Origin of the sequence: Streptomyces sp. ISL-1 (genome assembly GCF_018614585.1) — a bacterium.
GTDB lineage: Bacteria > Actinomycetota > Actinomycetes > Streptomycetales > Streptomycetaceae > Streptomyces > Streptomyces maoxianensis.
Map to the genome: position 1 here is coordinate 56,623 of NZ_JAGGOI010000010.1, position 56,120 is coordinate 112,742.

Consider the following 56,120-nt stretch of genomic DNA (forward strand, 5'->3'; position numbering starts at 1 on the left):
GTCCAGGTACAGCACCTCGGGGTCGTGCAGCAGTGCCGCCGCGATATCGCCGCGCATCCGCTGGCCGAGCGAGAGCTGGCGCACCGGCACCTCCAACAGCTCAGCCAGGTCGAGGAGTTCGACGCAGCGGTCGAGGTTCTCGCGGAACCGTTTGTCGGGGATCCGGTACATCCGGTGCACCAGGCGGTACGAATCCTTCAGCGGCAGGTCCCACCACAGGGTCGTACGCTGCCCGAAGACCACGCCGATCCGCTTCGCCAGCCTCGTACGCTCCCGGGACGGGTCGATGCCCGCGACCCGCAGCCGCCCGCCGCTCGGGGTCAGAATGCCCGTCAGCATCTTGATGGTGGTGGACTTCCCGGCGCCGTTCGGGCCGATGTAGCCGACCATCTCGCCCCTCGCCACCCGGAAGCTGATCCCGTCGACGGCCCGCACCTGGTGCTTCCCGCGGCGCAGCCGGCCGGTCTTACGTCGCACGTCGAACACCTTCTCGACGTCGTCGAGCTCGATGAAGTCCATGAAGTCCCCCTCGGCGAGGTCCATCCTCAGCTCCCTGTGCTGCGGTACGAACGAAGGCCGACGCGCCAGGCGAGGGCGGCCAGCCAGCAGCAGACCGCGGCGACCACGGGCGGCAGGAAGGCGAGCCACTGCGGCAGGTCCAGCGGGTAGGGCCGCCCCAGCACATACAGCGCGGGCAGCCAGTTGACGAAGGCCAGCGGCACCACGAAGGTCACCCCGCGCACCAGATCCTTCGCGAAGAGCGTCGGCGGGTACTGGAGCAGCGTGTTCCCGCCGTACGTGAAGGAGTTCTGCACCTCGGAGGCGTCCTGCGCCCAGAACTGGAACGCCGCCCCCGCCACGTACAGCGCCGAGAAGATCGCCGCCCCGCTGAGCAGCATCAGCGGCACCAGCATCACCCGCAGCGGCGTCCACTCGATGTCGAGGACGAGCACCCCGTAGCCGAAGACCAGCAGCCCCTGGGTGATCCGGCCCAGCCGGCGCAGCGCGAACTGGTCCGCCGCCACCTGCGCGAGCACCGGCACCGGACGCACCAGCAGCGTGTCCAGCGTGCCGTCACGCACCCGCCGGCCGAGCCGGTTCATCGAGCCCATCACCAGGTCGGCGAGGCCGAAAGCGGTGCCCGACGCCCCGTACAGAAAGGCGATCTCGCCCAGGGTGTAGCCGCCCAGCGCGTCCACGTGCGAGAACATCAGCAGGATGGTGATGAAGTCGAAGGAGGTGACGGCGAAGTTACCCAGGACCGTCATCACGAACGACGCGCGGTAGGCCATCGTGGAGCGGATCCACATCCCGGCGATCAGTCCGTATGCCCGCAGTCCGCTCAAGAGCGCGTCAGCCACCCTGGACCACCACCCTGCGGGTCGCGGCGGTCTGCAGGGCCCGCCCGGCGGCCAGCAGCGCCAGCGCCCAGCCGCCCTGGAAGGCGTACGCCTGGACCAGCCCCCAGCCGGTGCGCTTGCCGAGGAAGACGTCCGCCGGGACCTGGAGCAGCGAGGACCAGGGCAGCGCCCGGGCCACCTCCCCCAGCGTGCCGGGGAAGAGGTTCAGCGGCAGCAGCATCCCGGAGAAGAACAGCCCCGCCAGCCAGCAGATCTGCATCACCCCGGCCCCGTCCATCAGCCAGAACGCGGACAGCGCCACCAGGAACCGGACCGCGAAACTCACCACCACGCCGAGCGCCACCGACACCAGGAAGGCGAGCCAGGTCAGCGGCGAGCTCGGCAGCGCGAGGTCGAAGGCGAGCGCGCCGAGCGCCATCGGCACGATGCCGCGGCCCATGAGGTGAAAGGCCGCCCGCCCCAAGTCGCCCGAAAGCCACCACATTTGGAGGTCGGCGGGCCGGTAGAGGTCGATCGCGATGTCCCCGGTGCGGATCCGCTCCATCAGCTCGTCCTCGAAACCGCCGCCCATCATGGCGCAGGTCATCAGCAGCGCCTGTCCCAGCCACACATAGGTGAGCGCCTGGGAGAGGTCGTACCCACCCAGCTGCGGACGCTCGTCCCACAGGGCCGTATAGGTGTACGCCATGATGAAACCGAAGACGGTGTTGGTGAACACCCCTGCCGCCGTCGCCATCCGGTACGTCGCATAGCGCCGGAACCCACCGGCGGCGACGACCGCGTACAGCCGCACGTCGTTCCCCCTCCGCACGCGGACACCGAAGCGCACGACCTTAGTCCAGCCGGGCGAGCCGCCGCGAGCGCTTTTACGCCTGTCGGGTACGCGGGTTGTCCCACCGAAAAGTGCAGTATGGGCGCATGAGCGACGAGCCACAGCAGCAGGGCTGGAACCCTCGGGACGCGACGGTCGTCGGGCCGCCCGCCGCACTCGAGAAGCGGAGCTTCAAGCGCCCCCGCAGGCGCACCGGCTGGCGTCGCGCCATCCCCACCTGGCGGATGGTGCTCGGTACGTCTGTGATGGCCGCCCTGCTGCTGCTCGGCGGCTTCGTGGCCGGCTACAAGCTCGTCGACATCCCGCCCGCCAACGCCCTGGCCACCGCCCAGTCGAATGTCTATCTCTACGAGGACGGCACCCAGATCGCCCGTGACGGCGAGGTCAACCGGGAGAACATCAATCTCGCGCAGGTACCCCTGCCGGTGCAGCGGGCCGTACTGGCCGCCGAGAACCGGGACTTCTACTCCGCGCGCGCCGTCGACCCCAAGGCCATGGTCCGCGCCGCCTGGAACACCCTCACCGGCAAGGGCAAGCAGTCCGGCTCCACCATCACCCAGCAGTACGTCAAGAACTACTACCTGGGCCAGGAGCAGACCATCAGGCGGAAGTGGAAGGAGTTCTTCATCGCGATCAAGCTGGGCCGCGAGGAGAGCAAGAACGACATCCTGGAGGGCTATCTCAACACCAGCTACTTCGGGCGCAACGCGTACGGCATCCAGGCCGCGGCCCATGCCTACTACGGCGAGGACGTCCAGGACATCGACACCGCGCAGGGCGCGTACCTGGCATCGCTGCTCAACGCCCCCAGCGCCTACGACACCACCACGCACCCGGAGAACAGGGCGGCCGCACTCGGCCGCTGGAAGTACACGCTCGACGGCATGGTCAAGAAGAAGTGGCTCAGCCCCGCCGAGCGAGCGGCCATGAAGTTCCCCGCACCGCAGACGGCGAGGCCTCCGACCGCGCTGTCGGGCCAGCGCGGCTATATCGTCCAGGCCGTCGAGGAGTACCTCACCAGTAACGAGATCATCGACGAGAACACCCTGGCCACCGGCGGCTACCGGATCACCACCACGCTGGAGCGGCACAAGCAGGACGCGCTCGCCGAGGCCGTCGACGACCAGGTGATGTCCAAGCTGGACGGGGCCCGCAAGGCGGACCGCAATGTCCGCGTCGGCGGAGCGTCCATCGACCCGGCCACCAGCAAGGTCGTCGCCATGTACGGCGGCGTCGACTACACCAAGCAGTACGTCAACAACGCGACCCGCCGCGACTACCAAGTCGGCTCCACCTTCAAGCCGTTCGTCTTCACCGCCGCCGTCGAGTACGAGGCGAGCACCCAGGACGACCTGGCCATCACCCCCGACACCCTCTACGACGGCACCAACCGGCGTTCGGTCCAGGGCTGGAGCGGCAATCCGTACGCCCCCGAGAACGAGGACCACTACTCGTACGGCCCAATCACCGTCCGCGACGCCACCGACAACTCCGTCAACTCGGTGTACGCGCAGATGGCCATGGACGTCGGCCCCAGCCGGGTCAAGCAGACCGCGATCGACCTCGGTATCCCCGCGAGCACCCCGGACCTGAACTCCTCCCCCTCCATCGCGCTGGGCCCCGCCACCGCCAGCGTCCTGGACATGACGGAGGCGTACGCGACGCTCGCCAACCACGGCAGGCACGGCACGTACACCATCGTCGAGAAGCTCACCAAGAACGGCGTCGACGTCCGGCTGCCCGAGGAGGACCGCGAGCAGGCCGTCAGCCGGGAGGCCGCCGACACCACCACCGCGGTCCTGCAGAGCGTGGTCGAGGGCGGCACCGGCATCGCGGCCCGGTCGGCGGGCCGTCCCGCCGCGGGCAAGACGGGCACGGCGGAGGAGGACAAGGCGGCCTGGTTCGCGGGCTACACCCCGGAACTGGCGACGGTGATCGCGGTGATGGGCCAGGACCCGGTCACGGGTGTGCAGAAACCGCTGTACGGCGCGCTGGGGCTGCCGCGGATCAACGGCGGCGGGGCGCCGGCGAAGATCTGGGGCCAGTTCACGGACGCCGCGCTGGAGGGCTCAGAGATCGAGGAGTTCGACCTGGAAGTGCAGGAGGGGGCGGAGGACGAGGAATCCTGGGAGGAGTGGTCGGACGAGTGGTCGAACGAGTCGGAGTCGGAGCCGTCGGACGAGTCGGAGTCGTCGGAGTCGTCGGAGTCGTCGGAGTCGTCGGAGTCGTCGGACGAGACGTCAGAGGAGACACCGAGCGAGACGCCGGGCGAGGACGAGGAGGAGACGCACGGGCGCAGCACCGACCGGAGGACGGCCGACGACGGTGAGACGGACGGGGGCACGGACACCGACGGAGACACGTCCGACGAGGACGACAGGTGACACGTCCGACGAGGACGACAGCAAGACCGGGCCAACCCGCCCGCAGTGACGTGAGCGGGCGGGCCGGCGGGCCGGCGAGTCAGTGACCCGAGGTCGCCTTCAGCCCCACCACGGCAACCAGCAGCAGACAGACGAAGAAGATCCGCGCGGCGGTCGCGGGCTCGTTCAGCGCCACCATGCCGACCACCGCCGCACCGGCCGCGCCGATGCCGACCCACACGCCGTACGCCGTTCCGATCGGCAGGGACTTGGCGGCGTGAGAGAGCAGCATCATGCTGGCGACGATCCCCAGTCCGGTGAACACGCTCGGCCACAGCCGGGTGAAGCCGTCGGTGAACTTCATCCCGATCGACCAGCCGACCTCGAGCAGACCGGCGACAACAAGCAGAACCCAGGCCATGACGGCACCTCCGAGACGCGGAACTTCAGCGGGGTGCGTCGTCTTTGCATAACCCGGTACGGCGCGTCTCGTCGGGATCAGTCAACGATAACAAAGTCCTGACCTGCGCCTTTGCGGGGTGGCGTGCGGGCCTGCGCCTTATCCGCGTCGAGGTCACCAGCCGGAGGAGCGCACGCTCGCGCTCGACTGCACCGACCCGGACGGCAGCCACGCGACCTGCCGCAACAGCGAAAGCGCCGAGGTGCGTGTTTACTCCCGGGGCAGGTGCCGTGCCGCAGGTGCTACAGGTACAGCCCGGTGGAGTCCTCGGAGCCCTGGAAACGGTCCGCCGCCACAGCGTGCAGATCGCGCTCCCGCATCAGTACGTACGCCACGCCACGCACCTCGACCTCGGCGCGGTCCTCCGGGTCGTACAGCACCCGGTCACCCGGCTCCACGGTGCGCACGTTCTGCCCGACGGCGACCACCTCGGCCCAGGCCAGACGCCTGCCGACCGCCGCTGTCGCCGGAATGACGATGCCGCCACTGGAACGCCGCTCACCCTCCGGGATGTCGGTCCTCACCAGCACGCGGTCGTGCAGCATCCGGATGGGCAGCTTGTCGTGGTGGGTGTTCTCGCTCACGCCTTGAACCTACCTGCCCGGGGACCTTCCGTCCGACCGAGGGTCACTCCCGGCGCCTTCTCGCGGACACGGCGAGCAGGCCCACGAGCCCCACGGCCACCAGCGCCACCGGAATCAACCGCTCCAGCCGGGGCTCGCCCTTTTCCGACACGAACTGCGCCCTGATGTCGGACACCGAGCGGTTCACCGCGACGAAGGCACGACCCGCGGTGTGGTCCACGGTCGAGACGAGCCTGGCCTTCGCATCACCGATGACCGTCTTCGGGTGCATACGCACCCCGATCTCGTCGAGCGTCTCGGCAAGCTGGTCGCGCCTGCGGACGATGTCCGCCTCGATCTGCGCAGGGGTCCTGGCATCCGACACCGCGCTGCCTCCGTGGTCGTGTCCGGTAGTCCTTCCTCGACAGTCTGTCAGCTCAGCCGCGCCCGCACTCCACGGCACCCCTATTACGCTCGACGGCATACACCCTCACGTACCCCCGAGGAGAACCATGAGCGAGCGACTCCAGCCCGGCGACACGGCCCCGGCCTTCACCCTGCCCGACGCGGACGGCAAAGAGGTCTCGCTCGGCGACCACAAGGGCCGGAAGGTGATCGTCTACTTCTACCCGGCGGCTCTGACGCCCGGCTGCACCAAGCAGGCCTGCGACTTCACGGACAACCTGGACCTGCTGGCGGGCGCGGGCTACGACGTCATCGGCGTATCGCCGGACAAGCCGGAGAAGCTGGCGAAGTTCCGCGAAAAGGAGAGCCTGAAGGTCACGCTGGTCGGAGATCCGTCCAAGGAGACCCTCGCGGCGTACGGGGCGTTCGGCGAGAAGAAGCTGTACGGCAAGACGGTGACCGGTGTCATCCGCTCGACTGTCGTGGTCGACGAGGAGGGCAAGGTCGAGCACGCGCTGTACAACGTGAAGGCGACGGGCCATGTCGCCAAGATCATCAAGGACCTCGGCGTCTGAGGATCCGTGTTCCCGGAAGGGCCCGCACCGGCAGGCGGTGCGGGTCCCTCCGCATTCCGGACGTGACCATGCGATAAACGCTTCGTTACTCAGTGCGAGGCCGCGAACACGCAGCCGGGGACGGAGGGGAATCATGGCGGTCAGGTACACCCGGGAGCTACTCGACGAGGCGGCCCGCGAGACGACGAGCTTCGACGACGCCGTGCGCTGGTGCGGCGGCAACCCGACGCCGGGCAGTAGGCGCTACCTCCGCGCCAAGATGGCAGAGGCAGGCATAGACACGTCGCACTTCACCCCCGCCCGAGTGCGTCACACCGAGGAGACATTACGCGAACTGGTCGCCTGTTCCAGGAGCGTGGCCGAGGTCGTACGTCGATTGGGAATCAATCCCGTAGGCGGCAACCAGGCTCACATCGGGCGTCGGATAGCCGCGTTGCGCATCGACACGTCGCACTTCCTGCGCGCGCCCCGGGGCCGACCGAAGGGGGCCCTGGGGAACAGACTTGTCCTGGGTTCGCCGGCCGACGGCAGGATTCCCGGCGAACGCCTGCGCCGCGAACTGCTCGGGGCCGGGATCGAGGAGTCGTGCGCGATATGTGGCACCGGCACGGAGTGGAACGGCAAACCGCTCCGGCTCGAAGTCGACCACCGCAACGGCGACTGGTGGGACAACCGCCCGTCGAACCTCCGGCTGCTCTGCCCCAACTGCCATGCGGTCACGGACACTTACCGTGGTCGCAATCGGAGGGGTGCGGCATGAGCAATCGCCACAAGTACCCCCGTGACTTGCTGGTCCGGACTGCCGCCACCGCCACGAGCCTCGTCGACCTGCTGCGCAGACTGGACGTGCCCCTGGGCAGCGGCCCCTATCGGTATCTGCGGGACCGGTTGAGGCAGTACGGCATCGACACCTCGCACTTTGACAACGAACCCCTCCCCCAGCGCAGGCCCCACTCGTACTCGCGGGAACTGCTCGCTGAAGCCGCGGCCAGTTCGCACAGCATCCGCGAGATGCTGGAGTTCATGGGTGTCGCACCCTACGACAGTGTGTACAGCCACCTCCGCCGGAAGCTCGACCGATTCGGGATCGACACGTCTCACTTCACCGGGCGGCGCGGAAACACACCGAAGGAAATCTTTCCGCGAGACGAACTCGCCAGAGCCGTCGCGGAGTCGTACAGCCTGGCCGGCGTTCTTCGCGCTCTGGGCTGCCCCAGTGGCGGTGCCGGGCGCGCTCGTTTACGGCGAAGCATCGCCATCCACGGCATCTCCACGGCCCACTTCGTGGGGCAGGGTCATCGGCGTGGTCAGCCGTCACCCACGCGGAAGGCCGCTGCGGAGATCCTTCGACGACTCGAACCCGGATCGCCACGGACGACGACCGCGCTGCTGCGCCGCGCGCTCGACGAGTCGGGGGTACGCCAGGCATGCGGCGAGTGCGGCACCGGGAACACCTGGCAGGGCAAGCTGCTCGTCCTTGAGATCGACCACATCAACGGCGACCGTCTCGACAACCGGCTGGAAAACCTGCGCTTCCTCTGCCCCTCGTGCCACAGCCAGACAAGATCCTTCTCGAACCCTCGTGGCGAGGCACAGTACAGTGGGCGCCGCGGGTCCGTACCCCAGCTGGCCAAGAGGGCGCCGGTTTAGGTCCGGTGTGTCGTGGGTTCGAGTCCCACCGGGCCCACAGCGAAGGGCGCAGCACCGCATCGGTGCCGCGCCCTTCGGCGTGGGTCAGCCCAGCAGCTCCCGCACCACCGGCATCAGCGCCCGGAACGCCTTGCCGCGGTGGCTGATCGCGTTCTTCTCCGCCGGGGTCAGCTCCGCGCAGGTACGCGTGTCGCCGTCGGGCTGCAGGATCGGGTCGTAACCGAAGCCGCCCGTGCCCGAGGGCGCGTGGCGCAGAGTGCCCAGCAGGCGGCCCTCGACGACGCGTTCGGTGCCGTCCGGGAGGGCCAGGGCCGCCGCGCACGTGAAGTGGGCGCCGCGGTGGGCGTCGTCGATGTCGGCGAGCTGGGCGAGGAGCAGGTTGAGGTTGGCCGTGTCGTTGCCGTGCCGGCCCGCCCATCGTGCGGAGAAGATGCCGGGCGCGCCGCCCAGGACGTCGACGCAGAGGCCGGAGTCGTCGGCGACGGCGGGCAGGCCGGTGGCGCGGGCCAGGGCGTGGGCCTTGAGCAGGGCGTTCTCGGTGAAGGTGACGCCGGTTTCCTTGACGTCTGGGATGTCGGGGTAGGCGTCCGCGCCGACGAGGTCGTGGGTGAGGCCCGCGTCGGCGAGGATGGCCTTGAGTTCGGTGATTTTCCCGGCGTTGCGGGTGGCGAGGATCAGACGGGTCATCCCCCGATTATCAGGGTGTGCAGACCTTGCCGATCTCGCCCGCGGCGTCTGTTACGGGCTTGATGTCCGGGGTGGCGTCGCCGTTCTCGATCGCCTTGCGGACGTTGTCGACGCCGGCGTTCAGATCGTCGACGGCCTTGCTCAGGTCGGCGTTGTCGGTCTTGTCGCTGAGGCTTTTCAGTTCCTTGTCGATGTCGTCGAGGGCCTGCCGGGCCTGTGTCGGGTCATCACCGGCGCTGGATACGGCCTGCTGGAGCTTGTCGACGCTGGTGGCGATCGCGTCGGCGGTCTCGACGCAGTCGAGCGCCGTGTCGATGGCGCTGCAGCCGACGGTGATCGGGACGAGCAGAGCGGCGGTGGCGAGCGTGAGGGCTATTCGGCGGCGCGCGGGCATGGAGCGGTCCTCCTGGATACGGACGGGCGCACGGTTCGGCCCGTGCGCCCGTGACTCTATCGACGCCCGGTGGCGCGTTCTTGGTTGCTCCTTTACCCGATCGGCTGGGTCGGGGCGAGCGCTGCGAGCTGGAGCGCGGTCAGGTCGGCGCAGCCGCCGGTCGCGAGGTCGAGGAGCGCGTTGAGCTCCTTGCGGTCGAAGGGCTCGGCCTCGGCGGTGCCCTGGACCTCGACGAAGCGGCCGTCGCCTGTGCAGACGACGTTCATGTCGGTCTCGGCGCGCACGTCCTCCTCGTAGCGGAGGTCGAGGAGCGGGGTGCCGTCGACGATGCCGACGCTGACGGCGGCCACGGTCCCGGTGAGCGGCTTGCGGCCGGGCTTGATGAGCTTCTTGGCCTGAGCCCATGCGACGGCGTCGGCGAGGGCGACGTACGCGCCGGTGACGGCGGCGGTGCGGGTGCCGCCGTCGGCCTGGAGGACGTCGCAGTCCAGGACGATGGTGATCTCGCCGAGTGCCTTGTAGTCGATGACGGCGCGCAGCGAGCGGCCGATGAGACGGCTGATCTCGTGCGTACGGCCGCCGATCTTGCCGCGTACGGATTCGCGGTCGCCGCGGGTGTTGGTGGAGCGCGGCAGCATCGAGTACTCGGCGGTCACCCAGCCTTCGCCGCTGCCCTTGCGCCAGCGCGGGACGCCTTCGGTGACCGAGGCGGTGCAGAAGACCTTCGTGTCGCCGAAGGAGATGAGGACGGAGCCCTCGGCGTGCTTGCTCCATCCGCGTTCGATGGTGACCGGGCGGAGCTGTTCGGGGGTGCGGCCGTCGATTCGAGACATGGCGTCGAGCCTAGCCGCTGTGCGTGCGGGCCCCGTTCCGGGCGGAACGGGGCCCTTCTCGTGCGGCCTCGAAGGGAGTCGTACGGGACCTCGAACGGACTCGTGCGACCTCGTACGGCGCTTCGGTTCAGCGGTTCAGCGGTTCAGCGGTTCAGCGGTTCAGCGGTTCAGCGGTTCAGCGGTTCAGCGGTTCAGCGGTTCACATCATGTCTTCGATGTCGGCGGCGATCGGGTCGGCGTCGGTGCCGATGACGACCTGGATCGCGTTGCCCATCTTGACGACGCCGTGGGCCCCGGCGGCCTTGAGGGCGGTCTCGTCGACCTTGGTCGGGTCCACGACTTCGGTGCGGAGGCGGGTGATGCAGCCTTCGATCTCTTCGATGTTGTCGATCCCGCCGAGCCCGGCGACGATCTTCTCAGCCTTGCTGGCCATGTCTTCTCCCTGCGTTCAAGAGCGCGTTCGCTGTGCGCTCGGCGCTGCCTCGTCCCACCATCGGTCCGCTTTGTCACGGTAACGCACGGTTGGCCCATCTTCACGGGCGAGTAACTGTCTCGTACCGAAAGATGAAGATCGGCGGAACCCTGTCCCGCGACCGGACCCCGGGACCGTACCGCGACTGGTCTACACCAGTCTGCAACACCTGCCAAACCAGGCATCTTCCGGGAGGACGCCGATGAGTTCGGACAGCGCCGCCGCACCGCAGAACAAGTGGTGGGCCGGCGCGTTCCAGGGGCTCCAGAAGATGGGCCGCAGTCTGCAGCTGCCGATCGCCGTCCTCCCCGCGGCCGGCATCCTCAACCGGCTCGGCCAGCCCGATGTCTTCGGCGCGAGCGGCCTGGGCTGGAACGACGTCGCCAAGGTGATGGCCGGCGCAGGCGGCGCGCTGCTGGACCCCAACATCGGTCTGCCGCTGCTGTTCTGCGTCGGCGTCGCGATCGGCATGGCCAAGAAGGCGGACGGCTCCACGGCGCTCGCGGCCGTCGCGGGCTTCCTCGTCTACTACGGCGTACTGCACCAGTTCCCCAAGGACTGCGAGGGCGCGGCGCAGGCGGTGACCGTCGGCTGCCAGTCGGAGAACGGCATGATCGTGCCGTACGCGTACCAGAACCCGGGCGTCTTCGGCGGCATCGTCATCGGGCTGCTGGCCGCCTACTTCTGGCAGCGCTACCACCGGACCAAGCTGGTGGACTGGCTCGGCTTCTTCAACGGCCGCCGGCTCGTCCCGATCATCATGTCGTTCGTCGCGATCGCTTTCGCGGCCGTGTGCCTGTGGATCTGGCCGCCGGTCGGCGACGCGCTGGAGAGCTTCAGCGACTGGCTGTCGGGCTTGGACGCGTGGGGTGCGGGCATCTTCGGTGTCGCGAACCGGGCGCTGCTCGTCGTCGGCCTGCACCAGTTCCTGAACGTGCCCATCTGGTTCCAGTTCGGCAGTTACACCAAGCCGGACGGCACGGTGGTGCACGGCGACATCAGTATGTTCCTGGCGGGCGACCCGGACGCGGGCCAGTTCACCACCGGCTTCTTCCCGATCATGATGTTCGCTCTCCCCGCGGCGGCGCTGGCGATCACTCACTGTGCCAAGCCGCACCGCCGCAAGGAGATCGGCGGTCTGATGCTGTCGGTCGCGCTGACGTCCTTCGTCACCGGCATCACCGAGCCGCTCGAGTACTCGTTCCTCTTCGTCGCGCCGCTGCTGTACGTGATCCACGCGCTGCTCACCGGTGTCTCGATGGCGGTGAGCTGGGGCCTCGGAGCCAAGGACGGGTTCAGCTTCTCGGCGGGTCTGATCGACTACGTCATCAACTGGAACCTGGCGACCAAACCCTGGCTGCTCATTCCGATCGGTCTGGCTTTCGCGGCGGTGTACTACGCGATCTTCCGGTTCGCGATCACCAAGTTCAATATCCCGACCCCGGGGCGTGAACCGGAAGAGGTCGAAGGCGAACTGGACCGGGAAGTCATCAAGTAGGGCAGCGGTTCCCGACCCCTTCGGCTCCGGACGTAATGCCTGATAAGGCCCCATGGACCTGTGGTCATGGGGCCCTTTTGTCGCACATGTAGCGCTATGGCGCGGGCCATAAAATCGAGGGTTCCTCATCCGCCCCCACCGTGCTAAAACTGGTCTACACCACTGAGTGGTGTAGACCACGCGGCCATCGCCGCGTTCCCCTTGAGACGCCTAAGACGCCGCCCTCCCCGTGTCCTGTCCCCCCGGCGGCGCCTTGCCCACTGGAGGAAGTTGATGAGTACGGCCACCGCTACGGCGGCGTCGCCCACCAAGAAGTGGGGTTCGGGTCTGTTCCAGGGCCTGCAGAAGGTCGGCCGAAGCCTGCAGCTGCCGATCGCCGTCCTGCCGGCGGCGGGCATCCTGCTGCGTCTGGGCCAGGACGACGTGTTCGGCAAGGACGGACTCGGCTGGAACAAGGTCGCCGCCGTCTTCGCCACAGCCGGTGACGCCGTCTTCGCCAACCTTCCGCTGCTGTTCTGCATCGGCATCGCGATCGGCTTCGCCAAGAAGGCCGACGGCTCCACCGCGCTCGCCGCGCTCGTCGGATTCCTGGTCTACAAGAACGTGCTCACGGCGTTCCCCATCACCGAGGCCAAGGTCCAGGCCGGCGCCGACATACCCGCGACCTACAACGACCCGAAGGTCTTCGGCGGCATCATCATGGGCCTGCTCGCCGCCGTCATCTGGCAGCGGTACCACCGCAAGAAGCTCGTCGACTGGCTCGGCTTCTTCAACGGCCGCCGGCTCGTACCGATCATCATGGCCTTCGTCGGCACGGCCATGGGCGTGCTGTTCGGCATCGTCTGGGAGCCCGTCGGCGCCGTCATCACCGACTTCGGTGAGTGGATGACCGGTCTCGGCGCCGTCGGCGCCGGCATCTTCGGCGTCATCAACCGGGCGCTGCTGCCCATCGGTATGCACCAGTTCGTGAACACCGTGGCCTGGCAGGAGATCGGCTCCTTCAAGGACTCCGCCGGCCAGATGTGGCACGGCGACCTGCCGCGCTTCTTCCACGGCGACCCCACCGCCGGTCAGTTCATGTCGGGCTTCTTCCCGATCATGATGTTCGCCCTTCCGGCCGCCGCGCTCGCCATCGCGCACACGGCTCGCCCCGAGCGCCGCAAGGCCGTGATGGGCATGATGATGTCGCTCGCGCTGACGTCCTTCGTCACCGGCATCACCGAGCCGATCGAGTTCGCGTTCATGTTCATCGCGCCGCTCCTGTACGCCATACACGCGGTTCTGACCGCTCTGTCCATGGCTATTACCTGGGCGCTCGGTGTGCATCACGGCTTCAGCTTCTCGGCCGGCGCGATCGACTACTTCCTGAACTGGGGACTCGCGACCAAGCCATGGATGATCATTCCGATCGGCCTGGCGTTCGCGGCGATCTACTACACCGTCTTCCGCTTCGCGATCGTCAAGTTCAACCTCACCACCCCGGGCCGTGAGCCCGAGGAAGAGGTCGAGGACCTGACGAAGGCGTAGTCAGCGCAGAGGACTCAGCGCTGAGGACTCAGGCCGAGGACTCAGCGCCAGGGACCCTCCGCTCAGCACGAAAGCCCCTGCCTTTCCACACGGAAGGGCAGGGGCTTCGGCCTGATACGGGATCAGACCCGGTAGACCGCGCCCGGCACGGCCAGTTCCGCAGGGCCGCCGTAGACCAAGCGGGCGTCCGCCAGATTCTGCTGCCCGTCCGTCCACGGCGGGATGTGGGTGAGCACGAGCCGGCCCACGTCCGCGCGCTGGGCATGGGCGCCTGCCTCGCGGCCGTTGAGATGGAGGTCGGGGATGTTCTCCTTGCCGTGCGTGAACGACGCCTCGCAGAGGAACAGATCTGCGCCGTCCGCGAGTTCGTGCAGAGTCTCGCTGACGCCGGTGTCGCCGGAGTACGTCAGCGACTTGCCGGCGTGCTCCAGGCGGATGGCGTACGCCTCGACGGGGTGTCTCACCTTCTCCGTACGGACCGAGAACGGGCCGATGTCAAAGCTGCCCGCCTTCAGCGTGCGGAAGTCGAAGACCTCGCTCATGGAGGTGGCGGAGGGAGTGTCCGCGTACGCAGTGGTCAGGCGCTGCTCGGTGCCTTCCGGGCCGTACACCGGGAGGGCTTCGCAGCGGCCGCCGTCCTGACGGTAGTAGCGGGCCACGAAATACCCGCACATGTCGATGCAGTGATCCGCATGAAGGTGACTGAGGAAGATCGCATCGAGGTCGTAGAGACCGATGTGGCGCTGCAGCTCGCCGAGGGCGCCGTTGCCCAAGTCGAGAAGCAGCCGGAAGCCGTCGGCCTCTACGAGGTAGCTCGAGCAGGCCGAATCCGCGGACGGAAACGACCCCGAGCAGCCGACGACGGTGAGCTTCATGGAGCTTGAACCTCCGTTGACGGGGAGGGCTGAATGAGGGTCGTGCGGTCTGTCGAGCGTAAGGCGCAAAAGGGCTGGTCGCTCCTCGGTGGCGGGCCGTTGTGGGGGAACTCACCTGCTCTGTCACCGGTTCGGAGGGAGCGCGCGCGTGTGACGGCGCGCCGGTACCGTCTGGAGTATGGACACGTCGTGGTGGCTCGCCGTTCTCGCCGTGGTGGTGATCGCGCTGGTCGCCACGGTGGTGGAGGGGCGCAGCCGGACCACCTCCCGCCGCCCCGGCGGCCGCGCCCGCCCGCCGGGCCGCCCGACGGGGCCCCTGCGCGGCCCCAAGCGGCGCCCCCGGCCGGGCGAGATCTGGTGGGCGAAGGTCCCGTACGAGGACGGCCCCGGGGCGAAGGACAGGCCGTGCCTGGTGCTGTCGGTACGCAGCGGGACGGCGCAGGTCGCGAAGATCACCAGCAAATATCACGACGAGAGTCCGGGTGTGATCTCACTGCCACCGGGGACGGTGGGGGACACGCGGGGACGGCCGAGCTTTCTGGAGACGAACGAGCTGCGCGATGTCCAGGTGCGGGAGTTCCGCCGGCGGGTGGGCGTGGTGCACCCCACGGTCTGGGACCAGGTGCGGCATCTGGCGGCGTGAGGCCCGGGCCGAAATCCGGCGGCGTGCCACTGGGGTACGTGGTGGCCGGCGCCCCCACGTACCCCAGTGGCGTCGGCCGGGGGGCCCTACGCCCAGAGCTGGCCCTGCAGGGCTTCGATCGCCGCCTCTGTCGTCGGGGCCGTGTAGACGCCGGTCGACAGGTACTTCCAGCCGCCGTCCGCGACGACGAAGACGATGTCCGCCTGTTCGCCCGCCTTCATCGCCTTCATGCCGACGCCGATCGCCGCGTGCAGCGCCGCCCCGGTCGAGACGCCCGCGAAGATGCCTTCCTGCTGGAGGAGTTCGCGGGTGCGGGTGACAGCGTCCGCGGAGCCCACCGAGAAGCGGGTCGTCAGGACTGACGCGTCGTACAGCTCGGGGACGAAGCCCTCATCCAGGTTCCTGAGGCCGTAGACCAGGTCGTCGTAGCGCGGCTCGGCGGCGACGATGCGAATGCCCGGGACGTGTTCGCGCAGGTAGCGGCCCACACCCATCAGCGTGCCGGTGGTGCCGAGGCCCGCCACGAAGTGGGTGATGGAGGGAAGGTCCGTCAGGATCTCCGGGCCCGTCGTGGCGTAGTGCGCGCCCGCGTTGTCCGGATTGCCGTACTGGTAGAGCATCACCCAGGAAGGGTTCTCGGCGGACAGCTTCTTGGCGACCCGTACCGCCGTGTTGGAGCCGCCCGCCGCGGGCGACGGGATGATCTCCGCGCCCCACATCGCCAGCAGCTGGCGGCGCTCCTCGCTCGTGTTCTCCGGCATGACGCACACGATCCGGTAGCCCTTGAGCTTGGCCGCCATCGCGAGCGAGATGCCGGTGTTGCCGGAGGTCGGCTCCAGAATCGTGCAGCCCGGAGTCAGGCGGCCGTCCTTCTCCGCCTGTTCGATCATGTGGAGCGCCGGGCGGTCCTTGATCGAGCCGGTCGGGTTGCGGTCCTCCAGCTTCGCCCAGATGCGGACCTCGTCCGACGGGGACAGCCGCGGCAGGCGGACCAGCGGGGTGTTGCCCACCGCCGCCAGCGGGGAGTCGTAACGCATCAGACCATGCCGCCGGCGACGGCCGGGAGGATCGTGACGCTGTCGCCGTCGGTGAGCTTGGTGGAGATGCCGTCGAGGAAGCGGACGTCCTCGTCGTTCAGATAGACGTTCACGAACCGGCGCAGCTGGTCGCCGTCGACGATGCGCTCCTGGATGCCGTTGTGGCGGGACTCGAGGTCGGCGAAGAGCTCGGTGAGAGTGTCCCCGCTGCCCTCGACGACCTTGGCGCCGCCGGTGTAGGTGCGGAGGATGGTCGGGATGCGGACCTCGATGGCCATGACATGGGCTCCTGTTTCGGGAGGGTGGCGGGGGTGGCACAAGGGGTGCGCGGCTCTGGGCCCCCGCGCGAGGGATGGTGCGGTGCTGTGCTGTGCGGTGCGCTCGGGCCGTGAGGCCGTGGGTCCCAACGGGCTCAGCGGTCAGAACGCGGCGCGGGCCGTACACATCGCGCTGGCGAGGCGGCACAGGTCGACGTGCAGCCGCGCCACGAGCAGCAGGGCGCTCGGCGTCTTCTCGCTCACGTCATGGGGAACCATGCGGTCATCGTAACGATTCCCCGTCCGGGTTCCGGAATGTGATCTCGCATGATGGACGATCCCTGCTCAGCATGCGGTCCCCGGGGGTGCCTCTGCCTGCGGGGCGCGCTCAGTACGCCTCTACGACCTTGACTTCTTCCTCGGTGATCTCGCCCTCCACGATGCGGAAGGAGCGGAACTGGAAGGGGCCCGCGTCATCGGCGTCGGCCGTGGATACCAGGACATAGTGGGCGCCCGGCTCGTTGGCGTACGAAATGTCCGTACGGGAGGGGTACGCCTCGGTCGCCGTGTGCGAGTGGTAGATGATGACCGGCTCCTCTTCGCGGTCGTCCAGCTCCCGGTAGAGCTTCAACAGGTCCGTCGAGTCGAACTCGTAGAACGTGGGCGAGCGGGCAGCGTTGAGCATCGGGATGAAGCGCTCGGGGCGGCCGCTGCCCTCGGGGCCCGCGACCACGCCACAGGCCTCGTCGGGGTGGTCGGCGCGGGCGTGCGCCACGATCTGGTCGAACAGGGCCTGGGTGAGGGTCAGCATGTGCGACAGGATAAGCAGAAGGGCCGGCCTGTACCGAGGAGTGGTACAGGCCGGCCCGAATGCTGGACGTCAGCGCTCGCGTTCAGCGCTCCCGGTCACCGCAGGGGCCGCCGGCGCTTGCGGTCGGCCTTGGTGAAGGCCGCGCTCTGCGGGTTGCGCTTCTTCAGGACCAGGAACGACACGGAGAGGAGCAGGCCCCACAGCGGCGCGCAGTACAGCGAGATCCGCGCGTCCTTGTCGATGCCCATCATCACGATGACCATGCAGATGAACAGGAGCGCGAACCAGCTGGTGTACGGGGCGCCGGGCGCCTTGAAGGTGGACTGCGGCAGCTCGCCGCGGTCCGCCTTGGCCCGGTAGCGGATCTGGCAGACCAGGATCATGATCCAGGCCCACATGCCGGAGATGGTCGCGAAGGAGACGACGTAGTTGAAGGCCTCGCCCGGAGCCTTGTAGTTGATCCAGACGCCGACCAGCATCAGCGCGGCGGAGAAGGTCGTGCCGATCAGCGGCAGGCCGTTCTTCGTCAGCTTGGTGAAGGCCTTCGGGCCCTGCCCGTTGAGTGCCAGGTCACGCAGCATGCGGCCGGTGGAGTACATACCGGAGTTGCAGGAGGAGAGCGCGGCCGTCAGCACGACGAAGTTGACGATCGCGGCGCCGATGCCGAGGCCCATCTCCTCGAAGGCGGCGACGAACGGCGATACGCCCGGCTGGAAGTGGGTCCAGGGGACCACCGACAGGATCATGATCAGCGCGCCGACGTAGAAGACGGCGATACGCCACGGCACGGTGTTGATGGCCTTGGGCAGAGTCTTCTTCGGGTCCTTGGACTCGCCGGCGGTGACGCCGACCAGTTCGACGGCGAGGAAGGCGAACATCACGAGCTGCAGGGTCATCAGCGTGCCGCCGAGGCCCTTGGGGAAGAAGCCGCCGTCGGACCACAGGTGGGTGACGGACGCGGTGTCACCTGCGTCGGAGAAGCCGATCGTGAGCACACCGGCGCAGATCAGGATCATGCCGATGATGGCCGTCACCTTGACCATCGAGAACCAGAACTCCAGCTCACCGAAGAGCTTCACGGAGATGAGGTTCGCGCCGTAGAGGATGACGGTGAAGACCAGCGCGGAGAGCCATTGCGGAATGTCCCACCAGTACGTCATGTACGTGGCGGCCGCGGTGACCTCGGTGATGCCGGTGACGACCCAGAAGAGCCAGTACGTCCATCCGGTGACGAAGCCCGCGAAGGGGCCGACGAACTCACGCGCGTACTCGGAAAAGGACCCCGACACCGGGCGGTACATGAGCAGCTCGCCCAGGGCCCGCATGATGAAGAAGATGACCAGGCCCGCAATGGCGTAGGCCAGGATGAGACTGGGGCCGGCCTTGGAGATGCCCTTGCCCGCGCCGAGGAAGAGGCCGGTGCCGATGGCCCCGCCGATCGCGATCATCTGGATCTGACGAGCACCCAGTCCGCGCTGGTAACCCTCGTCCGAATCTGCCGCGGACCCCGCGGCCTCATTGCCGTCGTGCTCGTCGACCTGCAGTGAGGTCATGGTGATGCGCCCTTTCTCCATGCCGGTCCGCGCCCGCCGCATCTGCCGCGCGACTGCGGACCAGGTCCTGATCCCCCCGGATATGGATGGAGTGCTGCCGACGGTCAGCCGGCTCAAGCGCCCCTGGGAACATGGGTGTCGTCCCGCAGCGGTCGTGAAGATTTATCACGCCGGCAACATCGATCCATCCAGGAGACGTGGCACACACCACACGAAGAAGCGGACAAACGTTTTTCGACGCCGCAATCCAAGGCGCCGTGGTGACATGATCGTTATCCGGATTTGAGTGTCCGTTGAGCGAACATCAGAGGACGCAGGAAGGGACAACTCAGGACATCGGAGCCGCCCGGGACACCCGGGCTCAGGGCAGCAGAAACCAGGGCAGCAGAAACCAGGGCAGCAGCCGGGACTGGGGGCCGGCATCGGCGCTCAGGGCATCAGGGTCTCGACGAGCGTCTCCTGGAGCGCGCCGAGCCAGAGATACGCCATCACCATCGGCTTGCGCGGGTCGGAGTCGGGCAGCCGGTACAACTCACCGCTCTCGTCCTCGTCGCTGACCTGAAGACGGGTACCGATGGTCAGGCGCAGGTCGTTGAGCGCTCCGAGCCAGTGCAGGCAGTCGTCGGCGGTCAGCTTCAGGACGGCGCCACCCTCGCCGGCCGAGGCCAGCGAGTCGAGGGTGCGCACGAGCGCGAGCGCGTCGTCGCGCTTGCGGGAGCGCAGGTCGTTCTCGGTGAAGCGCCTGAACTCCGCACAGGCGGCGAGCAGTTCCTCGTCCTCCTTGTCGGCGCCGGGACCTCCGTAAGCCTCCGGGAAGAGGCGGGCCAGCGCCGGGTCGGTCGGCGGCTCGCTCGGCCCCTCCGAGAACAGCGCGGCCAACGGGTCCTCGCCCTCCACCGGCTCGTCGCCGGGCCCGATCAGCTCTAGCAGCTGTACGGCCAGCGAGCGCAGGATGGAGATCTCGACCTCGTCGAGCGCGACGGCGGCGCCGCCGCCGGGAATCGGCTCGAAGTGCCCGGACATCAGATGCGGTCCTGGGACAGCGTCGCCCACAGCCCGTAACCGTGCATCGCCTGCACGTCGCGCTCCATCTCCTCGCGGCTGCCGCTGGAGACGATGGCGCGTCCCTTGTGATGGACGTCGAGCATCAGCTTGTGCGCCTTGTCCTTGGAGTAGCCGAAATAGGCCTGGAAGACATAGGTGACGTAGCTCATCAGGTTGACCGGGTCGTTGTGGACGAGCGTCACCCACGGCACGTCGGGCTCGGGCACGGCGAAGGTCTCCTCCGCCGACTCTGTGCGTTCGATCTCTGTGGGAGCAACACTCACCTGGTCCATGCTGCCACCCAAGGGGGCTCATCGCACAAACGACCCGCACATCTCGTCACATTGACGAGATGTGCGATAGCATCCGGCATATGAACCCTGCGGACCTCGGGCTGCCGGTGGACGTTCCGTCGACGGCGCTCTTCACCGACCAGTACGAGCTCACGATGCTCCAGGCGGCACTCAAGTCCGGTACCGCCGATCGCCGATCCGTCTTCGAGGTTTTCACCCGCAGGCTCCCCGAGGGCCGGCGGTACGGCGTCGTGGCCGGCACCGGCCGGGTGCTCGACGCCGTCGAGAACTTCTGCTTCGACGCGGGCCTGCTGGACTTTCTGAAAGAGCGGAAGATCGTCGACGAGCCGACCCTGCGGTGGCTCGCCTCCTACCGCTTCAGCGGCGACATCTGGGGCTACCCGGAGGGCGAGGTCTACTTCCCGGGCTCGCCGATCCTGCGGGTCGAGGGCACCTTCGCCGAGTGCGTGCTGCTCGAGACCGTCGCCCTGTCGATCCTCAACCACGACTCGGCGATCGCGGCCGCGGCCTCCCGGATGTCGACGGCGGCGGGCGGGCGCAGGCTGATCGAGATGGGCGCACGGCGTACGCACGAGCTCGCCGCGGTGGCGTCGGCCCGCGCGGCCTACATCGGCGGCTTCAACTCAACCTCGGACCTGGCGGCGGGCTTCCGGTACGCCATTCCGACAGTGGGCACCAGCGCGCACGCCTTCACCCTGCTGCACGACAGCGAGCGCGACGCCTTCCGGGCGCAGGTCGACTCGCACGGCCGGGGCACGACGCTGCTGGTCGACACCTACGACGTGGCCGAGGCCGTCCGTACCGCCGTGGACATCGCCGGTCCCGAGCTCGGTGCCGTACGCATCGACTCCGGGGACCTGCTGCTGGTCGCCCACCGGGTGCGGCAGCAGCTGGACGAGCTCGGCGCGACCGGAACCAAGATCGTGGTCACCTCGGACCTGGACGAGTACGCCATCGCCTCGCTGGCCGCGGCGCCGGTGGACGCGTACGGCGTGGGAACACAACTGGTGACCGGCAGCGGGCACCCCACCTGCTCGATGGTCTACAAACTGGTCGCCAGGTCCGTGTCCGCCGACCCCAAGGCTCCGCTGGTGCCGGTCGCGAAGAAGTCGCTGGGCGGCAAGACCTCCATCGGCGGCCGCAAGTGGGCAGCGCGCCGGCTGGACGCGGACGGGGTCGCCGAGGCGGAGGTCATCTGGGTCGACACCGTGCCGCCGGGGCTGGCTGACCGGCAGCTGCTGGTGGAGCTGGTCAAGGGCGGCGAGGTCGTCGCCCGCGAGCCGCTGGACGCGGTGCGCGAGCGGCACATCGCGGCGCGGGCCGGGCTGCCGATCTCGGCGATGCAGCTGTCCAAGGGCGAGCCGGTCCTGCCCACGGAGTACGTATGACACAGTCCGCGTGAACGCCGCCCGAAGCCCTCTCCCGCAAGGCGGCCGGAGTCTCTAGGCTCAGTACATCCGCCGGCCGTACATCCGCTCGCCGCCCGCAGATCTCCCGCCGAACCCCCATCGAAGGACACCCGCCATGCACCGCGCCTTGATCGTCGTGGACGTTCAGAACGACTTCTGTGAGGGCGGCAGCCTCGCGGTGGCGGGGGGTGCCGAAGTCGCTGCCGCCATCACGGACCTGGTGGGCCAGGCGTCGGCGGGCTACCGCCATGTCGTCGCCACGCGCGACCTCCACATCGAGCCGGGGGGCCATTTCTCGGAGCACCCGGACTACGTCAGGACCTGGCCGCCCCACTGCGTCGCCGGCACGGAGGGCGTCGGCTTCCACCCGAACTTCGCACCGGCGGTCGCGTCGGGCGCGATCGACACGGTCTTCGACAAGGGCGCGTACGCGGCTGCGTACAGCGGCTTCGAGGGCGCGGACGAGAACGGCACGATGCTGGCGACATGGCTGCGGGCGCGTGAGGTCTCCGAGGTCGACGTGGTCGGCATCGCGACGGACCACTGCGTACGGGCGACGGCGCTGGACGCGGTGCGGGAGGGCTTCACGACGCATGTGCTGCTCGACCTGACCGCGGGCGTCTCCGAGGAGACGACTCACAGGGCGCTGGAGGAACTGCGGGCGGCGGGCGTGGAGCTGTCCGGCAAGCCGGTGGTGTGACCGGGGGCTTCGTCCCCGGACCCCGCTTCTCAATCGCCGGAGGGGCTCAATGTTCGGCCCGACCGGCATGTTCGGCCCGACCGGCGAAAATCGAGCCCGTCCGGCGATTGAGGGGGGCCAGCGCGGAGCCCCAGGTCACCTCAGGTGCCCGCCGCGGGCTCAGCAGCGTCCGTATCGGGTGCCAGAGCTCCTCGCGGTTCTCCGGCGTCCCGCGCCACAGCAGGCCGTCCGGGTGGTGCAGCACCGCCGTGATCTCGTCCGGCGTCGGCGGCTCGGCGTTGCCCCGCAGATACACCGCCCGCAGGCCCAGATTCCGCAGCCGCGTCAGCGCCCTCGCGCGGTTCGCCGCGTGGACCAGAAAGCGGACCTGGCTGCCGTCGCCCATCGGGCTGGGCAGGCTGAGCGCGACCACCACGCTGCCGTTCGGCAGCTTGCAAAAACCTCCGCCGGGCATGCGGAACCACTCCCCCGTGAGATGGCGTGTCAATAAGGACCTGGCAAGACGCACCTAAACACGATCGGCCGCCGCCCGCTAGAGGGCGACGGCCGATCATGTTTTGACCTGCTAAAACGCGGATTACTTGGTCGACGGACCAACCTTGACCGTGATCGTCTGTCCGCTTCGCGGCTCGCTCACGATCGCGATCCTGGTGTTGGTGTCAGTTACCTGAACGCCCGCCGTCGGGTTCTCGGCGAACCAGTACACACCCTTGCGGTCATCGAAGACCGGGTTGCCCGCCTGCGGCTTGATCCGGAACGCCACATCCGCCTTGTGCAGCGTGAAGCCGTCGGTCGGCCACAGGCTGAAGGTGGAGTCGAACGTCTGGATCTTGTTCCTCAGCAGCGTGCCGTCCGCCCACTTCTGGGCCTTCGGGTGCGCATCCACCGGCAGGACCAGGCCGCGGCCCGGGTGCTGGCTGGTGTTGTTGTCCTTCTGCGAGGTGTCCCAGAGCCAGATCAGCAGGCCGTTCTGGTACGGGTAGTGCTCGACCCAGGAGTCCTTCGGCGCCTTGAAGCCGAAGTTGTACGGGCCGACCTTGAGGGTCTTGTCGTACGAGACGTACTGACGGCTCTCGGCCAGGTAGTACTGCTCGTACTCCTTGGTGAAGGACTCACCGATGCGCGAGAAGCCCTTCGAGGTCCAGCCCGCGTCGTCGCCCTCGGCGTTGTCGGTGAACAGCGCCTTGCCGTCCGCGACCACGCTCAGCGCGTCCGCCGCGAAGCCCTTGCCGCCCGCGCCGCCGTCCGTCTGGTAGCGGAAGCGGACGTCGACCTTCTTACCCGCGTACGCGTCCAGCGAGTACGCCAGCTTCTTGTACGCGTTCGACGCGCCGGTCAGCGCCGGCTTGTCACCCGCGTCGCGGCTGATCGGCTTGCCGTCCGCCGTGCCGTCCACGGGCGTCCAGTTGGCGCCGCCGTCCGTCGACACCTCGGCGTACAGGTAGTCGTAGCCTTCCTCGATGTCCCACCATCCCGAAAGCTCCAGGGACGCCTTGGACTTGCCGGTGAGGTCGACCGGGCGGGACAGGGTGTTCTTGAGGTCGTCACCCATGTCGCTCCACCACTGCTTGGAGCCCTCGGAGGGCTTCACGACAGTCGTGGTGACCGACTTCTTCGGCAGCTCGACGACGAGCGCCTGCGGCTTCTTGGTGTTGTACGCCGCCACACCGAGCTTGTGCGTGGACTTCGTCCCCGCCTTGCCCTTGGTGTAGTTGAGCCAGCCCAGCTGCAGCTTGTCCCAGGCGCTCATGTCGCCCGGCAGATCGCCTATGGAGTCCTTGCCGGTGCCGAGCCAGGAGCCGGCCGACATCAGGCTCCAGAAGCCGGTCGAGTTCTCGCCCTTGCCCGAGGTGTCGTAGTGGTCGGGCAGACCGAGGTCGTGACCGTACTCGTGGGCGAAGACACCGAGGCCGCCGTTCTCGGGCTGCATGGTGTAGTCACCGACCCAGATGCCGGTGGAGCCGATCTGGGTGCCGCCGGCCTTGTTGTTCGCCGGGCCGGTCCTGCCCGCGTCGGTGCCGTACGCGTACCAGCGGTGTGCCCACAGGGCGTTGGTGCCCTCGGCGCCGCCGCCCGCCGACTCGTCCTCGCCCGCGTGGACGATCTGGAAGTGGTCGATGTAACCGTCGGTCTCGTTGAAGTTGCCGTCGTTGTCGAAGTCGTAGCGGTCCCACTGGTCGTACTTGGCCAGGTCCGCCTTGATCTGCGCGTCGGTACGGCCCTTGGCCTTCTGGTCGGCGGCCCAGGCGGTGACACCGTCCTTGACCGTGTCCCAGACGTTGGCGCAGTTGCTGTCGCCGCAGTAGTTGGATCCGTAGCGGGCCTCGTTGTAGTCGACCTTGACCCAGTCGGAGACCTCGCCGTCGACCGAGTAGCGGCCCGAGGAGGTCTTCTCGTAGTAGGTCTTCAGGGAGTTCTTCGGCTGGCCGGCCTTGTCCTTGCCGGTGCCGAAGTACAGGTCCTTGAAGTGCTTCTGGTTGTAATCCGCCTGCCAGGCAGTGGAGTTGTCGTTCTTGCGGTCCGGCTGGGCGATCTTGTTGTGCAGCGGGCCCGGCGCGCCCCCGTACTTCTTGACCGGAGCCTCGGGGCCGTCGGGGCCGTCCGGGTCGAACATCGTGGTGTCGTCGACCTTGTCGCCGAACTCCACCAGGATCGTGAAGATCTTGTCCGTCTTCTCCCTGCCGAGCTCGACGTACTTCTTGTCGCCGAGTTTCACGACATTGGACGCGCCGCGCTTCTGCACGGTCGCGTCGCCGGCTATGACCTGCTCCAGGGCAGCCTCGCGCTGCTGCTCCTGCTGCTTGCTGAACGGACCCTCGAGATCGTGCTCGACATGGCCCTTCTGCGGCGCCGGGTCGTGGCGCTCGATGCCTGTCGAAGCCGACGACTTCTGGTTGTCGGCCTGCGCGCTGCTGAACGCCGAAGCCGACGCGGTGGTCGCGGCGAGAGCCACGAGTACCGCGGACGCTCTGATCGTCCGTCGCTTGGTGGTCACTTGATGCTGTCCTCCCCGGCGCTCCGTCGCAGCGGACCGGATGTGGGGTCGTCCGCGCGCGGAGTCGCGTCACAAGTGACGACATTCGACCGGAGTTGCGGAAGAAAAGACAGACCTTGACTTGAACAAGCCAACTGCACTATGTGCGAGAGCACTTCCGGTATCCGGACGACGAACAGTCGAACTACGGGCGCACTGAATTGGGCAGTTGGACGAACGAATGACTCTGTGCGCCCCCCATGCACCGGCACCGTGGGTTAGGTCACGCTTACCGCCCGCTCCTCCCGGGCATCCACCGTCGTAGAGTCATTTGACAGTGCGACCGCGTTGAGAGAGACACCCCCTGACCATGTCCCGAGGACGGATACCGTCATGCCGCGTCCGACTGCCGCACAGCTCGCCTACGGTTCGGCCACTGTGGTCTTCTCGACCCTCGCCCTGCTGCTGCTCACCCGTACCACCAACGGCATCGCTGTCGCCGCCATAGGCATCGCATCGATGGCGCTCGGCCTGGTGGTCGCCGTCGCCCTGCCGATGGGCAGGACCGCACGGGGAGCGAGGACGGCGAAGGCGGCGGCCACGGTCCGTACGAACCGTGCCGCCGCCTCCGGTGTTTCCACGCCTGCCGCCTCGGCCGCCTCCGCCGACGTTCTCACCACCCGGGTGCCCTCATCCCGCGCGCACGCGGGCGCCGAGACCAGGGTCGGCGCGCCCTCACTGCGGCGCTGACACCACGACCGTCTTGCCCGCCTTGTCGTGCAGACCCTGTTTGTACGGCTTGTCGGCCAGGATCGTCACGATGATGACGAGCCACCAGAGGCAGAAGCAGCAGATCAGCGCGGGCACCCAGAGCACGATGGCGCGCATCAGCGAGGAGCTGACGTCCGGCACGCTGCCGTCGTTGAGCATGGCGACCCGGATCTTCATCAGGCGCTTCCCGAGAGTCTGACCGTGCCCCTTGGCGACCATCAAGGTGTCGTAGCCGACATACGCGACCAGGGAGATCAGCGACCAGATCCACTGCCTTCCGGTGTTCACCTGGTCGGTGATGTCGTCCCAGGTGTCGCCGGTGTCCGCCATCTCGCCCCAGCCTCCGAAGGCCAGGGAGATCAGGAAGAGCGGTACGAAGACGATCAGCGCGTCGATCACGCGGGCCAGCAGCCGCCTGCCGAAGTCCGCGAGCGGCGGCATCCCGGCGAGCGGGTCCGCGCCGCCGTACGCCCCTCCGAAGGCGTTCGGACCGGACGGCGGGGGCTGGCCGCCGCCCCCGTACGGACCGGCGCCACCCGGTGGACGGTCGTAGGGGGATCCGGGCGGTGGCGGTCCCCCGGGGGGCGGGGGCTCCTGAGGGCCGCCCGCCGACGGCGGCGTGGGTTCCTGCGGCTTCTTGGAGAAGGGGTCGTCATCGGGCGACTGGCCGGGCGGCGGGTGGTTGTTGCTCATGGGGGCAGTGCACCGCGCCCCGACGGCCCCCGCAACGGCTCGAAGGCCGATCGGGGGAACGCGGGGGGGGACGCCGTCAGCCGGTCACGAAGGTGTGCGCCGCCTTGTCGTGCCAGCACTGCCGCCACGGGCGGTCGAACAGACACCACAGCACATTGAGCACCCCGAGGGCGATCACGCCGAGCACGCTGTAGACGAGCCAGCGGCGCAGCGCGGCACCGAAGGACGGGGGCTCGTGGGACTCGATGCCCCAGACCTTCAGTCCGCAGAGCTTCTTGCCGAGCGTGCGGCCCCACTTCGCCGTCGGCAGCGCCTCGTAGAGCACACCGAGAACCAGCAGCGCGCCGAGGATGATGCCGAGGTGGCCCACCGTGGTGGAGTCGACCAGCCAGACGGTGACCGTCTCGCCCGACTGCTTCGCCGCCTCGATCTTCTCGTCGACATGGGCGCGCGCCCGGGAAAGGACGGGTACGGCGACGGCGCCCACGAGCGCTCCGAGCAGCAGGGTGTCGATCAGCCGGGCGGCGAACCGCTTGCCGAGCGAGGCGGGACGGGCCGCCGCCTGCGCCTGGGCGGCCTGCAGGAACGGGTCGTTGACCGGCGGCTTCCACGGCGCGACGGGCTGCTCGGCCGCGGCCGCTTGTCCGGGCTGGGCGAGCCGGTGGACCTGCTGCGCCCAGGAGGCGGAGCCGCCGCCGGGGCCGTTGGTGACCGGCTGCTGGGCCTGCGCGGGCACCTGCGGCTCGGGCTGCGGCTGGACGGGCGCCTGGGGCTGCGGGCGGCGCTGGGCCGGGGCCTGCGGCTGGGGCTGCGGCGTCGGGGGCGCGGTGGGTGCCCCGGCGGCGCCGGGGGTCATGGACCGGACGGACAGAGGTCCGTCGGCCTGCCCGGTGGACGCACCGCCGCCGGCGCGCAGCGCGCGGATGGTGACCGTCCCGTCGGCGGGCGGCTCGGAATGCGGCTGGGGGCGCTGGGCGGACGGCTCGCCGGTGGACGCCGGCGCGGCGGGGTCCACAGTGCCCGAACTCCCGGCGGCGGGCGCGCCCTTGCCGGGGCGCATGGCGCGGATCGAGGCCGTGCCGTCGCCGGCAGGCTCACCCCCGGCGGCCGGGCCCATCGAGCGTACGCCCGGCAGGGCGCCGCCCGACGGGTCCGGCGCACTCGACGAGGCGGGCAGTCGCGGGTCGGCGGGCGCGCCACCCCGCTCCGGCGTACGCGGGTCGTGGCCGCCCCACGCGACGCGGTTGTCGCGTTCGCCGCCGAAGCCGCTCTGGCGGGTGGCGTCGGCCTGCCAGGCGGTGGCCGGTTCGGGGCGGGAGGGCTGGTCGTCCGGCTCCTCGTCGAAGAAGACCGGACCGGTCTCCTCCACCGCGGCCGGGGCCTGGGGCCGCGCGGTGCCTGCCGCTGGTGCCGTCTGGCCGGGCGCGGCAGGCATCGCCTCGCCCGTGTCGGGTGCGGGCCGGCTCGTGCCGGGCACCCAGGCGGCACCGTTCCAGTACCGGACGTATCCGGGAATGGACGGATCCGGGTAGTAGCCGGGCGTGGGGCTGCCGTCGCCGGTGGCCGGGGTGGGGGCGCTCATCACCGTGGTCCCGTATCTCCTCGAGAGCCGCAATTCAAGGCACCACATCTATCAGACGCTCGTGCATCCCCGGGCCGGTCCTGCCGTAACGACCACTTTCCAGTCACCGGGCCGTCACAGAAAGTTGTTGCCGAAAGGCGCGTCATAACCGCGCGGGAGCACGCTCCCTTCCCGCAGGGCCCCCTCACACGGGCCTCGTACCCGGAGGAAAGGGCACTGTCATGCACACCGTGGTGGAACGCGAGCTTGAGCTTCAACTGGTGCTGTCGCGCGAGTGCGGCATCGCCGTCCCGACCCGGCTGACCTACCGCACCGACGACCCGTATGCCGTGCACATCGCCTTTCACATCGGCTGCGACAACCCCGTCAAGTGGGCCTTCGCCCGCGAGCTGCTGGTCGAGGGGGTGTTCAGGCCGAGCGGCGACGCCGACGTCCGGATCTGGCCGACCAAGGTCGAGGGCCGCAGCGTGGTGATGATGGCGCTGAGCTCCCCCGACGGCGAAGCGCTGCTCGAAGCGTCCGCGGCCGTGATGTCCGGCTGGCTGGAGCGGACCCTGCGGGTGGTTCCGCCGGGATCCGAGTCCGAGCAGGTCGACATCGACGACGGCCTCGCCGAGCTGCTGGCGCCCACCCCCGCCGACGATCTGTGGCTGCGGAACGCCGGGCCGTCGGACGAGGCGTCGCAGTGTGACGGTCAGTGACGGTCAGTCGATGACGTACGTATGCGTGATGAATTCGATGGAGTGGCCGTCGGGGTCGTCGATGTACACCCCGCGGCCGCCGAAGAGGTGGTTGATCTGCTGTGGCTTGTCGTGCGCGGGGTCGGCCCAGTACGGCAGTTCACGGTCGGTGATCCGGCCGAAAATCTCGTCGAACTCGTCCTCCGGGACCAGGAAGGCCAGGTGCTGGGAGGTTATCGGGCCGCGCTCATCGGCGTAGTCGAGGGTGACGCCGCCCTCCAGCGGGAGGCTGGCGAACGGGCCGAAGCGCTTGGGCTCCGGCCTCCCGATCAGCTCGGCGAGAAAGCGGGCGCCGGCGAACCGGTCGCGGCTGTGAACGATGGTGTGGTCAAGGCGTGCGGGCACGGCTCCTCCTCTGCGCAGTGAGGCGGTTGGGCCTCTCCATTCACGCTATGCGCAGAGCGGTGTCCGGACCATCGGGCGTGGGTCGTAGGGCTGAGGACTCAGAAGAGCTTGCCGGGGTTGAGGAGGCCGAGCGGGTCGAAGGTCTGCTTGATGCCGCGCTGCATCTCCACACCCACCGGGCCGAGTTCGCGCGCCAGCCACTCCTTCTTCAGTACGCCGACCCCGTGTTCGCCGGTGATGGTGCCGCCGAGCTCCAGGCCGAGAGCCATGATCTCGTCGAAGGACTCGCGGGCGCGCCGGGATTCGTCGGCGTCGGTGTGGTCGAAGCAGACGACCGGGTGGGTGTTGCCGTCGCCCGCGTGCGCGCAGATGCCGATGGTGAGGTCGTACTTCTCGGCGATGACGGCCGTGCCCTCGATCATCGCGCCGAGCTTCGAGCGCGGCACGCAGACATCGTCGATCATCGTGGCCGATTTGACGGTCTCCAGGGCGGTGAGCGACAACCTCCTTGCGTGCAGGAGGAGTTCGGACTCGGCGACGGTGTCGGCGGGGACGACCTGGGTGGCACCTGCCGCGCCGCACAGCGCGCCGACGGCGGCCAGGTCGGCTGCGGGGTCCGGGGTGTCGAAGGCGGCGAGGAGGAGTGCTTCGGTGGAGTCGGGCAGGCCCATGTTCGCCATGGCGTTGACGGCGTGGACGGTCGTACGGTCCATGAGCTCGAGCAGCGAAGGGGTGTGGCCGCGCTCCATGATCGCGCAGACGGCCTCGCAGGCGGCGGCAGCGGAGTCGAACTCGGCGGCGAGCACGAGCTGAGCGGGCGGCTGCGGGCGCAGCGCGAGGACGGCCTTGACCACGATGCCGAGGCTGCCTTCGGAGCCGACGAAGAGGCGGGTGAGGTCGTAGCCGGCGACGCCCTTGGCGGTGCGGCGGCCGGTGGTCATCAGCCGGCCGTCGGCGAGGACGACATCGAGGCCGAGCACGTACTCCGCGGTCACTCCGTACTTGACACAGCACAGGCCGCCGGAGGCGGTGCCGATGTTGCCGCCGATGGTGCACATCTCCCAGCTGGAGGGGTCCGGCGGGTAGTACAGGCCGTGTTCGTTGACCGCGCGTGACAGCACCGCGTTGATGACGCCCGGCTCGACGACCGCGATGCGGTCGACCGGGCTGATCTCCAGGATCCGGTCCATCTTGGTCAGGGACAGCACGATGCAGCCGTCGGAGGCGTTGGCGGCGCCGGACAGGCCGGTGCGGGCGCCCTGCGGGACGACGGGGACGCGCAGCGCGGTCGCGGTGCGCATGACGTGCTGGACCTGCTCGACGGTGCGCGGGAGGACGACGACGGACGGGGTGCCCGCCGCGCAGAAGCTCGCCATGTCGTTGGCGTACGAGCTCGTGACGTCCGGGTCGGTGATCAGAGCTTCGGCAGGCAGACCGGCACGCAGCCGCTCGAGAAGATCGTCCATGGTGCAAGCGTCGCACCGGGGGGCCATCGGTGTGAACCCGTCTGCCTTCAGGCCCGCGGAGCGGGGTGTGTTCTTCGTATTGGCTGCTCGCTGACGCACAGTGAGCGCCATGAAGAGCGAACACGTGAAGAACACCGCGATCAGCACGCTGGTCGGGGCGACGCTGGTGGTCGGGGTGATCACGATCGCGCCCGGGTGGGACGACAAAGGGCCGCGGCCCACGCCGGGCGCGGTCGGGCGGGCGATGTCGGCGGTGGGGACGGGAACACCTGCCAGCCTGCTGGATCTGAGCGCGCTGATCGAGGACCGGGAGCGGTGGGTACGGGCGCATCCGCGGGACGAGGAGTCGTGGGCGGTGCTGGGGTCGGCGTATGTGGAGCGGGGCTCCAGGACGGCGGATCCGGCGTACTACACACAGGCGCAGGACGCGCTGCAGCGCTCGGTGGACGTGCTGCCGGGCGAGAAGGGGAACGTCGACGCGCTGGTGGGGCTCGCGGCGCTGGCAAACGCCCGGCACGACTTCGCCAAGGCGCGCACGCTGGGCGAGAGCGCCGCGAAGCAGAAGCCGAGGCGGTGGGGCACGTATCCGGTGCTGATCGACGCGTACAGCGGGCTCGGCGACTACAAGGCCGTGGGCAAGGCGATGGACAAGCTCGCAAAGCTGCATCAGGGAGGGCAGACGCTCGGCCGGATGGCCGAGGTCTACCGCGAGCGCGGCTGGCGCGAGGACGCGGCGGCGAAGGCGTACGACGCGGTGGGCAGCGCGGAGTCGGACGCGGAGAAGGCGGCCGCGCTGCACCTGCTGGGCGACCTGTCGTGGGAGCGCGGCGAGCCGGAGGAGGCGATCGAGCAGTACGACAGTGCCCTGAAGCTGGCGCCCGACCACCATCCGTCGCTGGCTTCACGAGGGCGTGCGCTGGCGGCACTGGGCCGTACGGATGAGGCTTTCCGCGACTACCAGTCGGCGCTCGACCATGCCCCGCTGCCCGAATACGCCCTGGAGGCTGGCGAGTTGTACCAGTCGCTGGGGCTGGACGGGGATGCGGCGTCCCAGTACGCGAGGCTGCGCAAGTGGGCGGAGCGGGCGGGGATCGACGGGGTGAACGAGGAGCTCGTGCTCGGCCTCTTCGAGGCGGACCACGGCGACGACCTGGATGCGGCGGTCCGGCGGCTGCAGGCCGAGTGGGACCGGGGGCACCGGAGCATGTATGTGGCGGACGCGCTGGGCTGGGCGCTGTTCCGCGCGGGCAACGCGGAGGATGCGCTGCCGCACGCGAAGACGGCGACGGACCAGGGGATGCGGAGCGCGCTCTTCGCGTACCACCGCGGCGAGATCGAACGCGCCCTGGACCTGCCCGGCCCCGCCCGGCGCCACCTCGGCGAGGCGCTGCGGATCAACCCGTACTTCTCGCCTCTGCTGGCCCCGGAGGCGAGGGACGCGCTGGACGAGCTGGGCGAGCCGCCGCCGGGCGGGCCGGAGGACTTGCTGGGCTACGACCCCGAGGAGATGGAGGCGGAGGCGGAGGCGGACTCAGCTTCGCCTTCGCCGTCGCCTTCGGGTTCGGACTCGGGTGCGGCTTCGGCGGACGCGGAGGCTTCGCCGCCGCCGGACAGCAGGCCGTCGGAGGTGGCTTCGGAGAACGAGGAAGCCTCGGAGCCGTCGGACGGGAGGAGTCCGGACGCCGCCCGGGCGACGCAGTCGGCGCCGGAGGAGAACCAGAGCGAGGAGTCGGCAGAGCCTTCGGTGAGCCCGACGCCGTCGCGGGAGAGCGAGTAGGAGGACCCGGCCCCCACCCACGCCGGTCCGTCGGCGGGTTGGGGCCCGCCGCGGACCGCGGTGACCGGTGCCGGGCTTCTGCCCGTCCTTCATCCCATCCGCCGGGCCGCGCCGGTTGGCGCGTGCGGCGGCCGTACGAGCGGGGTGGCGGCGAGCATGGACGCGCCGACAGTGAGGGCCACGCGAGCGCCGCCGCGCCCGCGATCCGGGCGGCGTTGGCCGGGGACAGGTCCGGCGGCCCCACGGGTCAGGATCCGTGGGGCCGCCGGACTCAGGGGCCGGGCGCTACAGGTTTCCGCCCCGGGCTCTACAGGTTTCCGCCCCGGGCGCTACAGCTTTTCGCCCCGGGCGCTACAGCTTTTCGCCCCGCGCGCTACAGGTTTCCGCGCTTCTCCTGCTCGCGCTCGATCGCCTCGAAGAGCGCCTTGAAGTTGCCCTTTCCAAAGCCCATCGAGCCGTGCCGCTCGATCATCTCGAAGAAGACCGTCGGCCGGTCCTGCACCGGCTTGGTGAAGATCTGCAGCAGATAGCCGTCCTCGTCGCGGTCGACCAGGATCTTCAGTTCGCGCAGCGTCTCGACCGGCACCCGCGTCTCGCCCGCCCACTCGCCGAGCGTGTCGTAGTACGAGTCGGGCGTGTCCAGGAACTGAACTCCGGCCGCACGCATGCTCCGTACCGTCGCGACGATGTCGTTCGTGGCGAGCGCGATGTGCTGGACGCCGGCGCCGCCGTAGAACTCCAGGTACTCGTCGATCTGCGACTTCTTCTTCGCGATCGCCGGCTCGTTGATCGGGAACTTCACCTTCAGCGTGCCGTCGGCGACGACCTTCGACATCAGGGCGGAGTACTCGGTGGCGATGTCGTCGCCCACGAACTCCTTCATGTTGGTGAAGCCCATGACCTTGTTGTAGAAGGCCACCCACTCGTTCATCTTGCCGAGTTCGACATTGCCCACGCAGTGGTCGATGGCCTGGAACGTGCGCTTGGCGGGCGGCTCGACGATCGGGGAGGCGGCGGTGAAGCCCGGCAGGTAGGGACCGTCGTAGCCGGAGCGGTCGACCAGCGTGTGCCGGGTCGTGCCGTACGTCGCGATCGCGGCGAGCACCACCGTGCCGTGCTCGTCCTTGATCTCGTACGGCTCGGTGATGCCACGGGCGCCGTGCTCGGTGGCGTAGGCGTACGCGGCCCGGGCGTCCGGCACCTCGATGGCCAGGTCGACGACGCCGTCGCCGTGCTCGGCGACATGCTCGGCGAGGAAGTGGCCCCAGTCGGTGGACTGCTTGACGACGGAAGTGAAGACGAAGCGCGCGGCGCCGTTGGTCAGCACGTAACTCGCGGTCTCGCGGCTGCCGGTCTCCGGTCCGGAGTAGGCGACCAGCTTCATGCCGAAGGCGGTGGAGTAGTAGTGCGCGGCCTGCTTTGCATTGCCGACGGCGAAGACGACCGCGTCCATTCCCTTCACCGGGAAGGGGTCTGCCTTGCGCGCGGTGTTCGGGGTGTGATCGATGGTCTCAGTCATGAGGGCAGACTCCCGCCGATCCACAAGGTGCGCAATAGTTTGTGTTTCGACTGGGCAATTTGTATAGCGGATGAGCGCCATCAGGGTGCTATCTGCGCAGGATGACCATTAGGGAGACGCCATGGCGATCGATCATCTGGACGGCAGGCTCATTGTCCTGCTGGCGCGCGAGCCGCGGATAGGGGTGCTCGACGCGTCCCGCCGCCTCGGTGTGGCCCGCGGCACCGTGCAGGCCCGTCTGGACCGCCTTCAGTCCAATGGCGTCATCCGCGGCTTCGGGCCTGACGTCGATCCGGCGGCGCTCGGCTACCCCGTCACCGCCTTCGCGACCCTGGAGATCAAGCAGGGACAAGGCGCGGACGTACGAGCCCATTTGGACGGCGTCCCCGAGGTGCTGGAGCTGCACACCACCACCGGTCACGGTGACATGCTCTGCCGCCTCGTCGCCCGTTCCAACGCCGATCTCCAGCGTGTGATCGACCGGGTTGTCGGTTTTGATGGCATCGTGCGGGCGTCCACGGCGATCGTCATGGAGAATCCGGTCCCCTTGCGGATCATCCCGCTGGTGGAGCAGGCTGCTGAGGACGAAGAGGTCTGAGGTGACACGGTGAGCTTCTGGGACTATCTCGCGGGCCACCAGCAGCAGCTGCTCACTGACGCCTTCCAGCAGGCCAGCGCCGTCTTCCAGTGCATGGTCATCGCCACCCTGCTGGGCATCGCGATCGCCCTCCTCACCTACCGCAGCGCCTGGGGCGGGAATCTGGCCATCACCACCACGGCCACGTTCCTCACCGTCCCCTCCCTCGCCCTGATCGGTCTGCTGATCCCGCTGGTGGGCCTGGGCGTGCCGCCCACGGTGATCGCCCTGACGCTGTACGGGCTGCTGCCCGTCGTCCGTAACGCCATCGTGGGACTGCGCGGCGTGGACCCCTCCCTGGTGGACGCCGCCAAGGGCATCGGGATGTCCCGTGTCGCCCAGCTGTTCCGGGTGGAACTGCCGCTCGCCTGGCCGCCGATCCTCACCGGCATCCGGGTCGCCACCCAGATGCTGATGGGCATCGCCGCGATTGCCGCGTACGCCTCCGGGCCCGGGCTCGGCAATGAGATCTTCCGCGGCATCGCCTCGCTGGGCAGTGCCAACGCGATCAACCAGGTCCTCGCCGGCACCATCGGCATCGTCATCCTCGCCCTGCTCTTCGACGCCGCGTACGTCCTGCTCGGACGACTGACCATCCCCAGGGGGATCCGTGACTGAGACCGCGACCGGGACGGCTGCCGCTTCCGCCGCCTCCGGCGCCCGCATCCAGCTGGAGAACCTCACCAAGCGCTATCCGGGCAGTCCGAGCCCGGCCGTGGACGACGTCTCGCTGGAGATCAAGCCCGGCGAGACGGTGATCCTCGTGGGTCCGTCCGGCTGCGGGAAGTCGACCACACTAAGGATGATCAACCGGCTGATCGAGCCGACGTCGGGGCGGATCAGGATCGACGAAGAGGACGTGACCGACATCGACCCGGTGGGGCTGCGCCGGAAGATCGGATACGCGATCCAGGCCTCCGGGCTCTTCCCGCACATGACGGTGGCGGAGAACATCGCCCTCGTGCCGAAGATGGTCGGCTGGTCGAAGTCGCGGGTGAAGGACCGGGTCGAGGAGATGCTCGATCTGGTGGGGCTCGACCCGCGGGAGTTCCACGGGCGCTATCCGCGGCAGCTGTCGGGCGGCCAACAGCAGCGGGTGGGCGTCGCGCGGGCGCTGGCGGCGGACCCTCCCGTACTGCTGATGGACGAGCCGTTCGGGGCGGTCGACCCGATCACCCGCGATCATCTGCAGGACGAACTGATCCGGCTCCAGCGCGAGTTGCACAAGACGATCGTCTTCGTCACCCACGACTTCGACGAGGCGATCAAGCTCGGGGACCGGATCGCGGTGCTGCGGGAGCGTTCGCACATCGCCCAGTTCGACACCCCGGAGGCGATCCTCACCAATCCGGCGGACGACTTCGTCTCCGGATTCGTGGGCGCGGGCGCGGCCCTGAAGCGGCTCAACCTCACGCGCGTACGAGATGTCGGGATCGCCGACTTCCCGACGGTGTCCGTGGACGACCCGATCGAATCGATCTTCAACAAGCTGCGCGAGGGCCCGTACAACGAACTGCTGATGCTGGACCGCAGGAACCGCCCGTACAAATGGCTGCGGCGAGGCGATCTGATGCGCGCCAAGGGGTCGCCGGCCCGGGCCGGACAGCTGGTGCACGACACGGTGACCCGGGACGCGACGCTGCACGACGCGCTGGAGGCGGTGCTCATCGACTCCAGCGGGCGGGTCGCGGTGACCGGGCGGCGCGGCGAGTTCATCGGCGTCGTCGACATGGAGACGCTGATGAACTCCGTACAGGAGATGCTGCAGGCGGACCGGCTCGCCGCCATGGAGCACGAGCACGATCTGGAGGAGCTGCGCCACCACCGGACCGAGACGGAGCTGGAGGGCGGTGCGGACGGATGAGCGGGCCCTCTCAGGCCGAGGTGGACCTGCCGGCCCAGGAGGAACGGGAGCCGGCGCCGCCACCACCGCCCCCGCCCCGGATCACCTGGCGCAAGCTGGTGGTGATTCCCGCCGTGCTCGTGGTCCTGCTGCTGGTGACCTTCCTGTGGATCGCGAACACCGACCTCGACGCGATCGCCAAGAACTCTCTGTCGGGCGGCAATGTGCAGCTGCGGCTGTGGCAGAGCATCCAACTCACCGCGATCTCCACCTTCTGGGTGCTGATCATCGCGATCCCGCTGGGCATCGCCCTCACCCGGCGGGGGCTCAGCCGTGCGGCCCCCTTGGTCACCGCGACCGCCAACATCGGTCAGGCGACCCCGGCGATCGGCCTGCTGGCGCTGCTGGTGATCTGGCTGGGCATCGGCCCGTCCACCGCGATCATCGGCATGGTGATCTACGCGGTGCTGCCGGTGCTCGCCAACACGGTGGCCGGCCTGAAGGCGATCGACCCGCAGCTGGTGGAGGCCTCACGCGGGATCGGCATGTCGGCGATGGGCACCCTGACGAAGGTCGAACTGCCGCTCGCCGTACCGCTGATCCTCGCGGGCGTACGGACCGCGCTGGTGCTGAACGTCGGCACGGCGACGCTGGCCACCTTCGGCGGCGGCGGGGGCCTGGGTGACCTGATCACCTCGGGCATCCAGACCCAGCGGATGCCGGTCCTGGTACTCGGCTCGGTGCTGACGGTGGCGCTGGCGCTGCTGGTGGACTGGATGGCCTCGCTGGCGGAGTTGGCGCTGACGCCGCGCGGACTGGAGGCTTGATGCGGTACGTGCGTACGGCGCTGAGCGGCGCGGTCGTCCTCACACTGGCGCTGACGGGCCTGACGGGCCTGACCGGCTGCGGGCTCAAGAGCGGCTCGCCGATGGTGGACGATGTGAAGCCGGGCTCGGTCGGCAGGGGCGAGCCCCTCAAGGGCGCGTCGCTGACGGTCGCTTCGAAGAACTTCAGCGAGAACATCATCCTGGGCCAGATGATCGGCCTCATCTTCAAGGCGGCGGGCGCGGAAGTGCTCGACCGTACGAACCTGCCCGGCTCGATCAGCGCGCGCCAGGCGATCGTCGGCGGCGACGCGGACGCGATGTACGACTACACCGGAACCGCCTGGATCACCTACCTGGGGCACCAGAAGCCGATCGTCGACCCGCAGGCGCAGTGGCAGGCGGTGCACAACGCGGATCTGAAGAACGGCGTGACCTGGCTGCCGCAGTCCACGCTCGACAACACGTACACGCTGGCGATCAGCAAACGGAACAACGCGAAGTACAAGCTCAAGACATTGTCGGACGTTGCGGCGCTGTCGAAGAAGGACCCGTCGGCGGTGACGCTATGCGTGGAGAACGAGTTCGCCTCGCGCGAGGACGGGCTGCCGGGCATGCAGAAGGCGTACGGGATGGAGATCCCGCCCAAAAACATCAAGAAGATGGACGCCGGGATCATCTACACGCAGGTGTCGAAGTCCGACTCGTGCCTGCTGGGCGAGGCGTACACCACGGACGGCCGGATCAATGCGATGGATCTGGACACGATGGCGGACGACAAGCACTTCTTCCCCAACTACAACGCGGCGCCGGAGATCCACAGCGCGACGATCGACAAGTGGCCGGCGATCGCGGGGCTGCTGAACCCGCTGAGCGCGCGGCTGACGACGCGGATCGCGCAGGACCTGAACGCGAAGGTGGACGTGGGAGGGGAGGACCCGCACGAGGTGGCGAAGGACTGGCTGATCGAGCAGGGCTTCATCAAGAAGGGCTAGTTACGGAGGACTTGACGCCAAGAACCTCTTGCAGAAAGAACCTCTTGCGGAGGCTTCTTGGCAACCGGACGCTCGTCGAGCTGGGCCTGCGCCCGGTGCGGCAGCAGCCGCGACCGACCGACCGCGCGCGTGGACCGTGCGCGTCGCATGAGCGCGGCGGGGGGCGGCCTACGGACGGCGGGCCCGGCCGCTGGTACGGACACACCGGCCGGGGACTCGGCCGGCCGGTACGGACACACCCCAGACGCGGACCCGGTCGCCCGGTACGGGCACGACGGCCGCGGGCTTCGTCAGCAGCTCGGGACCTTGCCGCCCTTCTCCAGTGCCCGCAGGGACTCCACCGCGTCCTTCAGGGCCGTGACCGGGATCAGCCGCAGCCCGTCGGGGAGTTCGGCCTGCGCGTCGGAGCACTCGCCCTTGGGCACGAGGAAGACGCGCGCGCCGTCCCGCTTCGCGGCCTGAGTCTTCAGGGCCACCCCGCCCACCGCGCCGACCTTGCCGTCGGGGCTGATCGTTCCCGTACCGGCGATACTGCGGCCTCCGGTGAGATCCCCGCCCGCCCCGTCCCCCGCGAGCTTGTCGACGATGCCGAGCGAGAAGAGCAGCCCGGCGCTGGGCCCGCCGACGTCGGCGAGGCGCAGGGTGACCTTCACCTTCGCCGGGTCCTCGCCGAGGTAGGAGAGCGCGGCGCGAGTGGCGACGTCCTGCGACTTCTGCATGTCCTCGAGGTTGTGCTCGACGACTTCCTCGTCGGACTTTCCGGGCGGATAGACCGCGTCGCGGGGCAGGACCGCGCGGTCGGTCCTGAACCACGCGTCGGCCACCTCCCCAAGGTCGACGTCGGCTGACGGCCCGGTCGCGACGATGGTCGTCATCAGCAGCTCGCCCTTGGTCGTACGGGTGGGCGCGCCGACGATGGTGATGACGGGTGTGCCCCTGACCTCGCCCAGGACGTTCGCGGTCGAGCCGGGCTGCGCCACGGCGTACGGCAGCGGCGCGAGCCCGGCGACGGCGAAGAGCGCGGCGACGGGGAGGGCGCAGAGGGCGATGACGCGGGGGCGCGTGAGACTGGAGAGCACGGTGTCAATCTATCGGGCGGCAATGCCCGCCCCACGGGGCACTGGGCGCCTCACACAGACGCCGGCCCCGCGGGCGCGGGCCCCGAGCAGACACCGCGCGTCGCGGGCACCGCGCATCCGGACGGAGGCCGCGCCCCGAACAGACACCCGTGCCCCCGGGCGTCGCACTTCCCCGACGGACACCGCGCTCCGAACAGGCACCGTGCCCCCGGGCCGCGCACATCCCGGACGGAGGCCGCGCCCCGTTGCCCGGACAGACACGGAACCCGCGGACCCCGCCCATCCCGGACAGACTCCGCGCCCCGCGGACCCCACCTCAGCGCAGCGCGTCCGCCACCTCGCGGGCAGCGTCGACGACCCGTGGCCCCACCCTCTCCGGGACCGAGTCCGCGAGCATCACCACGCCCACGCTCCCCTCTATCCCCGTCACCCCCACCAGCGCCGCGGCGGCGCCGCTCGCGCCCGCCTCGAGTTCGCCGTGGGTGAGTGTGTACCCGGGTTCGTTCGGCCTTCCCTGGCGGGCCGCGAGGATCGCCTTGCCCGCCGCGCCCCGGTCCAGCGGGTGGCGGAAGCCCGCCCGGTACGCGACGTGGTAGTCCGTCCAGGTCGGCTCGACGACCGCGACCGCGAGGGCCTCCGCGCCGTCGACCAGGGTGAGATGGGCCGTAGCCCCTATGTCCTCCGCGAGCGAGCGCAACGCCGGCATCGCGGCCTCCCGCACCAGCGGGTGCACCTGCCGGCCGAGGCGCAGCACGCCAAGGCCCACCCTGGCGCGGCCGCCGAGGTCGCGGCGGACAAGGGCGTGCTGCTCAAGGGTGGCGAGCAGACGGTAGACGACGGTGCGGTTGACGCCGAGTTTGTTGGACAACTCGGTGACGGTCAGCCCGTGGTCAGTGTCGGCGAGCAGTTTGAGGACACGCAGTCCTCGGTCGAGCGTCTGGGAGGTCTCCGCGGTCACGACGCCCTCTCCTTCGGAGTGAGTGACGACGGTCCTCTTGCGGGAGTTTGCGTACACCGGTCCCGTTGGCGACGCACCGAGAGGCCGCCGGCAGGCCATGGCACACCGACTGCGCTCCGCGGCGGCGCTGCCACGGGGCGTTTGTATTGCGGGGACAGTAGCGACCAGGTTCGCTCAGCGGAAGGCCTCGTCCAGAATCCGGGCGCGGCAGGTGCTTAAGTACCGACAGTAACGGGCTTTGTGCGACATAGCGCCCGTAAACCGACCATTCCGGCCGCAATCGCCCGATGGGCATCCATGGAACCGGCCCTCGGTACGAGCGGAGGCCCGGGCGCGCAGTTCGCACCTGGGCCTCCGCTCAAACCCTGTTCAACACCCCACTCAAACCCCGTTCGACACGGCCACAGGTCACCGCATCCGGGTCGCCCACTCCTGCACCTTCTTGATCCGCTCCCGGATCTGCCCGCCCGTCGCCTCCGCGCTCGGCGGCCCGCCGCACACCCGGCGCAGTTCGGTGTGGATGACCCCGTGGGGTTTGCCGCTCTGGTGGACGTACGCCCCGACCATGGCGTTCAACTGCTTGCGCAGTTCGAGCAGTTCCTTGTGGGAGACGACGGGCCGCCGCTCGGCGGGCAGCTCCAGCAGGTCCGCCTCGTCGTCCGGCTTCTTGCGGCTGTGCGCGATCTGCCGTGCCTGCCGCTTCTGCAGGAGCAGTTGCACCTGGTCGGGTTCGAGGAGCCCGGGGATGCCGAGGTAGTCCTGCTCCTCCTCGCTGCCGGGGTGCGCCTGCATGCCGAACTCGGCGCCGTCGTAGAGCACCCGGTCGAAGACCGCGTCGGACTCGAGGGCTTCGAAGGGCAGCGTGTCCTGCTCGCCCGTGTCCTCGTCCTGCTGCTTCTCCGCCTCCGCGAGCTCCTTCTCGGACTCGGCGTACGGATCCTCGTCCCCGTCCTTCTTCGGCTTGTCGAGTACGTGGTCGCGCTCGACCTCCATCTCGCCCGCGAAACCGAGGAGGTTGGGGATGGTGGGGAGGAAGACGGACGCGGTCTCGCCACGGCGCCGGGACCGTACGAAACGGCCCACCGCCTGCGCGAAGAAGAGGGGCGTCGAGATGGTGGTGGCGTACACACCGACGGCGAGGCGCGGGACGTCGACGCCCTCGGACACCATGCGGACCGCGACCATCCAGCGGTCCTCGTTCTCGCTGAACTCCTCGATCCGCTTGGAGGCGGCGGTCTCGTCGGAGAGCACGAGGGTCGCCTTGGTACCGGTGATCTCGCGGATGAGCTTGGCGTACGCACGCGCGGAGTCCTGGTCGGACGCGATGACGAGCCCGCCGGCGTCCGGGATGCCTTTCCTTACCTCGGTCAGCCGCTTGTCGGCGGCGCGCAGCACGTTCGGCATCCAGTCGCCGCGCGGGTCGAGCGCGGTGCGCCAGGCCTGCGAGACGGCGTCCTTGGTCATCGGCTCGCCGAGGCGGGCGGCGATCTCGTCGCCGGCCTTGGTGCGCCAGCGCATGTTGCCGCTGTAGCTGAGGAAGATCACCGGGCGAACGACACCGTCGCCCAGGGCATTTCCGTATCCGTACGTGTAGTCGGCGGCGGACCGGCGGATCCCGTCGTTGCCCTCTTCGTACTGGACGAAGGGGATCGGGTTGGTGTCGGACCGGAAGGGCGTACCGGTGAGCGCGAGGCGGCGGGTCGCCGGGTCGAACGCCTCCAGGCAGGCCTCGCCCCAGGATTTGGAGTCACCGGCGTGGTGGATCTCGTCGAGGATGACGAGGGTCTTGCGCTGCTCGCAGCGGTTGCGGTGCAGCATGGGCCGTACGCCGACGCCCGCGTAGGTGACGGCGACGCCCTGGTACTCCTTGCTCACCGGCCCGGCGCTGTACTCCGGATCAAGTTTGATCCCTACCCGCGCGGCCGCGGCGGCCCACTGCTTCTTGAGGTGCTCGGTGGGCGCGACGACGGTGACCTGCTGAACGACGTGATGGTGTAGCAGCCAGGAGGCGAGGGTGAGCGCGAAGGTGGTCTTTCCCGCGCCGGGGGTGGCGACGGCAAGGAAGTCGCGTGGCTGTTCCTGGAGATACCGCTCCATGGCGCCTTGCTGCCAGGCACGCAGCTTGTTGGCGGTACCCCAGGGGGCGCGCCCGGGGAAGGCGGGTGAGAGGTGGTGGGAGGCGGTAGTAGTCACGGTCTCCGGTTCACGGGTCGGGTACACGTCGGTCGGTACGACAACCGGGCCACCCTACCGGTGGGACTGCCGCCCGCCACGGCAGACGAGGCGAGGCACCGCTGGTTGAGACGGGCCTCACAGGGCGCGGGGCTCGGGAGGGGCGAGTGGGTGAACGGGGGAAGGCCGGGGCGGGGCAGGATCGGGGGCACCGTTGCATGGTTGCCCCGGATGCGTGCGTGCACGCCGCGAAACGGGCGGACGCTGCGCACCGTTGGGAGGCTGAGCGGGACGGGCATATGCCGCAAAGCCGACGCCCCGGCGAAGGCCGGCGACTCGAAGCGGACGGCCGGGGGGGATTACGGGGCATCAGCACCCGCACTCTCCCCCCTCCCTATCCGAGAGAGCTACGGCCGCACACCGCGAAGCGAGCGACCAAGAGCTGCGAGGCACCGGCACCCACACCCGCGCCCCCGCGACTCGGAAGAGCCACGGCCGCACACCGCGAAGCGGACGCGCGGGCAGCGGGGCCGACAGCCCTCGAGGGCCCGGGGGCTCGCTCCCGGTTTCGGGAAGGCGCGGGGCCGGGGAAAACGCCCCGCCCGCCTCACCGCGTCCGCAGCCTCGTCCCCACCCACGCCACCCCCGCCATCGGCAGAAACACCGCAGCGAACGCCCCCGGGTGCGAGCCCGACGCCCCCGACGCCACGTGCGCCGCCCCCACCGCTCCCCCGCCCAGCGCCGCGAATGCCGCCCCGCCCGTGGCGAGCAGCAGCACGTTCGACAGCCCGTCCGAAATCTGCAGCGCGGCCGAATTCGCGCCCGCCTCCCCCGGCGCCGACAGCTTCAGCAGCAGCACGCTCGTCGACGCGATCACCATCCCCATGCCGAAACAGCCCACGCCCCACGCGACCCCCACGACCCACACCGGAACCCACGCGATCAGCACACTCGGCGCCGTCGCGATCGCAGCCGCGACCAGCACCATGCCCAGCGCCATCAGCCGTTCCCGGTACGGCTCGACCCGCGGCCGGGACTGGACGTACGACCCCAGCGTCCACGTCGCCCCGCCCACCGCCAGCGAAAGCCCGGCCATCGTCGGCGACAGCCCCCGCTGGGTGACCAGCATCAGCGGTACGAACGACTCCGCCGCGATGAAGGACCCGGCCGCGATGCCCCGTAGCAGTACGACGGACGGCAGCCCCCGCACCGCCCGGTACGTCCCCTTCGGCAGCAGCCCCAGCGCGGCAGGCACCAGCAGTGCCGCGCCGGCGGCTGCAGGGACCAGCGAGAACCAGTTCAGGTCCTGGCCCGCGTACTGCAGCAGACCCGCGCCCAGCGAGATGCCCAGCGCGAGCCGGATCCGGCGCCGGTCGAACGGCTGCGGCGGCGCGCCGGGAACCGCGGGCCCGGACGCCATCCGCCGGATCGCCGGCAGCGCGAGCGCCAGCGGGAAGACGACGAGCGCCGGGATGCCGATGAACACCCAGCGCCAGCCGAGGTGTTCGGTGACCGTCCCGGCCGCGAGCGGCCCCACGACCGAGGGGATCACCCAGCTCGCGGCGAAGGCCGCCATGATCGCGGGCCGCAGCCGTTCCGAGTACGCGCGGCTGACGACCACGTACAGCGCGACGATCAGCAACCCGCCGCCGAGCCCCTGCACGGCCCTCCCGATGATGAACAGCCACATCGTGCCGGCGGTCCCGGACATCAGCAGCCCCGCGCCGAAGGCCGATATTCCGGTGGCGAGCGGCCGGAGCGGCCCGTTCCGGTCGGCCCACTGTCCGGAGAGCACCATCGCGAAGAGGCTGGTGGTGAAGTACCCGGAGAAGGCGAAGGCGTACAGCTCAATGCCGTGCAGCTCCCGCGCCGCGACCGGCATCGCGGTGCCGACGGCGGTCGCCTCGAAGGCGACCAGGACGACGACGGAGATGATGCCGAGACTGAGCGCGCGATGCTCCTTGCCGAGGACGCCTCGGCGGTCGGGCAGCGCGCCTCTGTCATCGGTCGGCGGCGCGACCTCGGCGTCACGGGGATCGAGAGCGGTCATGAGCCTCAGAGTAAGAGGCGTGGCCTTGGATGGCCCCTGTCGCTGGGCGGGATCCCGCTGGTCCCTTGGTCGTACGACCGTGAACCGTGAACGCCGTATGGCAGTCGCATTGCAGCATGCGCGACGGTATTGAGCCCACCGGAGAGCCCGCCTACGGTCGAGGCATTGGACGCACACGGCCGTGTGCCCGAGTGGTTGAGGGACTCGCCTGCAAAGCGAGTTACGCCGGTTCGATTCCGGTCACGGCCTCCGCGTACGTACGGCAGCGGCCGCCCCCATGGCGCGGGGGCGGCCGTCGGCGTACCTGGCCGCAGCACTCCCGCGCCGCAGGCCCAGGGCGCGCGTCATGCGCGTACTCCTCACGCCGATGTCGTCGGACCCAGTCCTGAGGACCCTGATACGGCGGCTGAGTCATCGGCGTGCACCTCATTCCGCGGGCATGCCGCCCGCACGTGGGGGGGATCTCGTACGAACCCTGCCGGTTCCGGCGCAGGCGCGGATGAGTATGGATCACTACCGGTCCTGAGCCCCCGCACTCATTCGAGTCCCCGGCAACACCGGCCGGCCCCCTCTCGACGGACCACCCGCCAAGCGGGCACCGGCACTTGAGTAGGCTCTGTCAGTCCAGACCAGCCTCGGGGGATTCGCAGATGGAACGAGCACAGACGGAACGATCGCGCGCGGACACTCCGCGCCAGATCGGCCCGTACCACCTGATCACCCGTCTCGACCCGGCCGGCCCCGGCTTCCCGCCCACTCCCCAGCGCCGCTTCATCGCACGCAGCGCGGACGGTGACCGTACGGTCTTCGTGAGTGTCCCCCTCGAAGGCACCGACCCGGGCCGCTTCCTCGTCGAAGCCGACGCGGGCCGCCGTCTGTTCGGCCCTTGGGTCTCCCCCGTCTCGGAAGTCTCGCCTCCGTCCGCGGCCCCCTGGTACGCGTCCCCCTACCTCCCCGCGCTGCCGCTCCCCGTAGCCCTGGCCGTCCACGGCGGCCCGCTGCCCGAGCGCACAGTACGGGCACTGGGCGCGGCTCTGGCCGAGACGCTTGCGGGCGCACACGCCACGGGGATCACGCACGCGGGCGTGTCCCCCGCGGCCGTACTCCTGGCCGGCGACGGCCCGCGCCTGACGTGCTTCGGCGCGGTACGCGCGGCGGCCCCGGACGGCGAGCAGCGCTCCGGCATCCCGGGCCTTGAGCCGGGCAGCCTGGCCCCGGAACAGGCCTCGGGCGGCCGCCCGCGTCCGCCGGGTGACATCTACGCGCTGGGGGCGGTCCTGGCGTACGCGGCGACGGGTCACACCGTCCCGGAACGTTCCGAACTCCCCGCCCCCCTCCGCTCTTTGATCTCCGCCTGCCTGAGGAGAGACCCGGCGGACCGCCCCACGGCACCCGAGGTCCTGCACGCGCTCCCACCGTCGTCGCCCGCCCCCACCGCGACGGTGCTGGACTCCACGGCGTCGTTGCTCACCCCGGGCTGGCTGCCGGGACGGGTGGTGGCGGCGGTTGCCCGCCAGTCCGCGGAAGTACTCGCCGCGGAGCTCCGCGTCCCGCTCTCCCCCGGGATCTGACCGGTGCTCTCTCCTCTGACACATGACGACCCTGTCCAGATCGGTGCGTACCGCCTGACCGCCCGCCTGGGCAGCGGCGGCATGGGCACGGTGTACCTGGCGCGTTCCGCCGGCGGTCGTACCGTCGCGCTGAAGACGATGCACGCGGGCATCGCCGCCGACGCCGACTTCCGTACGCGCTTCCGCCTGGAGACGGATGCGGCCCGCATCATCGGCGGCCACCACGGAGCGACTGTCGTCGACGCGGATCCACTGGCCGAAACCCCCTGGCTGGCAACGGAGTACGTTCTGGGCCCGCCCCTCGACGACGCCGTCTCCCTGTCCGGCGCGCTGCCCGAGCCGTCGGTCCGGGCGCTTGGCGCGGCCCTGGCCGGAGCACTCGCCCAACTGCATGCCTCCGAGGTCGTCCACCGCGACCTGAAGCCCTCCAATGTCATGATCACTGCATACGGCCCCAAGATCATCGACTTCGGCATCGCACGGGCGGCAGGAGACGACCGCCTGACCCGCACGGGTGCGGCGGCAGGCACGCCCGCCTTCATGTCTCCCGAGCAGGCCACGGGCCAGGAGCACACCCCGGCGGGAGACGTCTTCGCCCTGGCGGGCGTACTGGTCTTCGCCCTTACAGGCCACGGCCCCTTCGGCTCGGGCCAGCCGGCCGACCTCCTCTACCGCGTCCGCTACGGAGACCCGGACCTCACGGGCGTACCGGCCGCAGTGGTCCCGATCCTGATGCGCTGCCTCTCCAAGGACCCCGCACGGCGCCCCGCCACGATGGAGCTGGCCGCCGAACTCCACCACGGCCAGGGCCAATTCGCCGACCACCTGCCCGCCACGATCTTGACGGAGATAGCCCGCCGGGCAACAGAAGTCTGGCAACACCAGCCACACCGACTCCAGCCCCCGGCCGACCACAACACAGCTGAAACCATCCACGCCTTCACACGCGCCCCGATGCCCCGCCGCAAGGTGCTGGCGTTGTCCGGCGGCTCGGCACTCGCGATGACAGCGGCAGGCGTGGGCGCATGGTCGTGGCTGAAGAGCCCCGGAGACAAAGCCGCCGCCGCGGGCGCCGAACCGAGCCCCCCGCCCACAGCGAACACGCCGCTGCCCACCACCGTCGCCGACCGGCGCGAGACCTGGCGCAAGAGCATCAGAAGCAGCAGGCGCCCGCTCGTCCGGATGACGGTCGGCGAAGTCGTCGCGATGATGACCGACGAAGGACTGCTGGCCCTGGATGCCCGGAGCGGCGAGCGGCGCTGGATCGCCGGCAAGGTGAAACACCCGCGCCACGTCCACTCGGACGGAAAGCGGATTCATGTACTGCTCCCTCTCCCTGGAGGAAAGCACGGGAACCAGTTGTCGCTGCACGCCGTAGACCCGGTCGGCGGCCGAACGTCACTTGCCGGCTCTTTCGCGAAGTTCGACAAGCCCCTGCAAGAGGCCGCGCTGCTGCAAGTCGTGGGCGACACCGTCTACTTGGCCGCGCGAAAGGGCCTGCCGAACGATGCCGCGGGGGTACGGGCGCAGAGTTGGAGCGTGATGGCCGTCGATCCTCGCACCGGCACGGAGCGGTGGAGCTCGCCCATCCGCTCGTACGACATGGAGAACCCAGAAGACTCCATCTTCTCCGCCTTCGCCGGCAACCGCCTGATCCTCTGCCGGACGGCGAAGAGCGGAGGCAGCCTCGAGGTCAGCGCCAGGGACGCACGCAACGGTCAGCACGCCTGGGATGCGACCGTTGCCCGGGCAGCCGCAACCGACCCCCCTTCGGCCGTTCCCAACACGCTCGCCACCGACGACACGCGTGCCTACGTGGGCGGCAACCGCATCCAGGCACATCAACTCACCGACGGCGCCGTCACCTGGGCGTTCGGCGACGGGCGCAGCTCAGGCTCGTACGGCACTCCCGTGGTGAGGGACGGAGTGGTGTACGCGGCCGAGAAGGGCAGGGGTGTCGTAGCCCTGTCCGCCACAAACGGAGAGCTCCGCTGGGAGGCCGAGACCGGAGCGCTTCCCGACCTGCGGGTTCCACCCGTCGTAGGCGGCAAGTTCCTGTTTGTGATGGCCGAAACCGGCATCCGCGCAGTCAGCCTCAGCAAGCACTCGGAGGACTGGTCCTCGAAACCTGGCTCGCCCAGCCTCGTCCTCCACGAGGACAGCAAGCGTCTCGTTCAGTCGGACGGCAAGCAGGTCTTCGCCATCCGCTTCGACCTCACGTACTGAGCGAGCAACGTGACAGAACCCTCAGAAGACTCAGAAGACTCAGCAGACCGAGAAGAAGGACATCCGAATGATCCCCCTCGGCCCCGGCGACCCGCTCCGGCTCGGCCCCTACCGCCTCGCAGGGGTGCTCGGCGCCGGCGGCATGGGCAAGGTCTACTTCGGCCACGATAGCAGCGGCCACGCCGCGGCCATCAAAGTCCTGCTGCCCCAACTCGCCCACGACCAAGGCCTTGTGCAGCGCTTCCTGCGCGAGGCCGAGGCCGCCCGGGCAGTCACCGGCCAGGGTGTAGCACGCGTCCTTGCCGCCCAGACCGAGGGCGGCCGCCCCTGGATCGCGTCGGAGTTCCTGGCGGGACCGACGCTGGACCAGGCTGTCGCGGCATACGGGCCGTTCCTCGACGGGGCGGTGCGAGCGCTCGCGGCCTCCCTCGCCCGGGCGCTCCGGACCATCCATGCCGCAGGCCTGATCCACCGCGATCTCAAGCCGGCAAACATCGTGCTGACCTCACGCGGCCCCCGCATCATCGACTTCGGCATCGCGCGTCCGGAGCACGGTCTCACGCTCACGACCACGGGCCAGGTTCCGGTGACCCCCGGCTACGGAGCACCCGAACAGGTGCTGGGCCATCGGGTCGGGCCGGCCGCCGACATCTTCTCCCTCGGAGCCGTCCTGGCGTTCGCGGCCAGTGGCCGACGGGCGTACGACGGCCCCCATGCGGCTGCCGTGCAGTACACAGTGGTCCATGGGGAGCCGGACCTGACCCAGGTGCCGGAGCACCTGCGCGCGCTCATCGGGCCGTGCCTGGCGAAGGAGCCCGCGTTCCGCCCCTCGCCCGAGCAGGTCCGTACAGCCTTCGCGCCGCCCCGGCGCGCCGAACGGTTCTGGCAGCAGGGCGCATTGGGCGCGGACATTCAGCAGCGTGAGGTCGGCGCTCGGCAGCTGACCACGCTGCCCGGCACGGTCGTGACGCCGCCCCCGAACCGCCGCCGGTTCCTGACCGGGATCGCCGCCGGAACAGCCGTGCTGGCGGCGGGAGGGGGATCGGCTGCCTGGCTGCTGCGCGACGACGAGCCGGGTGACCAGAAAGGGAAGAGCTCCCACGACCAGAATGAGGCCGTTGACTCGTCCGCGGGTAAACCCACGTGGGGTCCGCTTGCCACCGCTGACCCGTGGAGCCCTCCTGCACTCTTCGTCGACGGCATCGTCGTCTTCGGAGCGAAGGACGGTGGGCTCGTCGCCTACGGCGCTGCCGACGGCAAGAAGCGCTGGAGCGCCGTGGACATCACCCCGTCCGCGGAGTATCTGGCGCTGCCCAGCGGCCTGATCATTGCCGCGGACGCGAGAGGGACGGTGCACGCCTTCGACCCATCAACCGGCAAGGAGGAGTGGACCGCGGATGTGGATGCCACCGCGGTGATGGCAGCGAACAAGGCGGCCGTGTATCTCATGACACGAGGCAAGAAGATCTGTGCCCTCGACACGAACACCCACAAGGTTCTGTGGACGGCCGCCAGTTCCTTCGAATTCGTCGGTGCGGCGGCTTCCGAGAGTCACCTGATTGTTCATGGAGACAACAAAGACGTCACAAAAAGACCAGAAGTCATCGCACTCGACACCGCTTCGGGCGCCAAGATCTGGAGCCGGCAATCCGCACGCGCCATCGCCAACATACCGACGATCCACGGCAACACCGTGGTGCTCGGCGGCAAGTCGCTGACAGCCGCACGGCTCAAGGACGGCAAGAACGTGTGGTCTGTCCCGGCCAGGTCCCCCACCGATTCACTCGCATGGGGTGCAGCCGCCGTAGACGGAAAGCACCTGTACGCGATCGACGGCACAACGCTCCACTGCCGACGGCTCAGCGATGGCGCGAAGGTCTGGACATACGACCTGAAGCTCACCCCTGTCGGCTACTACCCCCCGCGGTTCACCGACCGCTTCGTCTGCGAGGCCACAGGTGAGGACCCCAAGTCGTCCGACGTGGTGGCACTCCACAAGGACACGGGCAAGCGCGCGTGGGGTTACACCCAGCACAGCAACAAGCAGCTGAAGCTGGCGACAAGTGGCAACCAGCTCTTCCTGCTTCAGAACCAGAGCGCCACGGCTCTTCTCGCAAGTGGCTCATAGTCAGGGCAGGTTCCGAGCCGGCAGAGCACACATTCGCCGACGGATACCGTTACGAGTTGGGGACCGCCACCGCTGCCTGAGGCCTGATCGGGAGGCGGTTGATCGGGCGGCCCGTTGCCGCCCGCACCGCCGACGCGACCGCCGCCGGGGACGTCACCACCGGGACCGCGCTCGCCGCCTTTGCCCCGAAGGGGGCCACCACGTCGCGTTCCTCGACCAGTTTCACGATGCGAATGTCCGGGGCGTCCAAGGATGTCGGGAGGGCGTAACCCGTCAGGTCGGGGTGGCGGACCAGGCCGCGGGCCGTTCGGAGGTTTTCCGTGAGGGCCGTTCCCACGCCCTGGGTGACGCCCGCCTCGATACGGGCGGCCAGTTGGGCCGGGTTCAGGACCCGGCCGACGTCCTGGGCCACCGCCATCTCGACCACGCGGATCGAGCCCAACTCGATGTCCACGTCGACGACCGCGCGGATCGCGCAGAAAGCCAGACCCACGAAAGCATCACCCTGGCCCGACTCGTCCAGGGGCTCCGTCGGGTGGGGCCGGCACTGGGCCGTCGCCCAGAGTTCCTTGCCGTCCATCGCCTCCATCACCGTCGTCGACAGCACACCGTCGTACGACGTGATCTTGCCGTCGGTGATCTGGAGCAGCTCCGTCGACATCCCGAACTTGTGGGCCAGGGGCTGGAGGAGTTGCGTACGGACCATCTTCGCGGCGCGTTCGACCGCGCCGCCCGAGACCCAGGTGTGGCGGCCGTGAGCCGCCGGGCCAGCCGGGGGCTGGTCCGTGTCGATCGAGGCCACGTGGACCTCTTCGATGCCCAGCGTCTCCTGGACGATCTGGCGCGCGAGGGTGGAGAAGCCCTGACCGGTCTCCACCGCCGCGCAGATCACCGTCGCGATGCCGTCGTGGACCTTGACCGTTGCCGTGGAGACCTCGTCGGCGCCTTCCGCTCCCAGCATGTGGACCATGCCCAGCGCGTAGCCGACTCCGCGGCGGATCGCGCCGGGTTCCCCCGCGCCCTCCGGGCCGCCGGGGAGCAGCCAGTCGTTCTCGGGGCTGTCCTTGGGGAGAGAGGGGAGCGGGAAGTCCCGGACCGAGCGAAGGAGTTCGGCGACGGGCGCGGGGCAGGTGACTGTCTGGCCCGTCGGGAGGATGTCACCGGTCGCGAGCGCGTTGCGCAGCCGCAGTTCGGTGGGGTCGACTCCCAATTTCGCGGACAGCTTGTCCATTTGGGCTTCGTACGCCGCGCACACCTGCATGGCTCCCTCGCCGCGCACATGGCCCGAGGGCGGGTTGTTCGTACGGACCGCCCAGCCCTCGATGAAGGCGTGCGGGACGACGTACGGGCCGCAGGCGAACGCGACCGCGGCCGCGAGCGACTCGGAGGACGCGTCGGCGTACGCGCCCGCGTCAAGCAGCAGTTGGGCCTCGACCTTGACCAGGTGGCCCTCGGTGTCCGCGTGATGGCGGTAGCGCAGCAGCGTCGGGTGGCGGTGGGCGTGGCCGAGGAAGGACTCCTCGCGGGTCGCCGTCAGCTTGACCGGGCAGCCGGTCCTCAACGCCAGTAGCCCGAGCGGGAGTTGGAAGCCGGGGTCCTCGCGGTCGCCCGTCGCGCCCGGGACGCCCGTGACCACGACCTTCACCCGGTCCGGCTCCAGGCCGAAGCACGCTGCGGCCAGATCGCGGTCGGTGTGCGGGTCGGTGGAGGCGACGTACAGCTCCACCCCGCCGTCGGGGCGCGGGACGGCCAGGCCGGCCTCGGCGCCGATCGGGGCGGGGTCCTGGCGGCCGATGCGGTAGAGGCCCTCGACGATCACCTCGCCCGTCACATCGGGGTCGCCGTAGCGAAGGGGGATGTGGCGGATCAGATTGCCGTCGGGGTGCAGGGGCTCGGCGGCGAAGGCCTTCTCGGGGTCGGTGACCGGCTCGAGCACCTCGTACTCGACGGCGATGGCCGCCGCAGCGAGGCGGGCCGTGTCCGGGTGGTCCGCGGCGACCGCCGCGATCGCCTCGCCGTGGTGGCGTACGAGTTCGGAGGCGAAGACGGGACGGTCGGCGATACGCCTGCCGTACGCCGAATCGCCCGGAATGTCCTCGTGGGTAACCACCGCCCGTACGCCCGGCATCTCCAGCGCCGCCGAGGTGTCGATCGAGCTGATCCGCGCGTGCGGGTGCGGTGAGCGCAGGATCGCCGCCCACAGCAGGCCCTCGGCCCAGAGATCGGCGGCGTACGGGAATGTGCCCTCGGTCTTGGCGCGGGCGTCGGCCGGGGGGAGGGACGCGCCGAGGCCGTGGGCGGGAGGCTCCGTCTGGGGGCCGTCGACCGTCCGGGGCGTCGTCGTCGTCGTGGTGGCCGCGTCGTTGCTCACGCCATGCCTCCGTCGTGCGGGTGGGGCTGCACACTACCTGCGCCGGGGGGCGCCTGGTGCGGAATGCGGGCTTCCTCACTCGCCTCGGCGACGGTCGCCGCGATCGCCGCGCGCTCGGCCGCCACTTCGCGTACGGCGTCGAGGACGCCCCGGTAACCGGAGCAGCGGCAGAGGTTGCCGCAGAGCGCCTGGCGGGTCTCGAGCTCTGTGGGGGCGTGGTTGCCCTCGAGCAGGTCGTGGACGGTCATGGCCATGCCGGGGATGCAGAAGCCGCACTGGACCGCGCCACAGCCAGCCAGGGCGCGCTGGACGTCCGAGGGTTCGCCGTCGGTGGCGAGGCCCTCGACCGTACGGACCTCGGAGCCGGCGGCCGTCGCCGCCGGGACCAGGCAGGAGGCGACGAGACGGCCGTCGACCTGGACGTTGCACGCGCCGCACTCGCCCTGCGAGCAGCCGTCCTTGGCGCCGGCGAGGCCGAGACGCTCGCGCAGTACGTAGAGGAGGGACTCGCCGATCCAGGCGTCGGTGACGGGGCGGTCGGTGCCGTTGACGCGCAGGACGTAGGAGGTGGGCGGGTGTTCGTCGCTGCCCGTGGAGGAGGTGGGGGCGGGGGCCTCAGGGGCGGGGGGCTCTTCAGGGCTCGCCGCGGCCTCGGCCTCGACGGCTTCCTGCTCCTGCCCCTGCCCCTGTACGGGCTCCGGCTCCTCGGCCGCCGCGGCGGGCTCCGGCTGCGGCTCCGGCGCCATCGCCCAGGGCGCGGGCGCTCCGCCCGGCAGGGTTGCCGGTGGCTCCTGCGCGGTCGCCCAGGGGGCCGTCGCCCCGCCCGGCAGAGTCGCGGGCGGGGTCGCCGTACCCCAGTGGGACGCCAGCGAAGATGCCGTGAACTCGCCGGACTCGTCGGGCAGATCGCCGTCCGCCACCGGAATCGTCCACTGACCGGTCATCTCGGAGGCGGGAGCGGCCGGCGGCTCGGCTCCCGGGAAGGCCCACTGTCCCGTGGCGTGCGGGTCGGCGTGCGCGTCTGCGTACCGGTCGGCGTGCGGGTCGGCATGCCGGTCGGCGTGCGGGTCCGCGTGCCGCTCGGTGCCCGCGGGCTCCGGCCACTGCGTCCCCGACGGCTCCCCCGCCGCCTGCTGTACGGCCCAGCTGTCCGTCGCCGCCTGGTGCCCCGCGGCCGGCGTCAGCGGCCTGATCATCGGCGGTACGTAGCCGTGTCCGGGCGCTTCGAGCGGCGCCGCGTCCAGTGCGCCCTCGGGCGGCAGTTGCAGAAAGCCGGTGGCCTCCGCGTCGTACTCGCCGCCCTGGGGCGTGGGCTGCCAGCCCCCCCGCTCCGGCGGGCGTCCCTGCTGGTTCTCCTCATTGCTCACGACAGCGCCCTCCCCAGTGCACGTCGGGCCAGCGCGGCGACGGTGCGCCGCACATGCAGTACGGCGGGCGGCAGCACGGGCTGTTCCTCACCCTGCTCGGCCGGGGCCGGATCCGGGATGCACGCCGCCGCGACGTACTCACCGAAGGCCGCCAGCGCCTCGCCCGCAAGGCCACGCTCGCCGTCCCAGTCGATCAGTGACGCGATCCACCGCTCCGCCTCCAGCGGCCGCAGCGGCATCGGCGCGATCGCGCCCACCGCGCAGCGCACTCCGCGCCGCGCCGGGTCGAGGACGACAGCGACGGATGCGGTGGCGCGGCCGGGGCCGGTGCGGCCCGTGGCCTTCAGGAAGACCTGCGGGGCGTGCAGGAGGGGTACGCGTACGAAGCCGATCAGTTCGGCGGGGGCGAGCATCTCCCGGCCCGCCAGCAGATGGGAGACGGGGATTTCCCGGCGCGTGCCGCCGGGTCCCGCGATCACCAGGTCCGCCTCCAGGGCGGCCAGCACGGGCAGGGTGTCGCCGGTCGGCGCGGCCGTGGCGATATTGCCGCCGAGCGTGCCCGCGTTACGGATCTGGGGCGGGCCGGCGGCGCGCGCGGCCGCGGCCAGCGCGGGGATGAGGGCCGCGAAGTCGGGCCGTCCCATCCGGGCGTGGGTGAGTCCGGCGCCGAGCAGCGCGTGCCCGTCCTGGTAGCGCCAGCCGCGGATCTCGCTGATGCGGCCGAGGCCGACGAGGCCGGCCGGGCGGAGTTGGCCCTTGTTGACGGCGGCCATGAGGTCCGTGCCGCCCGCGACAGGCACGGCGGCGGGCATGGCGGTCAGCGCCGCCACGGCCTCGTCGAGCGAAGCCGGCAGCGTCACCGACTGCCCCGTCTGCGGTGCGTGCGTGGTCACCCAGCTGCCCCTTCCCGGTGTCCCGCCTGTGTTGGCCGTACCGTACGTGCTCACAGCCCGGACGAGGCAACTCTGGCACATCTTCCGGGCCGACCGGCGAGAGGGTCCGCGAAGGGCAGATCCGTACCGGATACACCGGCTCGTCACGATGGTCCGGTTTGCGACATCCTCGCCGCCACGTGCGGATTGCCACTCTTCGGCGATCCTTGTGCGACTTTTTCCTTACGGCTTTCCACGCTCCCAGGATCCCCGGCGCAAAAGACGCGTCTTTGAGCCGGGCTCACACGTTTGGGGGCGCACCCTCGATCGGGCGTCCGATCACCCCCGGTCGCTTCTGCCACGGCAACGGGCCACCGGGGGGCCGGTAGTCGACGCCGAGCGCGTCAAGGCGCTTGTAGTGGGCGGTCATTCGCCGCTCGAAATCCGCGAAGTCGCGATCGGCGGGGGCAGCCAGGGCGGACCAGGCGACCTCGGCGAAGGCGGCGAGCCGCGGGAAGACCTGGTAGTCGACGCGGGAACGGTCCTGCATCACCTCGGTCCAGACATTGGCCTGGGTGCCGAGGATGTGCGCGGCGGCCTCGGGCGAGAGGGCCGGCGGGACGGGCTCGAAGCGGTAGACGTCCTCAAGGGTGCGCACGTATCCGATGGGCATCGGCTCCTCCGCCCCGCCGTGCTGGCGGTGATCCAGGTACACCTGCTGCTGGGGGCACATGACGACGTCGTGACCGGCCTCGGCGGCGGCGATGCCGCCGGCGTATCCACGCCAGGAAGAGACGGCGGCGCCGGGGGCGAGGCCGCCCTGAAGGATCTCGTCCCAGCCGATGAGGCGACGGCCGCGATCGCGAAGCCAGGTGTCGAAGTGACGGATGAACCAGG

At 69.7% G+C, this 56,120-nt stretch carries 54 protein-coding genes, 2 tRNA genes and 1 riboswitch (2 of these 57 only partly in view); of the genes, 22 read left to right on the top strand and 34 right to left on the bottom strand.

Translation table 11 applies throughout. The features are described from left to right. The 3 genes in view from J7E87_RS09415 to J7E87_RS09425 are tightly spaced (at most 2 nt apart) and all read right to left on the bottom strand, a layout consistent with a single transcriptional unit that may run on beyond the window. Window positions 1-543, bottom strand: the 5' portion of a protein-coding gene (locus tag J7E87_RS09415; RefSeq protein WP_251017199.1) for an ATP-binding cassette domain-containing protein. 441 nt of this gene lie to the left of the window's left edge; 543 of the gene's 984 nt are visible here — the first part of the coding sequence; the start codon lies at window positions 541-543; its stop codon lies beyond the left edge, outside the window. Between the two features lie 2 nt (window positions 544-545). Beyond that, window positions 546-1,361, bottom strand: a complete 816-nt coding sequence (locus tag J7E87_RS09420; RefSeq protein ID WP_308312886.1) for an ABC transporter permease — start codon at window positions 1,359-1,361, stop codon at window positions 546-548. After that, window positions 1,354-2,154, bottom strand: coding sequence for an ABC-2 family transporter protein (locus J7E87_RS09425; RefSeq protein WP_215091997.1), 801 nt, complete (start codon window positions 2,152-2,154; stop codon window positions 1,354-1,356). Before J7E87_RS09425 ends, J7E87_RS09420 begins: the two co-directional genes overlap by 8 nt. A 125-nt stretch (window positions 2,155-2,279) precedes the next feature. Between J7E87_RS09425 and J7E87_RS09430 the strand changes: the two genes are divergently transcribed. Then, a complete protein-coding gene (locus J7E87_RS09430; protein WP_215091999.1) occupies window positions 2,280-4,577 on the top strand; it encodes a transglycosylase domain-containing protein in 2,298 nt (765 codons plus the stop codon). A gap of 79 nt (window positions 4,578-4,656) precedes the next feature. Here the strand turns inward: J7E87_RS09430 and J7E87_RS09435 are convergent, their stop codons facing one another. The 3 genes from J7E87_RS09435 to J7E87_RS09445 form a co-directional block, all read right to left on the bottom strand. Continuing rightward, the gene (locus J7E87_RS09435) at window positions 4,657-4,977 is read right to left on the bottom strand and encodes a multidrug efflux SMR transporter (RefSeq protein ID WP_215092001.1); all 321 of its coding nucleotides are present in this window, start codon (window positions 4,975-4,977) and stop codon (window positions 4,657-4,659) included. Between the two features lie 32 nt (window positions 4,978-5,009). Beyond that, window positions 5,010-5,074, bottom strand: a riboswitch (guanidine-III (ykkC-III) riboswitch). 184 nt (window positions 5,075-5,258) lie between these two features. After that, on the bottom strand, window positions 5,259-5,600 hold the full coding sequence (locus J7E87_RS09440) for a co-chaperone GroES (protein WP_215092003.1): 342 nt from the start codon (window positions 5,598-5,600) through the stop codon (window positions 5,259-5,261). 43 nt (window positions 5,601-5,643) lie between these two features. Next, window positions 5,644-5,964 (bottom strand): DUF3618 domain-containing protein, encoded by a 321-nt coding sequence (locus J7E87_RS09445; RefSeq protein ID WP_215092006.1) that lies wholly within the window; start codon window positions 5,962-5,964, stop codon window positions 5,644-5,646. A gap of 127 nt (window positions 5,965-6,091) precedes the next feature. Between J7E87_RS09445 and bcp the strand changes: the two genes are divergently transcribed. Beyond that, entirely contained in the window at window positions 6,092-6,559 is a 468-nt protein-coding gene (bcp, locus tag J7E87_RS09450; protein WP_215092009.1) for a thioredoxin-dependent thiol peroxidase, read from the top strand. A 133-nt stretch (window positions 6,560-6,692) separates the two neighbouring features. Continuing rightward, window positions 6,693-7,319 carry an HNH endonuclease gene (locus tag J7E87_RS09455; protein ID WP_215092011.1) on the top strand — a complete coding sequence of 209 codons (627 nt, stop codon included), beginning with the start codon at window positions 6,693-6,695 and terminating at the stop codon, window positions 7,317-7,319. A 554-nt stretch (window positions 7,320-7,873) separates the two neighbouring features. On the opposite strand, the gene J7E87_RS36115 is transcribed toward J7E87_RS09455, so the two are convergent. Further along, window positions 7,874-8,113: a hypothetical protein gene (locus J7E87_RS36115; protein WP_308312887.1), complete on the bottom strand. Its 240-nt coding sequence runs from the start codon at window positions 8,111-8,113 to the stop codon at window positions 7,874-7,876. On the opposite strand from J7E87_RS36115, the gene J7E87_RS36120 reads away from it, so the two are divergent. Together J7E87_RS36120 and J7E87_RS09465 are read left to right on the top strand one after the other, a co-directional pair. After that, window positions 8,042-8,209 (top strand): HNH endonuclease, encoded by a 168-nt coding sequence (locus J7E87_RS36120; protein ID WP_260848975.1) that lies wholly within the window; start codon window positions 8,042-8,044, stop codon window positions 8,207-8,209. The two genes, J7E87_RS36115 and J7E87_RS36120, sit on opposite strands and share 72 nt — an antisense overlap. Continuing rightward, window positions 8,171-8,246, top strand: a tRNA-Leu gene (locus J7E87_RS09465). The genes J7E87_RS36120 and J7E87_RS09465 overlap by 39 nt, the downstream gene beginning before the upstream one ends. Window positions 8,247-8,293: 47 nt before the next feature. Here J7E87_RS09465 and rdgB read toward each other — a convergent pair. The 4 genes from rdgB to J7E87_RS09485 all read right to left on the bottom strand — a co-directional run bounded on the left by rdgB (window position 8,294) and on the right by J7E87_RS09485 (window position 10,556). Continuing rightward, a complete protein-coding gene (gene rdgB / locus J7E87_RS09470) occupies window positions 8,294-8,896 on the bottom strand; it encodes an RdgB/HAM1 family non-canonical purine NTP pyrophosphatase (RefSeq protein ID WP_215092013.1) in 603 nt (200 codons plus the stop codon). Window positions 8,897-8,906: 10 nt separating this feature from the next. Continuing rightward, on the bottom strand, window positions 8,907-9,290 hold the full coding sequence (locus J7E87_RS09475) for a hypothetical protein (protein ID WP_215092015.1): 384 nt from the start codon (window positions 9,288-9,290) through the stop codon (window positions 8,907-8,909). Window positions 9,291-9,382: 92 nt separating this feature from the next. Continuing rightward, window positions 9,383-10,123: a ribonuclease PH gene (rph, locus tag J7E87_RS09480; RefSeq protein ID WP_215092017.1), complete on the bottom strand. Its 741-nt coding sequence runs from the start codon at window positions 10,121-10,123 to the stop codon at window positions 9,383-9,385. Between the two features lie 199 nt (window positions 10,124-10,322). Continuing rightward, window positions 10,323-10,556: a glucose PTS transporter subunit EIIB gene (locus tag J7E87_RS09485; protein WP_215092019.1), complete on the bottom strand. Its 234-nt coding sequence runs from the start codon at window positions 10,554-10,556 to the stop codon at window positions 10,323-10,325. A 241-nt stretch (window positions 10,557-10,797) separates the two neighbouring features. Between J7E87_RS09485 and J7E87_RS09490 the strand changes: the two genes are divergently transcribed. Beyond that, on the top strand, window positions 10,798-12,093 hold the full coding sequence (locus tag J7E87_RS09490) for a PTS transporter subunit EIIC (RefSeq protein ID WP_215092021.1): 1,296 nt from the start codon (window positions 10,798-10,800) through the stop codon (window positions 12,091-12,093). A gap of 273 nt (window positions 12,094-12,366) precedes the next feature. Continuing rightward, entirely contained in the window at window positions 12,367-13,620 is a 1,254-nt protein-coding gene (locus J7E87_RS09495; RefSeq protein ID WP_215092023.1) for a PTS transporter subunit EIIC, read from the top strand. Between the two features lie 122 nt (window positions 13,621-13,742). Here the strand turns inward: J7E87_RS09495 and J7E87_RS09500 are convergent, their stop codons facing one another. Next, a complete protein-coding gene (locus J7E87_RS09500; RefSeq protein WP_215092024.1) occupies window positions 13,743-14,495 on the bottom strand; it encodes an MBL fold metallo-hydrolase in 753 nt (250 codons plus the stop codon). A gap of 178 nt (window positions 14,496-14,673) precedes the next feature. Between J7E87_RS09500 and J7E87_RS09505 the strand changes: the two genes are divergently transcribed. Beyond that, entirely contained in the window at window positions 14,674-15,138 is a 465-nt protein-coding gene (locus tag J7E87_RS09505; RefSeq protein WP_215092026.1) for a type II toxin-antitoxin system PemK/MazF family toxin, read from the top strand. Between the two features lie 86 nt (window positions 15,139-15,224). Here the strand turns inward: J7E87_RS09505 and J7E87_RS09510 are convergent, their stop codons facing one another. The 7 genes from J7E87_RS09510 to clpS form a co-directional block, all read right to left on the bottom strand. Further along, window positions 15,225-16,175 carry a PLP-dependent cysteine synthase family protein gene (locus tag J7E87_RS09510; RefSeq protein ID WP_215092028.1) on the bottom strand — a complete coding sequence of 317 codons (951 nt, stop codon included), beginning with the start codon at window positions 16,173-16,175 and terminating at the stop codon, window positions 15,225-15,227. After that, window positions 16,175-16,453, bottom strand: coding sequence for a MoaD/ThiS family protein (locus J7E87_RS09515; protein ID WP_215092030.1), 279 nt, complete (start codon window positions 16,451-16,453; stop codon window positions 16,175-16,177). The genes J7E87_RS09510 and J7E87_RS09515 overlap by 1 nt, the downstream gene beginning before the upstream one ends. A gap of 141 nt (window positions 16,454-16,594) precedes the next feature. Beyond that, complete coding sequence (locus tag J7E87_RS36415) at window positions 16,595-16,711, bottom strand: putative leader peptide (RefSeq protein ID WP_374195156.1); 117 nt, start codon at window positions 16,709-16,711, stop codon at window positions 16,595-16,597. Window positions 16,712-16,820: 109 nt separating this feature from the next. Continuing rightward, entirely contained in the window at window positions 16,821-17,243 is a 423-nt protein-coding gene (locus J7E87_RS09520; protein WP_215092032.1) for a Mov34/MPN/PAD-1 family protein, read from the bottom strand. Between the two features lie 95 nt (window positions 17,244-17,338). Continuing rightward, a complete protein-coding gene (locus tag J7E87_RS09525; RefSeq protein WP_215092033.1) occupies window positions 17,339-18,796 on the bottom strand; it encodes an amino acid permease in 1,458 nt (485 codons plus the stop codon). 429 nt (window positions 18,797-19,225) lie between these two features. Next, window positions 19,226-19,819, bottom strand: coding sequence for a DUF2017 domain-containing protein (locus J7E87_RS09530; RefSeq protein ID WP_215092035.1), 594 nt, complete (start codon window positions 19,817-19,819; stop codon window positions 19,226-19,228). Then, window positions 19,819-20,133, bottom strand: a complete 315-nt coding sequence (gene clpS / locus J7E87_RS09535; protein WP_215092038.1) for an ATP-dependent Clp protease adapter ClpS — start codon at window positions 20,131-20,133, stop codon at window positions 19,819-19,821. The genes J7E87_RS09530 and clpS overlap by 1 nt, the downstream gene beginning before the upstream one ends. Window positions 20,134-20,213: 80 nt before the next feature. Here clpS and J7E87_RS09540 point away from each other — a divergent pair, with 80 nt between their 5' ends. Together J7E87_RS09540 and J7E87_RS09545 are read left to right on the top strand one after the other, a co-directional pair. Then, on the top strand, window positions 20,214-21,542 hold the full coding sequence (locus J7E87_RS09540) for a nicotinate phosphoribosyltransferase (RefSeq protein ID WP_215092040.1): 1,329 nt from the start codon (window positions 20,214-20,216) through the stop codon (window positions 21,540-21,542). Window positions 21,543-21,678: 136 nt separating this feature from the next. Then, window positions 21,679-22,263 (top strand): isochorismatase family protein, encoded by a 585-nt coding sequence (locus J7E87_RS09545; RefSeq protein WP_215092042.1) that lies wholly within the window; start codon window positions 21,679-21,681, stop codon window positions 22,261-22,263. A 46-nt stretch (window positions 22,264-22,309) separates the two neighbouring features. Here the strand turns inward: J7E87_RS09545 and J7E87_RS09550 are convergent, their stop codons facing one another. Together J7E87_RS09550 and J7E87_RS09555 are read right to left on the bottom strand one after the other, a co-directional pair. After that, on the bottom strand, window positions 22,310-22,717 hold the full coding sequence (locus J7E87_RS09550) for a hypothetical protein (protein ID WP_251017200.1): 408 nt from the start codon (window positions 22,715-22,717) through the stop codon (window positions 22,310-22,312). Window positions 22,718-22,840: 123 nt separating this feature from the next. Further along, complete coding sequence (locus J7E87_RS09555) at window positions 22,841-25,258, bottom strand: immune inhibitor A domain-containing protein (RefSeq protein WP_215092044.1); 2,418 nt, start codon at window positions 25,256-25,258, stop codon at window positions 22,841-22,843. 372 nt (window positions 25,259-25,630) lie between these two features. Here J7E87_RS09555 and J7E87_RS09560 point away from each other — a divergent pair, with 372 nt between their 5' ends. Continuing rightward, a complete protein-coding gene (locus J7E87_RS09560) occupies window positions 25,631-25,987 on the top strand; it encodes a hypothetical protein (RefSeq protein WP_215092046.1) in 357 nt (118 codons plus the stop codon). On the opposite strand, the gene J7E87_RS09565 is transcribed toward J7E87_RS09560, so the two are convergent. Further along, entirely contained in the window at window positions 25,973-26,701 is a 729-nt protein-coding gene (locus J7E87_RS09565) for an RDD family protein (RefSeq protein ID WP_215092048.1), read from the bottom strand. The two genes, J7E87_RS09560 and J7E87_RS09565, sit on opposite strands and share 15 nt — an antisense overlap. A gap of 76 nt (window positions 26,702-26,777) precedes the next feature. Next, complete coding sequence (locus tag J7E87_RS09570; RefSeq protein WP_215092050.1) at window positions 26,778-28,283, bottom strand: RDD family protein; 1,506 nt, start codon at window positions 28,281-28,283, stop codon at window positions 26,778-26,780. Between the two features lie 221 nt (window positions 28,284-28,504). Here J7E87_RS09570 and J7E87_RS09575 point away from each other — a divergent pair, with 221 nt between their 5' ends. Continuing rightward, the gene (locus J7E87_RS09575; protein ID WP_215092052.1) at window positions 28,505-28,984 is read left to right on the top strand and encodes an SsgA family sporulation/cell division regulator; all 480 of its coding nucleotides are present in this window, start codon (window positions 28,505-28,507) and stop codon (window positions 28,982-28,984) included. 3 nt (window positions 28,985-28,987) lie between these two features. On the opposite strand, the gene J7E87_RS09580 is transcribed toward J7E87_RS09575, so the two are convergent. Together J7E87_RS09580 and J7E87_RS09585 are read right to left on the bottom strand one after the other, a co-directional pair. Then, on the bottom strand, window positions 28,988-29,368 hold the full coding sequence (locus J7E87_RS09580; RefSeq protein WP_215092054.1) for a VOC family protein: 381 nt from the start codon (window positions 29,366-29,368) through the stop codon (window positions 28,988-28,990). Between the two features lie 98 nt (window positions 29,369-29,466). Continuing rightward, on the bottom strand, window positions 29,467-30,834 hold the full coding sequence (locus J7E87_RS09585) for an FAD-binding oxidoreductase (RefSeq protein WP_215092056.1): 1,368 nt from the start codon (window positions 30,832-30,834) through the stop codon (window positions 29,467-29,469). A gap of 109 nt (window positions 30,835-30,943) precedes the next feature. On the opposite strand from J7E87_RS09585, the gene J7E87_RS09590 reads away from it, so the two are divergent. After that, window positions 30,944-32,611, top strand: a complete 1,668-nt coding sequence (locus tag J7E87_RS09590) for a lipopolysaccharide assembly protein LapB (RefSeq protein WP_215092057.1) — start codon at window positions 30,944-30,946, stop codon at window positions 32,609-32,611. A 373-nt stretch (window positions 32,612-32,984) separates the two neighbouring features. On the opposite strand, the gene hppD is transcribed toward J7E87_RS09590, so the two are convergent. Beyond that, window positions 32,985-34,130 carry a 4-hydroxyphenylpyruvate dioxygenase gene (gene hppD, locus J7E87_RS09595; protein WP_215092059.1) on the bottom strand — a complete coding sequence of 382 codons (1,146 nt, stop codon included), beginning with the start codon at window positions 34,128-34,130 and terminating at the stop codon, window positions 32,985-32,987. Between the two features lie 121 nt (window positions 34,131-34,251). On the opposite strand from hppD, the gene J7E87_RS09600 reads away from it, so the two are divergent. From J7E87_RS09600 to J7E87_RS09620, 5 genes are read left to right on the top strand one after another with little or no spacing between them, the layout of a single operon-like run. Beyond that, a complete protein-coding gene (locus tag J7E87_RS09600) occupies window positions 34,252-34,728 on the top strand; it encodes an Lrp/AsnC family transcriptional regulator (protein ID WP_215092061.1) in 477 nt (158 codons plus the stop codon). A gap of 9 nt (window positions 34,729-34,737) precedes the next feature. Further along, window positions 34,738-35,385, top strand: coding sequence for an ABC transporter permease (locus J7E87_RS09605; RefSeq protein WP_215092063.1), 648 nt, complete (start codon window positions 34,738-34,740; stop codon window positions 35,383-35,385). Then, window positions 35,378-36,631, top strand: a complete 1,254-nt coding sequence (locus J7E87_RS09610; protein ID WP_215092065.1) for a betaine/proline/choline family ABC transporter ATP-binding protein — start codon at window positions 35,378-35,380, stop codon at window positions 36,629-36,631. The genes J7E87_RS09605 and J7E87_RS09610 overlap by 8 nt, the downstream gene beginning before the upstream one ends. Continuing rightward, window positions 36,628-37,437, top strand: a complete 810-nt coding sequence (locus J7E87_RS09615; RefSeq protein WP_215092067.1) for an ABC transporter permease — start codon at window positions 36,628-36,630, stop codon at window positions 37,435-37,437. Before J7E87_RS09610 ends, J7E87_RS09615 begins: the two co-directional genes overlap by 4 nt. Continuing rightward, on the top strand, window positions 37,437-38,429 hold the full coding sequence (locus J7E87_RS09620; RefSeq protein ID WP_215092069.1) for a glycine betaine ABC transporter substrate-binding protein: 993 nt from the start codon (window positions 37,437-37,439) through the stop codon (window positions 38,427-38,429). The genes J7E87_RS09615 and J7E87_RS09620 overlap by 1 nt, the downstream gene beginning before the upstream one ends. Window positions 38,430-38,719: 290 nt before the next feature. Here J7E87_RS09620 and J7E87_RS09625 read toward each other — a convergent pair whose 3' ends face one another. The 4 genes from J7E87_RS09625 to J7E87_RS09640 form a co-directional block, all read right to left on the bottom strand. Further along, window positions 38,720-39,508: a S16 family serine protease gene (locus J7E87_RS09625; RefSeq protein WP_215092071.1), complete on the bottom strand. Its 789-nt coding sequence runs from the start codon at window positions 39,506-39,508 to the stop codon at window positions 38,720-38,722. A gap of 316 nt (window positions 39,509-39,824) precedes the next feature. Continuing rightward, a complete protein-coding gene (locus J7E87_RS09630) occupies window positions 39,825-40,466 on the bottom strand; it encodes an IclR family transcriptional regulator (RefSeq protein ID WP_215092073.1) in 642 nt (213 codons plus the stop codon). A gap of 408 nt (window positions 40,467-40,874) precedes the next feature. Further along, window positions 40,875-42,659 carry a DEAD/DEAH box helicase gene (locus tag J7E87_RS09635; RefSeq protein WP_215092075.1) on the bottom strand — a complete coding sequence of 595 codons (1,785 nt, stop codon included), beginning with the start codon at window positions 42,657-42,659 and terminating at the stop codon, window positions 40,875-40,877. A gap of 586 nt (window positions 42,660-43,245) precedes the next feature. After that, window positions 43,246-44,688: an MFS transporter gene (locus J7E87_RS09640; RefSeq protein WP_215092077.1), complete on the bottom strand. Its 1,443-nt coding sequence runs from the start codon at window positions 44,686-44,688 to the stop codon at window positions 43,246-43,248. 177 nt (window positions 44,689-44,865) lie between these two features. Here J7E87_RS09640 and J7E87_RS09645 point away from each other — a divergent pair. The 4 genes from J7E87_RS09645 (at window position 44,866) to J7E87_RS09660 (ending at window position 50,613) form a co-directional block, all read left to right on the top strand. Continuing rightward, window positions 44,866-44,937, top strand: a tRNA-Cys gene (locus J7E87_RS09645). 401 nt (window positions 44,938-45,338) lie between these two features. Then, window positions 45,339-46,259, top strand: a complete 921-nt coding sequence (locus J7E87_RS09650; protein ID WP_215092079.1) for a serine/threonine protein kinase — start codon at window positions 45,339-45,341, stop codon at window positions 46,257-46,259. Between the two features lie 3 nt (window positions 46,260-46,262). Further along, window positions 46,263-48,485: a PQQ-binding-like beta-propeller repeat protein gene (locus J7E87_RS09655; RefSeq protein WP_215092081.1), complete on the top strand. Its 2,223-nt coding sequence runs from the start codon at window positions 46,263-46,265 to the stop codon at window positions 48,483-48,485. Between the two features lie 67 nt (window positions 48,486-48,552). Beyond that, complete coding sequence (locus J7E87_RS09660; protein WP_215092083.1) at window positions 48,553-50,613, top strand: serine/threonine-protein kinase; 2,061 nt, start codon at window positions 48,553-48,555, stop codon at window positions 50,611-50,613. Between the two features lie 49 nt (window positions 50,614-50,662). On the opposite strand, the gene J7E87_RS09665 is transcribed toward J7E87_RS09660, so the two are convergent. The 4 genes from J7E87_RS09665 to J7E87_RS09680 form a co-directional block, all read right to left on the bottom strand. After that, the gene (locus J7E87_RS09665; RefSeq protein WP_215092085.1) at window positions 50,663-52,984 is read right to left on the bottom strand and encodes a xanthine dehydrogenase family protein molybdopterin-binding subunit; all 2,322 of its coding nucleotides are present in this window, start codon (window positions 52,982-52,984) and stop codon (window positions 50,663-50,665) included. Further along, complete coding sequence (locus J7E87_RS09670) at window positions 52,981-54,351, bottom strand: (2Fe-2S)-binding protein (protein ID WP_215092087.1); 1,371 nt, start codon at window positions 54,349-54,351, stop codon at window positions 52,981-52,983. The genes J7E87_RS09665 and J7E87_RS09670 overlap by 4 nt, the downstream gene beginning before the upstream one ends. Further along, complete coding sequence (locus J7E87_RS09675; RefSeq protein ID WP_215092089.1) at window positions 54,348-55,244, bottom strand: xanthine dehydrogenase family protein subunit M; 897 nt, start codon at window positions 55,242-55,244, stop codon at window positions 54,348-54,350. Before J7E87_RS09675 ends, J7E87_RS09670 begins: the two co-directional genes overlap by 4 nt. Before the next feature lie 280 nt (window positions 55,245-55,524). After that, window positions 55,525-56,120, bottom strand: the 3' end of a protein-coding gene (locus tag J7E87_RS09680) for a beta-N-acetylhexosaminidase (RefSeq protein WP_215092092.1). Its footprint extends 1,036 nt past the window's final position; 596 of the gene's 1,632 nt are visible here — the last part of the coding sequence; its start codon lies off the right edge, out of view; it ends in the stop codon at window positions 55,525-55,527.

Bases quoted from the DNA above. Each gene is read 5' to 3' on its own strand.
- J7E87_RS09530 (WP_215092035.1), bottom strand. From the start codon at position 19,819: ATGTCCGGGCACTTCGAGCCGATTCCCGGCGGCGGCGCCGCCGTCGCG.
- bcp (WP_215092009.1), top strand. From the start codon at position 6,092: ATGAGCGAGCGACTCCAGCCCGGCGACACGGCCCCGGCCTTCACCCTG.
- J7E87_RS09455 (WP_215092011.1), top strand. From the start codon at position 6,693: ATGGCGGTCAGGTACACCCGGGAGCTACTCGACGAGGCGGCCCGCGAG.
- J7E87_RS09585 (WP_215092056.1), bottom strand. From the start codon at position 30,834: ATGGACGATCTTCTCGAGCGGCTGCGTGCCGGTCTGCCTGCCGAAGCT.
- J7E87_RS09510 (WP_215092028.1), bottom strand. From the start codon at position 16,175: ATGCGTTACGACTCCCCGCTGGCGGCGGTGGGCAACACCCCGCTGGTC.
- J7E87_RS09590 (WP_215092057.1), top strand. From the start codon at position 30,944: ATGAAGAGCGAACACGTGAAGAACACCGCGATCAGCACGCTGGTCGGG.
- J7E87_RS09435 (WP_215092001.1), bottom strand. From the start codon at position 4,977: ATGGCCTGGGTTCTGCTTGTTGTCGCCGGTCTGCTCGAGGTCGGCTGG.
- J7E87_RS09650 (WP_215092079.1), top strand. From the start codon at position 45,339: ATGGAACGAGCACAGACGGAACGATCGCGCGCGGACACTCCGCGCCAG.
- J7E87_RS09600 (WP_215092061.1), top strand. From the start codon at position 34,252: ATGGCGATCGATCATCTGGACGGCAGGCTCATTGTCCTGCTGGCGCGC.
- J7E87_RS09560 (WP_215092046.1), top strand. From the start codon at position 25,631: ATGCCGCGTCCGACTGCCGCACAGCTCGCCTACGGTTCGGCCACTGTG.
- rph (WP_215092017.1), bottom strand. From the start codon at position 10,123: ATGTCTCGAATCGACGGCCGCACCCCCGAACAGCTCCGCCCGGTCACC.
- J7E87_RS09570 (WP_215092050.1), bottom strand. From the start codon at position 28,283: ATGAGCGCCCCCACCCCGGCCACCGGCGACGGCAGCCCCACGCCCGGC.
- J7E87_RS09660 (WP_215092083.1), top strand. From the start codon at position 48,553: ATGATCCCCCTCGGCCCCGGCGACCCGCTCCGGCTCGGCCCCTACCGC.
- J7E87_RS09565 (WP_215092048.1), bottom strand. From the start codon at position 26,701: ATGAGCAACAACCACCCGCCGCCCGGCCAGTCGCCCGATGACGACCCC.
- J7E87_RS09520 (WP_215092032.1), bottom strand. From the start codon at position 17,243: ATGCTGACCCTCACCCAGGCCCTGTTCGACCAGATCGTGGCGCACGCC.
- hppD (WP_215092059.1), bottom strand. From the start codon at position 34,130: ATGACTGAGACCATCGATCACACCCCGAACACCGCGCGCAAGGCAGAC.
- J7E87_RS09620 (WP_215092069.1), top strand. From the start codon at position 37,437: ATGCGGTACGTGCGTACGGCGCTGAGCGGCGCGGTCGTCCTCACACTG.
- J7E87_RS09430 (WP_215091999.1), top strand. From the start codon at position 2,280: ATGAGCGACGAGCCACAGCAGCAGGGCTGGAACCCTCGGGACGCGACG.
- J7E87_RS09495 (WP_215092023.1), top strand. From the start codon at position 12,367: ATGAGTACGGCCACCGCTACGGCGGCGTCGCCCACCAAGAAGTGGGGT.
- J7E87_RS09540 (WP_215092040.1), top strand. From the start codon at position 20,214: ATGAACCCTGCGGACCTCGGGCTGCCGGTGGACGTTCCGTCGACGGCG.
- J7E87_RS09485 (WP_215092019.1), bottom strand. From the start codon at position 10,556: ATGGCCAGCAAGGCTGAGAAGATCGTCGCCGGGCTCGGCGGGATCGAC.
- J7E87_RS09545 (WP_215092042.1), top strand. From the start codon at position 21,679: ATGCACCGCGCCTTGATCGTCGTGGACGTTCAGAACGACTTCTGTGAG.
- clpS (WP_215092038.1), bottom strand. From the start codon at position 20,133: ATGGACCAGGTGAGTGTTGCTCCCACAGAGATCGAACGCACAGAGTCG.
- J7E87_RS09615 (WP_215092067.1), top strand. From the start codon at position 36,628: ATGAGCGGGCCCTCTCAGGCCGAGGTGGACCTGCCGGCCCAGGAGGAA.
- J7E87_RS36415 (WP_374195156.1), bottom strand. From the start codon at position 16,711: ATGGTTCCCCATGACGTGAGCGAGAAGACGCCGAGCGCCCTGCTGCTC.
- J7E87_RS09575 (WP_215092052.1), top strand. From the start codon at position 28,505: ATGCACACCGTGGTGGAACGCGAGCTTGAGCTTCAACTGGTGCTGTCG.
- J7E87_RS09525 (WP_215092033.1), bottom strand. From the start codon at position 18,796: ATGACCTCACTGCAGGTCGACGAGCACGACGGCAATGAGGCCGCGGGG.
- J7E87_RS09515 (WP_215092030.1), bottom strand. From the start codon at position 16,453: ATGGCCATCGAGGTCCGCATCCCGACCATCCTCCGCACCTACACCGGC.
- J7E87_RS09500 (WP_215092024.1), bottom strand. From the start codon at position 14,495: ATGAAGCTCACCGTCGTCGGCTGCTCGGGGTCGTTTCCGTCCGCGGAT.
- J7E87_RS09475 (WP_215092015.1), bottom strand. From the start codon at position 9,290: ATGCCCGCGCGCCGCCGAATAGCCCTCACGCTCGCCACCGCCGCTCTG.
- J7E87_RS09505 (WP_215092026.1), top strand. From the start codon at position 14,674: ATGGACACGTCGTGGTGGCTCGCCGTTCTCGCCGTGGTGGTGATCGCG.
- J7E87_RS09550 (WP_251017200.1), bottom strand. From the start codon at position 22,717: ATGCCCGGCGGAGGTTTTTGCAAGCTGCCGAACGGCAGCGTGGTGGTC.
- rdgB (WP_215092013.1), bottom strand. From the start codon at position 8,896: ATGACCCGTCTGATCCTCGCCACCCGCAACGCCGGGAAAATCACCGAA.
- J7E87_RS09490 (WP_215092021.1), top strand. From the start codon at position 10,798: ATGAGTTCGGACAGCGCCGCCGCACCGCAGAACAAGTGGTGGGCCGGC.
- J7E87_RS09640 (WP_215092077.1), bottom strand. From the start codon at position 44,688: ATGACCGCTCTCGATCCCCGTGACGCCGAGGTCGCGCCGCCGACCGAT.